Source organism: Verrucomicrobium sp. 3C, assembly GCF_000379365.1.
In the GTDB taxonomy this organism is placed as follows: domain Bacteria; phylum Verrucomicrobiota; class Verrucomicrobiia; order Methylacidiphilales; family Methylacidiphilaceae; genus Methylacidimicrobium.
The window spans coordinates 1832473-1890143 of sequence record NZ_KB901875.1 but is presented as its reverse complement, the minus strand read 5'-3'; the positions used below and the strand labels follow the sequence as shown (position 1 = coordinate 1890143).

At 61.2% G+C, this 57671-nt stretch carries 45 protein-coding genes and 1 tRNA gene (1 of these 46 running past the window's edge); 5 read left to right on the top strand and 41 right to left on the bottom strand.

Going from position 1 to position 57671, the window contains the following annotated elements:
- Together A37A_RS16955 and A37A_RS0109895 are read right to left on the bottom strand one after the other, a co-directional pair.
- Positions 1-650, bottom strand: partial view of a glycosyltransferase family 39 protein gene (locus tag A37A_RS16955; protein ID WP_018291346.1) — the beginning only. It extends 1228 nt beyond the left edge of the window; only the first 650 of its 1878 coding nucleotides appear in the window; its start codon is at positions 648-650; its stop codon lies off the left edge, out of view.
- Positions 651-770: 120 nt separating this feature from the next.
- Entirely contained in the window at positions 771-1748 is a 978-nt protein-coding gene (locus tag A37A_RS0109895; protein WP_020494270.1) for an HlyD family secretion protein, read from the bottom strand.
- 130 nt (positions 1749-1878) lie between these two features.
- Here A37A_RS0109895 and A37A_RS18415 point away from each other — a divergent pair, with 130 nt between their 5' ends.
- Together A37A_RS18415 and A37A_RS18410 are read left to right on the top strand one after the other, a co-directional pair.
- Positions 1879-2502, top strand: a complete 624-nt coding sequence (locus A37A_RS18415) for a TetR/AcrR family transcriptional regulator (protein WP_018291344.1) — start codon at positions 1879-1881, stop codon at positions 2500-2502.
- A 55-nt stretch (positions 2503-2557) separates the two neighbouring features.
- A complete protein-coding gene (locus A37A_RS18410) occupies positions 2558-3229 on the top strand; it encodes a DUF2062 domain-containing protein (protein ID WP_231363850.1) in 672 nt (223 codons plus the stop codon).
- Here A37A_RS18410 and A37A_RS0109880 read toward each other — a convergent pair.
- From A37A_RS0109880 to A37A_RS0109860, 4 genes are all read right to left on the bottom strand, one after another.
- Entirely contained in the window at positions 3156-4952 is a 1797-nt protein-coding gene (locus A37A_RS0109880) for a DUF4340 domain-containing protein (protein ID WP_018291342.1), read from the bottom strand. The genes A37A_RS18410 and A37A_RS0109880 overlap by 74 nt on opposite strands.
- 9 nt (positions 4953-4961) lie before the next feature.
- Positions 4962-6440, bottom strand: coding sequence for a GldG family protein (locus tag A37A_RS0109875; RefSeq protein ID WP_018291341.1), 1479 nt, complete (start codon positions 6438-6440; stop codon positions 4962-4964).
- 10 nt (positions 6441-6450) lie between these two features.
- Positions 6451-7200: an ABC transporter permease gene (locus A37A_RS0109870; RefSeq protein WP_018291340.1), complete on the bottom strand. Its 750-nt coding sequence runs from the start codon at positions 7198-7200 to the stop codon at positions 6451-6453.
- Positions 7201-7309: 109 nt separating this feature from the next.
- Positions 7310-8242 carry an ABC transporter ATP-binding protein gene (locus A37A_RS0109860; RefSeq protein ID WP_018291338.1) on the bottom strand — a complete coding sequence of 311 codons (933 nt, stop codon included), beginning with the start codon at positions 8240-8242 and terminating at the stop codon, positions 7310-7312.
- Between the two features lie 72 nt (positions 8243-8314).
- Between A37A_RS0109860 and A37A_RS0109855 the strand changes: the two genes are divergently transcribed.
- Positions 8315-9085, top strand: coding sequence for a ParA family protein (locus A37A_RS0109855; RefSeq protein WP_018291337.1), 771 nt, complete (start codon positions 8315-8317; stop codon positions 9083-9085).
- Here the strand turns inward: A37A_RS0109855 and A37A_RS0109850 are convergent.
- From A37A_RS0109850 to A37A_RS0109765, 19 genes are all read right to left on the bottom strand, one after another.
- Positions 9074-9538 (bottom strand): hypothetical protein, encoded by a 465-nt coding sequence (locus A37A_RS0109850; RefSeq protein WP_018291336.1) that lies wholly within the window; start codon positions 9536-9538, stop codon positions 9074-9076. The two genes, A37A_RS0109855 and A37A_RS0109850, sit on opposite strands and share 12 nt — an antisense overlap.
- A 431-nt stretch (positions 9539-9969) precedes the next feature.
- Positions 9970-10043, bottom strand: a tRNA-Arg gene (locus A37A_RS0109845).
- 91 nt (positions 10044-10134) lie between these two features.
- The gene (locus A37A_RS16940) at positions 10135-10668 is read right to left on the bottom strand and encodes a ferritin (protein ID WP_018291335.1); all 534 of its coding nucleotides are present in this window, start codon (positions 10666-10668) and stop codon (positions 10135-10137) included.
- 86 nt (positions 10669-10754) lie between these two features.
- Positions 10755-11156, bottom strand: coding sequence for an FKBP-type peptidyl-prolyl cis-trans isomerase (locus tag A37A_RS0109835; protein WP_343122731.1), 402 nt, complete (start codon positions 11154-11156; stop codon positions 10755-10757).
- Between the two features lie 133 nt (positions 11157-11289).
- Positions 11290-13089: a tetratricopeptide repeat protein gene (locus A37A_RS0109830; RefSeq protein ID WP_018291333.1), complete on the bottom strand. Its 1800-nt coding sequence runs from the start codon at positions 13087-13089 to the stop codon at positions 11290-11292.
- 161 nt (positions 13090-13250) lie between these two features.
- Positions 13251-15992, bottom strand: coding sequence for a TonB-dependent siderophore receptor (locus A37A_RS0109825; RefSeq protein ID WP_018291332.1), 2742 nt, complete (start codon positions 15990-15992; stop codon positions 13251-13253).
- A gap of 323 nt (positions 15993-16315) precedes the next feature.
- A complete protein-coding gene (locus A37A_RS16935; RefSeq protein ID WP_018291331.1) occupies positions 16316-19246 on the bottom strand; it encodes a bifunctional YncE family protein/alkaline phosphatase family protein in 2931 nt (976 codons plus the stop codon).
- Positions 19243-19689 (bottom strand): hypothetical protein, encoded by a 447-nt coding sequence (locus A37A_RS0109815; RefSeq protein ID WP_020494267.1) that lies wholly within the window; start codon positions 19687-19689, stop codon positions 19243-19245. The genes A37A_RS16935 and A37A_RS0109815 overlap by 4 nt, the downstream gene beginning before the upstream one ends.
- A gap of 164 nt (positions 19690-19853) precedes the next feature.
- Positions 19854-20153 (bottom strand): hypothetical protein, encoded by a 300-nt coding sequence (locus A37A_RS20665; RefSeq protein ID WP_018291329.1) that lies wholly within the window; start codon positions 20151-20153, stop codon positions 19854-19856.
- Positions 20154-20198: 45 nt separating this feature from the next.
- Complete coding sequence (locus A37A_RS20660; RefSeq protein ID WP_018291328.1) at positions 20199-20492, bottom strand: hypothetical protein; 294 nt, start codon at positions 20490-20492, stop codon at positions 20199-20201.
- 95 nt (positions 20493-20587) lie between these two features.
- A complete protein-coding gene (locus A37A_RS16930; RefSeq protein WP_018291327.1) occupies positions 20588-21688 on the bottom strand; it encodes an IS1634 family transposase in 1101 nt (366 codons plus the stop codon).
- A gap of 5 nt (positions 21689-21693) precedes the next feature.
- On the bottom strand, positions 21694-21900 hold the full coding sequence (locus tag A37A_RS18405; RefSeq protein WP_018291326.1) for a hypothetical protein: 207 nt from the start codon (positions 21898-21900) through the stop codon (positions 21694-21696).
- Between the two features lie 393 nt (positions 21901-22293).
- Complete coding sequence (locus A37A_RS0109795) at positions 22294-25509, bottom strand: efflux RND transporter permease subunit (protein WP_018291324.1); 3216 nt, start codon at positions 25507-25509, stop codon at positions 22294-22296.
- Complete coding sequence (locus tag A37A_RS0109790) at positions 25506-28715, bottom strand: efflux RND transporter permease subunit (protein ID WP_020494264.1); 3210 nt, start codon at positions 28713-28715, stop codon at positions 25506-25508. Before A37A_RS0109790 ends, A37A_RS0109795 begins: the two co-directional genes overlap by 4 nt.
- A gap of 165 nt (positions 28716-28880) precedes the next feature.
- Positions 28881-29231, bottom strand: coding sequence for a hypothetical protein (locus A37A_RS0109785; protein ID WP_018291322.1), 351 nt, complete (start codon positions 29229-29231; stop codon positions 28881-28883).
- Between the two features lie 63 nt (positions 29232-29294).
- Complete coding sequence (locus tag A37A_RS0109780) at positions 29295-29855, bottom strand: RNA polymerase sigma factor (RefSeq protein WP_040888890.1); 561 nt, start codon at positions 29853-29855, stop codon at positions 29295-29297.
- Positions 29856-29971: 116 nt separating this feature from the next.
- Positions 29972-31546, bottom strand: a complete 1575-nt coding sequence (locus A37A_RS0109775; RefSeq protein ID WP_018291320.1) for a TolC family protein — start codon at positions 31544-31546, stop codon at positions 29972-29974.
- A 32-nt stretch (positions 31547-31578) separates the two neighbouring features.
- A complete protein-coding gene (locus tag A37A_RS0109770) occupies positions 31579-33102 on the bottom strand; it encodes a TolC family protein (protein ID WP_231363848.1) in 1524 nt (507 codons plus the stop codon).
- 294 nt (positions 33103-33396) lie between these two features.
- Positions 33397-34299, bottom strand: coding sequence for a phosphoribosylaminoimidazolesuccinocarboxamide synthase (locus A37A_RS0109765; RefSeq protein WP_018291318.1), 903 nt, complete (start codon positions 34297-34299; stop codon positions 33397-33399).
- Positions 34300-34456: 157 nt separating this feature from the next.
- On the opposite strand from A37A_RS0109765, the gene A37A_RS16925 reads away from it, so the two are divergent.
- Both A37A_RS16925 and A37A_RS16920 read left to right on the top strand, forming a co-directional pair.
- Positions 34457-37006 (top strand): glycosyltransferase, encoded by a 2550-nt coding sequence (locus tag A37A_RS16925; RefSeq protein ID WP_018291317.1) that lies wholly within the window; start codon positions 34457-34459, stop codon positions 37004-37006.
- A 3-nt stretch (positions 37007-37009) separates the two neighbouring features.
- Complete coding sequence (locus A37A_RS16920) at positions 37010-38881, top strand: ABC transporter ATP-binding protein (protein ID WP_018291316.1); 1872 nt, start codon at positions 37010-37012, stop codon at positions 38879-38881.
- Between the two features lie 31 nt (positions 38882-38912).
- On the opposite strand, the gene A37A_RS16915 is transcribed toward A37A_RS16920, so the two are convergent.
- From A37A_RS16915 to A37A_RS0109675, 16 genes are all read right to left on the bottom strand, one after another.
- Positions 38913-40151 (bottom strand): substrate-binding domain-containing protein, encoded by a 1239-nt coding sequence (locus A37A_RS16915; protein ID WP_018291315.1) that lies wholly within the window; start codon positions 40149-40151, stop codon positions 38913-38915.
- Positions 40148-41296 carry a hypothetical protein gene (locus A37A_RS0109745; protein WP_018291314.1) on the bottom strand — a complete coding sequence of 383 codons (1149 nt, stop codon included), beginning with the start codon at positions 41294-41296 and terminating at the stop codon, positions 40148-40150. The genes A37A_RS16915 and A37A_RS0109745 overlap by 4 nt, the downstream gene beginning before the upstream one ends.
- 216 nt (positions 41297-41512) lie before the next feature.
- On the bottom strand, positions 41513-42748 hold the full coding sequence (ftsA, locus tag A37A_RS0109740; protein ID WP_018291313.1) for a cell division protein FtsA: 1236 nt from the start codon (positions 42746-42748) through the stop codon (positions 41513-41515).
- Between the two features lie 23 nt (positions 42749-42771).
- On the bottom strand, positions 42772-43632 hold the full coding sequence (locus tag A37A_RS0109735) for a cell division protein FtsQ/DivIB (RefSeq protein WP_020494262.1): 861 nt from the start codon (positions 43630-43632) through the stop codon (positions 42772-42774).
- Positions 43629-44534, bottom strand: a complete 906-nt coding sequence (locus tag A37A_RS0109730; protein ID WP_018291311.1) for a D-alanine--D-alanine ligase — start codon at positions 44532-44534, stop codon at positions 43629-43631. The genes A37A_RS0109735 and A37A_RS0109730 overlap by 4 nt, the downstream gene beginning before the upstream one ends.
- Complete coding sequence (gene murC, locus A37A_RS18400; RefSeq protein WP_081616245.1) at positions 44531-46840, bottom strand: UDP-N-acetylmuramate--L-alanine ligase; 2310 nt, start codon at positions 46838-46840, stop codon at positions 44531-44533. The genes A37A_RS0109730 and murC overlap by 4 nt, the downstream gene beginning before the upstream one ends.
- Positions 46825-47925, bottom strand: a complete 1101-nt coding sequence (murG, locus tag A37A_RS0109720; protein WP_018291309.1) for an undecaprenyldiphospho-muramoylpentapeptide beta-N-acetylglucosaminyltransferase — start codon at positions 47923-47925, stop codon at positions 46825-46827. The genes murC and murG overlap by 16 nt, the downstream gene beginning before the upstream one ends.
- Positions 47922-49076 carry an FtsW/RodA/SpoVE family cell cycle protein gene (locus A37A_RS0109715; RefSeq protein WP_018291308.1) on the bottom strand — a complete coding sequence of 385 codons (1155 nt, stop codon included), beginning with the start codon at positions 49074-49076 and terminating at the stop codon, positions 47922-47924. Before A37A_RS0109715 ends, murG begins: the two co-directional genes overlap by 4 nt.
- A 23-nt stretch (positions 49077-49099) precedes the next feature.
- Complete coding sequence (locus A37A_RS0109710; RefSeq protein ID WP_020494260.1) at positions 49100-49894, bottom strand: LysM domain-containing protein; 795 nt, start codon at positions 49892-49894, stop codon at positions 49100-49102.
- A gap of 28 nt (positions 49895-49922) precedes the next feature.
- Positions 49923-51023: a phospho-N-acetylmuramoyl-pentapeptide-transferase gene (gene mraY, locus A37A_RS0109705; RefSeq protein ID WP_018291306.1), complete on the bottom strand. Its 1101-nt coding sequence runs from the start codon at positions 51021-51023 to the stop codon at positions 49923-49925.
- A gap of 39 nt (positions 51024-51062) precedes the next feature.
- Positions 51063-52469 (bottom strand): UDP-N-acetylmuramoyl-tripeptide--D-alanyl-D-alanine ligase, encoded by a 1407-nt coding sequence (gene murF, locus A37A_RS0109700; protein WP_018291305.1) that lies wholly within the window; start codon positions 52467-52469, stop codon positions 51063-51065.
- Between the two features lie 9 nt (positions 52470-52478).
- Positions 52479-53954: a UDP-N-acetylmuramoyl-L-alanyl-D-glutamate--2,6-diaminopimelate ligase gene (locus tag A37A_RS0109695; RefSeq protein ID WP_018291304.1), complete on the bottom strand. Its 1476-nt coding sequence runs from the start codon at positions 53952-53954 to the stop codon at positions 52479-52481.
- A complete protein-coding gene (locus A37A_RS0109690) occupies positions 53951-55705 on the bottom strand; it encodes a penicillin-binding protein 2 (protein WP_018291303.1) in 1755 nt (584 codons plus the stop codon). Before A37A_RS0109690 ends, A37A_RS0109695 begins: the two co-directional genes overlap by 4 nt.
- Entirely contained in the window at positions 55702-56067 is a 366-nt protein-coding gene (locus tag A37A_RS16905; RefSeq protein ID WP_020494259.1) for a hypothetical protein, read from the bottom strand. Before A37A_RS16905 ends, A37A_RS0109690 begins: the two co-directional genes overlap by 4 nt.
- The gene (gene rsmH / locus A37A_RS0109680; RefSeq protein WP_020494258.1) at positions 56064-57023 is read right to left on the bottom strand and encodes a 16S rRNA (cytosine(1402)-N(4))-methyltransferase RsmH; all 960 of its coding nucleotides are present in this window, start codon (positions 57021-57023) and stop codon (positions 56064-56066) included. The genes A37A_RS16905 and rsmH overlap by 4 nt, the downstream gene beginning before the upstream one ends.
- 36 nt (positions 57024-57059) lie before the next feature.
- On the bottom strand, positions 57060-57488 hold the full coding sequence (locus A37A_RS0109675; RefSeq protein ID WP_018291300.1) for a division/cell wall cluster transcriptional repressor MraZ: 429 nt from the start codon (positions 57486-57488) through the stop codon (positions 57060-57062).
- Positions 57489-57671: the final 183 nt, after the last annotated feature.

Sequence of the window (57671 nt, the reverse complement as noted above, 5' to 3'; positions counted from 1 at the left end):
TTCCGCCACCGGCCGGAAAGGAGACTGAGGATTCCTAAAACCACGAGCGGGTAAAGGAGGGCATGCAAGCCCTTGGCCATCGTGCCGAAGCCCATCGCCAACCAGAGACCGATCCCGTGCGAGCGTTTCTCCTCCTCTGTGAACGCCTTCCAGAGGAATAGGAAGCTCCAGGCAACCGACGCCGCAAGGAAGATCTCCGGCATGACGATATGGCTAAAGATGAAGGAGCCGAATGCCGTGCCCAAAATCAGGGCGGCCATCCATCCGAGGCTACGCCCTCCGAGGGTAACGCCGAGGCAATAGGTAGCGGCCATCCAGGCGAGTGTGGCCAGAGCCTGGGGCAGGCGGACCGCAAACTCGTTTTCCCCAAAAAGGCTGGTGCTGAGCAGGATAAGCCAATAGAGGAGAGGAGGCTTCTGGCATCTCGGCATTCCGTCGAGCGTGGGGACGATCCAGTCTCCTCGCGCGCGCATTTCGCGCGCGGCCCCTGCATAGAGCCCCTCGTTATCATCGAGGATGCCCGGACTCCCGCTCTCGGCGACGTAAAGGGCTCCGACGACCAAAAGAGCGAACAGCCCCAGGACGTCCGCGCCGCCGCTCCCCGAAGCGACGAAGGAGAAGCGACGGTAGAGCGATCGAAGTCGATGCAAACGATTCTTTCCTCGTTCCGTCGCGCTGGATCATCCGATCGACGGGGAACGAACGGATTTCGTTTCCTCCCTCCCCCTGCAACCGGCGGCTTTTCCCAGCGGATCGCAAGAGTGCGGATTTTAGCCTTGCGTACCGTTTTTCTGCCGCCTGGGGAGGAAGAAGGCGAGCAGAATCCCCAAAAACGCTCCCGCCACGGCCGCCAGCACCTCCCAGAGCGGGGGAAGGGCTATCTCCCGGACCTGAACCGCGGGGACGACCGACATTCCTGGCCCGACGGTTTCCCCCGGCCGGATCGGCTCATCAAAAAGAATCTTTACCGGAACCCTCTGCACGACCTTGACGTAGTTTCCCGTCGCGTTTTCGGGCGGCAGAAGGCTGAACTGCGCCCCGCTGCCTCGCTGAAGGCTATCCACGTGCCCCTTGTAACGATCGCCGGGATAGGCATCGATGCGCAAGAAGACCGGCTGTCCGGGACGCATGAGGGTCACCTGAGTTTCCTTATAGTTGGCGACCACCCAGACATGGGAAGGAACGATCGAAAAGAGCGTCTCGCCCACCTGAACGTACTGTCCTTTTTCGACGGTTCGCTGCGTAATCCGTCCCTCTTCCGGAGCAAACAACTGGGTATAGCCCAGTTGTAGCTGGGTGAGACGGAGGTAGGCTTCGGTCGAGAGCTTCGCCGCCCAGGCGCCGTCCAGTTGCAGCTGCGAGACCGACGCGCTACGGACGAGTTGCGCCATTCTTTTCCACTCCGTGTCGGCCCAATCGCGGTTCGCCTGTGCCAGAGCGACCCGCGCCTGATAATCCCTCGGGTCGATCTCAATGAGAGGCTGACCCTTCTTTACATCCATGTTGTCGTCAATGTGGTAGCCCACCACATGACCGGCAACCTTGGGCGAGACCCGGATGATATGGCCGGCGATGAAGGCATCGTCCGTCGTCTCGTTCGCGAGGAAGGAGACAAGAAAACGGAGAGACATCACTGCGCCGATTCCACCGACCATGGCCCAGAGAACGACCGAGGTCAGAAGCCGGATGCCGCCACCACGTTCCGAGTGCTTGTCCGACTCCTGCCCTCCCTCAGGAGACGATGTCACCCTCGTTGCGGCGGTAGGTTCGTTTTCGTTTCGAATCGGTGGCATTTCCATGGATTGCGGCTACCGAGTGAAGAGAACTCTTGACGACTGGAATGAAAGTAAATGATTACTTATCTGGCTCCGCCACTCCATGTCAACCTCGCTTCGGCCGGTTCACGCCTCGGGTACCCGAGAAAGGATCATCGCGTCGGCGACCTCTCTCTTCGCGGCACGTGGCTTCAAGGGAACGACGACCCGGTTGATTGCTGACCTTGCGCAAGTCAACGAAGCGCTCATCTACCGGCACTTTCCGAACAAGGGAGGGCTCTACGCCGCCATCATCGAAAAAAAGATCGCGATGCTCACCCCTCTGCTCAATCGACTCCGACGCGCCGCCGAAGCGAGCGAAAGCATGGAAACGGTCCTTCGCGAGATCGCCCGTGAAATGTTCGCTTCCGTGGAGAAAGATCCGCAATTCTTGCGGATCTTTTATTTCAGCGGACTCGAAGGACACGACCTTTCCCGAATGTTCTTCGAGGCCTACATCGAAACCTTCAATCAACACCTCAGTTCCTTCTTTCTCTCCAAGATTAGGGAAGGCACGCTCTGCCCAATGGACCCAATGCTGGCCGGGCGCGCCTTTTCCGCCATCATCCTCCACAATTTGGTGGTTCAAACGCTCTTTCCGGAATCCAAGGGATTGCCCGAGGGCAATAAGGCGATCGATGCCTTCGTAGATCTCTTTCTCTATGGGATCCTCCGGCGGCCTTCCTGACTCCGAGGGCTCGAGGAGTCCGGAAGGCTTGCCTTTTGCCGCAAGAGCGAGGAACTTGGATTCCAAGATCCGGTTCGGGGAGGGCCGGTTCTCTCCTGTCGTCTTGCGCGGCATGAAATCACGCCTTCAGCAGCTTCGGGATTTTCTCAAAGAGCACGCACGCCACCCTCACAAAAAGCTCTTTCACCTCCGGGCCGACCCCTTCCCCCTCGCCCTTGGCTTTGCCATCGGCATTTTCTACGGATTCACCCCATTTTTCGGCTTCAAGACGGTGCTCGCCCTTCTTACCGCCTGGCCCCTGCGCGCAAACTTGGTCGCCGCCGCTCTGGGGGTGGCGGCCCACGACATTACCCTACCCTTCGTGCCGGGCCTTTTCTGGCTCGAGTACCAGATCGGAGCCTTCGTGCTAGGCAGCGCGAATCACGATCATGCCCTACGCATGGGACACCTTGTGTTTCGCGACGTGGTCAGCTGGAAAGGCCTGATGCGATGGGGATGGCCGATGACGCTTGGCTCGCTCGTGATCGGCCTGCCGGCGGCAGGCGCTACGTTCTTCCTCGTCTACCGGGCCTTGCGCCGTTACCGCAAAAATGGATCTCCATCCGCAGGCATCACGACAACGCCGCCTTTCCCGGACGGAGAGCCTCCACCGGTCAGCTCCGAGGCGCCGCAGACTTCGACCCCTCCCGCGCCAGTTCGCCGAGCGCCTGATACTCGGCTGCGCTGAATTCGAAGGCCAGGGAATCTCCCTCAACCTGCGCGGCTCTTCCGCCATCGGGAAGAAGCGCTCCGATGCGGACCGTCCTCACCCTGGACGCTTGGATCACCACCGTGGCCTCGGGCTTGCTCAAGCCATATTCCGGCCGAACCGGACCGAGCCAGCGAACCGCGCGCAGTTGACAGAGCCGATTCACCGCCGCCTTGGCTTGCTGCGCTGCCGCTCCCTCCACTCCGTTGAACAGGATTCGGCCATCGGCCGACGTCCGAATCGCAACGGAGGAGCCGGGGAAGGAGAGCCTGACCTCCTGAAGGTCCTTGGGTTGCAGTTGCAAGACTTCCAAGCTCTTCCACTCCCATGCCTCCTTCGGAAGCTCCTGCAGCCATTGCGAGGCGATGTGGTAGACGAATGGCTCCAGCGAGTTTTTGACGTAGGTACCGTCCTTATCGCTCTTCCCAAGCAAGAGCTCTACGGGAGATGGCCTGTTGCCCCCCGCCTCCACCGTTCGCATCACGATCTTGTCCTCCGGATGGTGCAAACCGAACGAACGGAGATCCGAGGGGACATCCTGGACGAAGGACTTCGTCTCCAGGGATCTCAACGACCGCAAGAAAGCCTCTACCCGCTCGGCGTCGACCATGCCTTTATAGCCTTCGCCATCCACGCTCCATCCCTCTCCCCTCTTTGCGAATCCCATGCTTTTTCCGTTTTGGTCGACTTGGAAGCGAACCACTTCACTTACGGAAAAAGACGGCACGACATGATGATCGCGCACGTTCTGGAAAAAGCCGCGCGCCATCTGCTGCACCGTCGCGGCAGGGAGGGTAAAGACCGCGGTGCCCGGCAGCTTCTTGGCATAGACGTCATTCGGCTCGCCGGGGACCGGAGAACCGATGAGAAGCCTCTCCTCCATCGCCTTTTCCCCCTTCTGATCCACCCAGATCTGGTCGCTTGGGCTCGCCAGACCGTATTGATTCAAGGCAGCTCCATCATCCGAAACAAACTTTTGAACCCGAAGGGTCGTCAGCGAGGAGAGCCATTCATCGACTTTGGTTGCGTCGGCACGCGCCGTCAACGGCTTAAGCAGCTGCCACTTCGTTCCCTGCCGGACCACTTCCACGTTCAATGGCGCATTTCCCGCTTGCTCAACGCCGCAGCGCTGAACAAAAAGGCTGTCAAACTCAAACACCATCCGGTTTCGAAGATCATCGACGCTCTTATTGAGACGCTCTACGACGGCGGAGTTCACAAGGTAGACAGGCGTGCCCGGGTCTTGCGCCGCTCTCGCGTAGAGGAGATCCCGAACGGCGGTTTTCCGCCCGATGAAAAGCCCGCGGGTCTCCTTGCCTTCTCGAAACTCGAGGGTCAATGAGGGTGCAGTCAGGCCCCACTGCTTGAGAAGTTCGACGTTCCCCATCTCCTTGGCCGGTATCGTCCGCTCCGACTCGAGGAACTCGAGCTCCGTCAAAAGACGGCTTACGGCGGAGTCATCGGCCTGCGCGCGAATGGGCGACGCAATCCACCAATGGTTCTCCTTCCTTTCGAGCGTCACGGAGTGGTCGGGGGTGGCGATGCGAAGCCAGTTCACATCCTGACTCTTGAGACGAAAGATCTGCTTTTCGGTGCGATGCTGCTCTTCGGTGGATTGCCTCCCCCGATCGACCAACACGATGTAACCCAATAACGCCAGGGCAACCACCAGCAACAGGAGTCCGGAACGAAACTGCTTCACAAGCCGTGCCTATTTTCTTCGCGCAAAGTAGACGGCGACGCCAAGCAAAGCGCAAGCCAAGGGTACGAGTCCCAGCGCAAAGCTGTTCGCCGACTGTCTCTGGAATGTCGGAACCGATAGGGTAAACTCTTGTGCGGCCTTCGGAGAGATTCCCAATGCAATCTCTCGCTTCAGCATCCAGTCGAGAAGGTTCAGGAAGAAGTCGACCCCAACCCCATCGATATACTGGTTCACCAAAAACGCGGACGACCCGACCGCGACGATTCGCGTTCCCGTGACGTGAATTCCCTGCCCGGGAACCTCCCCCCCATCATAGAGCATCGCCAGGGAGAGAGGCCCAGGGATATCCACTCCTGGATCCCGCTTTGCATTCTGCTCCGCAACTTCTTTCGAATCGGTCTCTCCCCAAAACGCCTCGGGAGTCTGCACCAGGGAGATCACCTTCTTCGCGTTGACATTCCCCTTATCCGGAACGGGGCTCAGGGAACGAGCGTCGGGCATTTGCAAGCTCAGGCCCTGCAACCCACGAACTGCGGAGTGATCCGCATAATGAGTTCCCAGCGCAGTGGTCATGAGCATCTCTCCCAAGCCTCCCACCTTCCCAAGTGCAACCACCCGATCGTTATCCATGCGAATCCCATACTTTGCCAGCAAGGGCTCGAGGCCCGAGACGCTTTCCGCTCCTTCCAAGAGAAAGAGCTTCCCTTTGGCTTCCACGTACTTTTCGACCGCTTCCACTTCGGTGGCGCGAAAGGGAACCTTCGGCCCCGCGACGATCACCGCGTCGGCATCCGACGGGACCATCGGAAATTCCGCCAGATTCAGGGGGATCGTTTCCACATTCTCCCGGCGAATCCGAAGGTCGATCTCTCCATATCCCCCTGGATTGCTCATGTTGCCAAACTCCCGCTCTCCATGCCCTATGGTCACGTAGACCTTCAGCAGCTTTCCTTCCACCAAGGAGAGGATCGCGGCCGTGAACTGCTGCTCTCCCTTGAAGGCCTTGACCTGCGGGGACTGCCCGAGCATCGCTCCGCTCATGTCCAAGTCGACCATATCCTTGTCATTGACGAACTTGTGTCGGTCCCGATATTCGAAGATCACCACGTTCTCGCGCAGGTCGAACTTGAGGCGCTTGGCCAACGCTTCGGCCCTGGCCAGATGCAGCGCGGGATCGACATATTCGATCTGCAGCTTGCTGCCCGCCACGTATTTATACTGCCGGAGGAGATTGTCGATCTCCGACCGGACCGGCGAATTGTTCACCAGGCAAACCGTTACCCGGACCGGTTCCGTCAGGGAACGGAGAATGTGGACCGTCTTCTCCGATAACTGATAATACCCGCTCTTCGAGAGGTCCTGTCGGTAGTAGTACTTGAATCCCAAGTAATTCACCATGATCAGGATCGCGATCGACAAGACGATTGTGAGCGCGTTGTTGAGCCGAAGCTGGAGACGAAGCGGATGGGGGGCGGAAGGGGTCTTCATGAGCGAGCCGTCAAGAACGCAAACGGCGCCACTGGAGGACGCGTTCAGTGAGAAAAAGAAACAGGATTGCACCCGAAAGGGTCAAGACCATAGGCCGAGAGTCGAAGATGCCGCGCGAAAACGTGTCCATCTGGTCGAGAAAGGAAAAATAGGAGACCAGATCCCGCGTCTGACCGAACAACCCCAGGTAGACGACGAAGGAAAGCGAGAAGATGGCAAAGATCGCTCCGAAGGAGAGAATCGCTGCCACCATCTGACTGCGCGTCAGGCAGGAGGCAAAAATCCCGATCGCCAAAAAAAGACTCCCGAGTAGCAGCAGCATTGCCAGGGAGAGGAGTTCCATGCTGCCGCTCGACCCCAAAGGATGTCCACAAAGGAGACGCAATCCGAGAAAATCCAAGGCCAGCGGCAGCCAAAGCACACTAAAAAAGGAGAGGGCGCCGACGAACTTGGCGAAAACCACCTCCCATTCCCGCACCGGCGCGGTCAGGATCATCTCAATCGTGCCCGATCGATTTTCTTCGGCAAAGCTGCGCATCGTCAGAAGCGGCGCTTGAATCAAGAGGAGAAACCAAAAGAAGAACGAGTTCACTGTAGCCTGCAGAAGGCTAAAATCCTTGATTCGATTGCTCGTCATGTACTCGAGCCAAAACGCGAAGTTGAGGCCGTGGATCACGGCGCAGGCGAAAAGGACGATGTACGCTGTCGGCGAGATGAAGAAACTCTTGATCTCCCGTTGGATGAGAACCCAAAGAACCATGATTATCTTTCCTCTTCTTTCTTCTTGGTGATGGCTTCGCCGGCCTACGACGGCTTGACCATTCTCTCCCGGGACAAGGCGGCGCCCCTTGCCATCCGATCGTGCGGCATCAATCTTGGGTAAGCTCCACGAAAATATCCTCCAGGGATGCACGCAGGCGGGACATCTCCCGAAGACCCCAGTTTTCTTGCTGTACGACCGCGAAAACCTCGTCTCGAATATCCTTTCCTGCCTTGGGCGCAATCTCGAAGACAGACCAACCTTCCTGTTCTAGGCGGCAATTTACCGTCTCGACGTCGGGCAGTCGGGCAAGCTTCCGCTGCCCTTCCTCCGAGCGGCAGGCAACCTCCAGACGCACCCCTCCGCCTCCTCCTCGAACCAGACGCGCAAGATTCTCCGGCGTGTCGGCGGCTTCGATCCTTCCTCGATGAAGAATCAACACCCGAGTGCAGACCGCTTCCACCTCGCTCAGGATATGGCTCGAAAGCAAAATGGTATGACGCTCGCCCAGGGAGCGGATCAGGTCGCGGACCGCACGGATCTGGTGCGGGTCCAGGCCGATCGTCGGCTCGTCGAGGATGAGCAGATCCGGATCATGAACCAAGGCATCGGCCAGTCCGACGCGCTGCCGATAGCCCTTCGACAAGTTGCCGATCAACTTGTTTTTCACGTCGTCGAGATGACACAGGCGGTTCACGGCCTCCACCCTTTCTCTGACGTTGCCCCTCTTCACGCCCTTCAGGCGAGCCCGATAGGTGAGGTATTCGTTCACCCGGAGATCCGTATAGAGCGGCACGTTTTCCGGCATGTATCCCACGTGTCGCCTGGCTTCCAGGGATTCCGCCACGATGTCGTGACCAGCCACGGCGACCCTGCCGCCCGTCGGGGGCAGATATCCGGCCAGAATGCGCATCGTCGTCGTCTTGCCCGCGCCGTTGGGTCCCAGGAATCCCACGATCTCCCCTTTCTGCACGGAAAACGAAATCCCCTGTACGGCGCGGAATCCCGCATAATCCTTGGTCAAGTTTTCAACGGCAATCATCGTATGAGCGAGTGGAGGCACATAAAAAACATTTTGCCCACTTGTCAAGTTTGTCGCACCCTCGCCCCTGCAATGAAAGTGATTGCGATCGCCAATCAAAAAGGGGGTGTTGGCAAAACGACCACCGCCATCAACTTGGCCGCCTGCTTGGCCGAACAGGGGAAGCGAGTTCTGCTGATCGACACCGATCCTCAAGCCAACGCGACAAGCGGCCTGGGCACTACGGTCCCGCCGGACGGAAGTCTGCGTTCCGTGCTCCTGGGGCATAGGTCGATTCGTGAGCAGATCGTTTCCACGATCCTTCCGCATCTTGCGCTGATTCCTTCCGAATTGGAGTTAGCCACGATCGAAACGGAATTCGCTGGATCGGAATCTCCGCTTTTCCACCTGCGGGAGACCTTGCGTCCGCTCCGCGAGGATGCGGCCTACGATATTGTCTTGCTCGACACCCCTCCATCCCTCGGCCTTTTGATGGCCAATGCCCTCGCCGCCGCAGATCTGGTTCTCATTCCACTCCAATGCGAATATTACGCATTGGAGGGACTTTCGAAAATCCTCGATCTTCTCCACAAGCTGGGGGTCGTCGAGAGCGGAGCAGGCACACGCATCCTGGGAATCCTCATGACGATGTTCGACGTGAGGACCAACTTGAGTCAACAAGTCGTCGAGGACGTTCGCCGACATGTTCCGGAACTGCTTTTCCAAACAATCATTCCGCGCTCGATCCGGCTTGCCGAGGCGCCAAGCCACGGCAAACCGATCACCGCCTACGCCCCGTCCAGCGTCGGCGCGGTAAGCTACCGCCACTTCTGCGCGGAATTCCTTGACCGCCTATCTGCTTAATCGCCGCAGGGTCTCCTGCCGGAGCCAGTCGATCACGGTCGATTGCCCGTGCTCTTGCGACACCGCAGTCGTCGTTCGGCCAGGCTCGGAAGCCGGTCCCTCCGTAGAGACCAGAGGCAGAGCGGCACCAGCATCTGTCCGACCAAGGGGATTCCAGTGAAGTGCCTGTTTGACGCTTGTCATCGTCGCCCAGTGATCGTGCATTTCCGCCCGCAGGTTCTGCAGCTCGCCACGCGTGCCCTGCAACTCCCCCCGCATATTTTGAGATTCCGCCCGGACGGTGCGCAGTTCTTTTTCCCACGTGCTCAGATTGGTCCGAACCTCGTCCACATCGTGCGATAGACCTTCCACTTGCTTCAGCAGGCGCCTCAATCGAAAGGCAAGCAAAACAAATCCGATGAAAACGATCGCAACCACCGCCCCGATCAGCGCCCCAACCTGTTCCCAAGTCATCCTTTAAACTCCTCCTTTAACGACTCCTTGGATCCCCTATGCCGAGGACCCAATCGCTTCGCTGCCTTCCAACCCCAGGACCTTGTCCTGTAGTAGCGAACGGTAGCGAACGGAATTGATCGATTTCTGTCAAGCGCCGAATCACACGATGACGGCCCTGAACTCCGACCCATCCGTCATCCGCGCGGCGACATCTCAGGCGATAGAGCGGATCGGAGTAGATTGCGGCCTCCAGGACCGCTCCTAGCCTGCATGCCTCACAAAGTTCGTACCCGAGGCGCGGGCCGATGGGCCTGGATGCAAGGCGGGGCGCAGATTTTCCCCCGGAGCTGTATGACGACATACTGCGAGGAGGGAAAACCAAGTCCAACGAAGCAGACAAGCCCCTTGTGCAAGCCGCAGGAGAACGCTTGGGAGATATACGGGCTACGTGCACCCGGCAGGGGTCGAACCTGCAACCTTTGGCTCCGGAGGCCAACGCTCTATCCAATTGAGCTACGGGTGCGTATCTCTCTTCCAAAAAAACGGACCACGGCGCGCATCGGAAAGACCATTCATCGGGCTCGCAGCCGCGCGATCCGCATCAGCCCTCTTTTCTATCCGCCTTCGCCCTCCTCCCCCTTGGCCAGGTTCGTCGGATGCGGTCGAGCCAGAAAATCTTCCACCAGCAACAGGCGCTGATTTCCTGCTCTTTGAATCATTTTCAGCAACTGATCGACGGAGGATACCTCCTCCAGTTGCTCCTTCACAAACCAGTGGAGAAAGGCCTCGGAGGTAAAATCGTTCTCCTGGCGGGCCAAACGCAAAAGGGAATGGATCTCCTCGGTGACACGCAACTCTCGTTCCAGGGAGAGCGTCACGGCATGCTCGGCATCGCGAAACTCTCCCTCGGGTGCGGGGATGGAGGGAATCACCACCTCCGCATCGTTGTCGACCAAGAGCTGGAGAAAACGCATCGCATGTCCCCGTTCCTCCTCGGCCTGGCGGGAGAAGTAAGCGGCGAGTCGGGGCAAGGCGGCTTTCTCAAAGTAGGCGGCAATCGCCAAGTATTGGAGAAAAGCCTCCAGTTCGCTCCCGATCTGCCGATGGAACTCCGGAACGATCTTCGCGCTGATGAGGGTAATCTTCATGCCTATTTGTTAGGCTGCAATGGGAAAACCTCTCTCGCAAGCCAAAACGAACCCCACTCGCCGCAATGGGATGACCGATGGCCGATCTATTCCACCTTGAGCACTTCGATATCGAAGAGCAGCACGGCGTTCGGAGGAATCACGTCTCCCGCTCCGTCCTCGCCATACCCAAGCTGGGGCGGAATGATGAGCTTGCGCTTCCCTCCTTCGCGCATGGTGGCGATCCCTTCGGTCCACCCGGCAATGACTCCCCGCTGACCCATGACGAAGGTAAAGGGCTTCCCATGAGCCTGAGAGCTGTCGAAGACCTTGCCGTCCTCCAGCTTCCCGACGTAGTCGACGGTGACCCGCTTGCCGGGCCCAACCGGATTCCCCCGACCCACCACCAGATCGACATACTTTAGCCCCGACGGAGTCGTCACGAGGTTCTCCTCTCCCGAATGTTCCGCCTCTCCGGATGCCCGCTGCGGTTGATCCTGGGCACGCATCGTTCCGATCCCCACGAGCACGACAAGGCTGACGGCTACGAAAAACCCTCTCATTGGGGCCGCATCCTGCTTTTTTTTACGAACCGCCACAAGCGAAAAGGAAGCCAAAAGGCAGCGGTTCTTCTCTGCCGCCCTATCGGACCTGCCGCGCGCTTAGAGCAATCTGAGACCGGATTTGCTGGGCAAGCGCCGCGTCGACCTGCTCGAGCTTTTGAAGCTCCAGATCGCGCTCCGAAGGGCGGTGAAGCGCGTCTTCCAGCAGCGCGAGGTTCGCGATCGGACGAACATCTCCTGGGAGGAAAGCTTCGGCCTTTTGCCACGCCAGGGAAGCATCCTCGTATCGGCGGATCTCCCGATAGACCACGCCTAGGTTGAACCAAGCCGCGCCGAAGGTCGGATCAACTTCGATCGCTTTCCGATAGGCCTGGATCGCCGTGCGGGCATCGCGAGCGCGCTGGCTCAACACCGCCAGATTGAACCAGCCTTCCCGGTCTTTCGGATTGAGCTGAACCACCCGAAGAAAGGAAGCTCGGGCGAAGGGAAGCTGATCGCTGTGCAAGAGCGCAAGCCCCAAATTAAACCAGGCCCCGCTATTTTTCGGCTCGAGCAGGGTCAGCTCGGTGTAGGCCGAGGCCGCGTCTTCCCATCGCTTTGCCTGTCGGCAACTCTCCGCGAGACCTGCCCAAGCGCGAACCGACTGGGGATTGAGCCGCGCGGCCCGGGTGTAGGCCTTGACGGCCTCGTCCCAGCTCTGGGCTCTGAGGAGGGTCTGCCCAAGCGCGAGCCAAGCGGAAGTATGCCGAGGCCGGAACCGAAGATAGGCGCGAAACTCATCGCAGGCTTTTTCCCACTGTCCCTCGGCGAAAAAACACTTTCCCAGGAGAAGGGAGACCTCCGCGGTCGAAGCTCCCCGCTCCTTCGCCTCCAAGATCGCGTCGATCGCGGGCCCGTAACGACCCCGCGCCGCCTCGATCTCTCCGAGCAGGAGCAAGGCGGAAGGGTCCTGGGGGAAAAAAGCGACCACCTTTTTCGCCGCAAACTCCGCCTTCTCCAGCGCCCTCGCCTGCCAATAGGAAAAAGCCGCAGCCGTCCAAGCCGACGGCGACCGCGGAGCCGCCTGCACGAGGCGATCGGCCGCCGCCTCCGCTTCCTTGGGGCCAACGGCACTCTGTAGGTCGCGCCAGGCCGGGCTGCTCGTCACGGCGGGATCCTGCCCCCGGGCCGCAACCTTTTCCAGGCTCTGCCGCATCGCCGCTGCCTCCGCCGCCAGATCGACGCGATCCAGCAGCTCCAACGGCGCGCTCACCCTCGCGACGCACAGGCGATGGTTGTCGGCATCCACGACCGTGACCAAGCCGACAAACTGATCCCGCTCGTTATAGACGGGGCTCCCCGGCAGGATCTCCTCTACCTTTCCGCCAAGCCAAAGAAGATCCCCATTTCCCGAGGGAACGCCCGGTCCGGACAACCGGAGAAAGGCCGCCTCCTGCTTCGGCTCTTCCGGGCTCGGCCGGGGTACGGTGAAGGTTTCTCCCCCATCCGGCGGAAGGTTGTCCGCCGCCACGATCCGGACCGCCGAAAGATCGGCTCCCTCCACCTGCAAGAGCACCAAGCCCGTTCGCGGATCGGAGCCAAGCCAGCCCGTGCAGCGCACCGGCCGAAAGTTCCAGCGCTTGGCATCGATCCGCGAGGCGTCTTCCAGGCCCGTCGCCACCGTGAGCAGCCGACCATCGGCCGAAACGACGATCCCGCGAAGGGTTCGCTCGCCGCCGCTCTTCGTCGCCACGCGAAGATCGACCAAGCGGCTTTCCCAGGCCTCGGGTCCGGCATGCACCTCGGCTAGCGCGGCCCACCCGGCGATCCCGGCAGCAAGAAAGACCAAGGAGATTCGGCGCACGTTCCAGCCATAGCCACCCCTTGTTAGATTGGTCATCCCTTCTCCCCTCGAAACAAGCTGACTATGCGCGCCCGTACGCTCCTGGCAAGAGCGCCTTTGTGATGAAAATCGTCTGCTTCCCCGCGCATAGGGAACGCGGGGCTCTCTACCCCGCCTTCCTGCCTGAAGCGACGAACGAAATACCTCCGAGCTTCCCACTAAAACTTGAAGACGACGTTCCCTTCGACCCAGAAGGGCCATCCTGCGATGATCGAACTCTCGTCGAAGGCTCGGCTTCCGGCGGAACCCAAGCCGAAGGGCATCCAGTAGTTGTTGTTCGTGAAGTTATAGATGTAGAGGCGCGCCTCCCACTTCGGCTGCACATAGAAGATCTGGGCGTTTAAGATGTACTGCGTCGGGATCGAGGCACTGCCGAAGTAGTCGAGATACTGGTTGCTCATCAAGATCCCTTGCAACGTCCCTCCCAGCCCCATGTCCGAGGTGTAGGTGATCGTCGCACTCGCATACTGCTCCGGGAAGCCGATCATGTTGTACAGCCCCGACGGAAGGCCGACATTCGTATTGAGCGCGTACATGTTGTAGTAAGCCATCGACGTCGAGTAGTCCTGGCGCATGCTCGGCCCATGCGCAAGTGCCGACCAGTTTTCGATGCCATGCATGTCGATGTAGCCGGCGCGCACCCACCAGTTGCGGTTCGGCTGGTAGGCAATGTTCACCTCGTATCCCGTGATTACCGCGGGGGTTGGGGGCAAGCCGAGGTTGTTCAGTTCCTGATCCTGGGTAAAGCCCGCAGCGGTAATGAAGAGCTTGTCGTTGAGCAGGTTGAACTTGACACCTCCCTCGATCAACTGGTTCAGGAGGTGGAACGAGGCCTCATTGAACGTGGGCGCGGCACCACCGATCACGGCCACGTTGTTCACATACGACCAGTTGTAATTGAAGTAGGCGGTCATCCAGTCGAACGGCTTGTAGGTCGGGCTGATGTTAATCAGGGGCGCGAACGAGGACGTGTTCAGGGCTGCGTTCGTAACTCCCATGATCTGCGGCATTCCCGCCGGCCCCTCCGGGGTGGTGTAGTCCCAGAAGTAAGCCGTTCCTCGCACGCCGAAGTAGAGAGCAAACTTGTCCGTGATCTGCAGGTTGTGCTGCCAGAAGGGCGCGACCGACCAGTACTGGCCGAAGGTGCTCCCCGAGGCGCCGTTCAGCGGCTCGTAGAAGTAGTTCGCCGGAGCGCCGGGAACATGCCAGAGGCCGCCCGCCGCGGCCTTGGGGTTGCTGAGGTAGCTGTTGAACTGCTTGGTTCCCGGCAGATAGAAGAGCGCGGGGTTGGTCAGTGCCGGATTCATTGGATTGACCAAGCTGTAGGAGTTGCCGTAGGACCAGGCGGTCTCGGAGAAGTAGTCGTCATTGTACTGGTAGTGCCATTCGATGCCCGTATCGACCGAGCTCTTGAGCAGGAGCTTGCCGAAGACATTCTCGAGCCCCTTCTCCTCCTTCGTCTTCGGCTTCTCGGGCTCGCTGGCGAGAGGATCGAAGGTCCAGCGGACCTCCGTCCGGTTATCGAACTCGTAGTCCCCCGGCGTATACTGCATGGCATAGAGCTCCGGCTCCAACCACTCCGTCTTCGTGTACCAGAGGAACGAGTTGTTCACGATCTCGAGATCGTCGTTCACTTTTACCGTCTGCACGAGCTGGACAAACGCGTTGTTGGCGTTTCCACCCCCGTACGGGCTTATGATCGTCGAGCGGCGATTGATTGGCGTGAGCGGCCCCGCGTAGGTGTTGTATGCGGGATTTAACGCTGAGCCGGTCGCCGGTCCACCCTGATACATGCTGCCGGGGAATCCCGGCACCACCCCGGTACTATAAAGACCGTTCTGAATCAGGTTGTTGGTCGGCCGGTTCATCAAGTCCGCAAGCTCGGGTTGAAAATTATACATCCCGTAGTCGGCGTAGAGGTTGGCTGAATAGTTGTCATAGGGCTTCCATCCCACCGTGAAGTAGAAATTCTGCTGATCATTGTACACGTAGTCGTAGTAGCTGCCCTGGTCCTGTCCCATGTACGAGAAGCGCCACGCAAGCTTGCCCTCCTTGTCGACCGGGCCGCCGATGTCTGCGCCCCAGAGATACTGCGAATACATGCCGGTCGTGTCCCAGACTCGCCCCCGGAACTTGTCGAAGTAGGGCTGCTTCGTGATGTAGTTGACGCTGCCCGTCGACGCCTGGGTCGCTCCAAAGACCGCGTTCGCGGGGCCTTCCTGGATATCCATGTTCTCGACCATGTTCCAGCTGAAGGGCACCCCTTGCATGCCGTCATTCTGGAGGGTCATCTCGATGCCGTTGACGTACGGAAGCGCCTGGCGGCCCCGGATCGTCACCGAATCGCCCATGCCCCAGTTCAGTTCCGTATAGGCCGTGGGGAGGATGGAGGAAATCGATAGCGGGTCCATGTAACCCTGGTAGAGTGCTCCCGACGCTCTCAGGAGCGTCTGGTTGACCGGAGTGATCTGCCGCGGCGTATCCATGACGTTCATCGGCGTCCCGAACGTGGAGACCACTGGAGCCGTCGTGGGCAGGATCGGGGCGTTGGGCTCGCCCGAGGTCAGGTCGGGCGACGTCCATTCGGATTCCCCCGAGACGGTCACCTCCTGCATCTGCACGTCGCCGTTCTGCTTTTGGACCTTCTTTTTTTCCGGCTCCGTCTGCTGGACGATCCCTGCCCACCCCGATTGTTTCGCTTTTCCGCTCCCGCCAATCGGCGCCTGCCCGACCCCTTGGCCGCTGTCGGCCGTTCCGTCCGTCCCCGAGCCGCTTCCGGGCTCCGCTGCCGGTGAACCCGCCTCGTCCGCGCGTACCGTCCCGATCAGAAACGCCGATGTAAACAGCACCCATGCCAGAGAAACCCATCGTTTCCTCCGCCGCTCTGCCTCGCGATTCATTCCTACCCCCTCTTTTTAGAAACCTCGCGACACGAACACGCCACTGCGCAATCAGGTGCACCCCGCCCGCTTGGCCATGCAAAGATCGCCTAGCGTTCTATGCCACAACTCGCCCAAAAAGTGGCGTGACAAGTTTGTTACATATTTGTGACAATTGTGTGACGTTTTCATTGGTTGCATCTTATTGGCCTACAACGAGAAGAAAGAACCTACGTTGCAATCCGTGCTCCAAACCGCTGCGGCAGCGCAAAGGGAAACAGGAGCAGGGCTCCCTCCGGTGGTGCACGTCCTCGGACGGGCCTCCGACGGAGGGTCCGACCGTCCTACTCTCCGGCCGCGGCAGGGACCGGCCAGGGTCTCTCCCTTCTCTTCAAGCCGATCCACAAGGCCCGATTGAATCGCTCCGCATCGAGCCGGTCTGCGTCCGAGAAGTTCTGGTCGCCCAATAGCTTCTGCCAAAAGTTGGCGTCATGACGGGCGGGGGCCCCAGCCCCTTCTTGGCCGCCGACGGGAAGGTCGGTCTTTTGCAGGGCAGCGGGAACGACCGCCCGGTAGCTCCAGCTTTGCTTCGCTGGGTCAAAGAGGTCGGTCATCGGCTCAGCTCCCTGGTCGTAGAAGCAGAGCGGCCCGAAGCCGAGGATCTCCTCGATCGTCTTCAGAACGCTCACCGTGGTGAACCTCCGGCGGATGACGGCTCCCTGCTTGACGAAGGGACCCACCACAAGGGCGATGCTCCGGTGGGCATCGACGTGATCCGCCGCGGCCTGTGCGTCATCCTCGATCACGAAGATCAGGGTGTCATCCTTGTAGCCGCTCCGAGCGACCTTCTCGACAAGCAGACCCACCGCATAGTCGTTGTCCGCCATCTGCGTCTCGACGGTGTCGACCTTATCGGCAGCCTCTCGGAAGGAGCCGAAATGATCGTGAGGCAGGCGGATCAGCTCTAGGGCAGGGAGATTCCCCTTCCTCGCATACTCGTCGAACTCGCGTTCCCACTCCTTGTAGCGCCAGTAGTCGGCATACTTCATGTCGAACCCGCGGTAGTAGAGATCGCTGACCTTCGCCAGCGTGACATTGTCGGGAACGAACTGAACCGTCCTCTCCGCGAAGGGATGCCGCGATAGTGGAATGAAGGAGGGATCCTCCTTGGGCAGATGGTAGCGGGTCAGATCGCCGAAAAAGCCATAGTTCCGGACACTCACTCCCTTTCGCAAGGCCGCGTCCCAGAGATAGCCCAGCCCCACTTCTCCTTCGGGACTGTCCGGCGCGGCCACGCTCCTGGTTCCCGGCAGCAGATCGGGATCGTCGGGAAGCGCAGGGTTCGCCTCCTTCCTCTTCGCCATGCCCTCGATTCCCACCGCGATGTTCCGATTGTCGCCCTCGAAATCGTAGGTAGGTCCCCGATGGGCATAGTGGAGGGGAACCGTCTTTTCGGTAATGTCGATCGCCCGGGCCTCCGTGCTCCAGTTCCAGCCATCTCCACTCACCTCTCCGCTGTCGAAGAACTGATCCAAGAGGACGAACTGCTCGGCCAACCGCCGTTCGTTGGGGCAGTAGGGCGCCAGGATCGCCAGGTCGGGATCCCCGTTCCCGCGTTTCAAATCCCCGAAGAGCTGGTCGTAGCCCCGGTTCTCCTTGATGACATAGAGAATGTGGTGGATCCGGCGGCGCAGCATCCGCAGGATGGCCTCGTCCCCCGTATCGGCGCCGATTCGATGGTTGTTTCTCCAGACCGTCTCGGTCAGCCGACGATCGAGTACCGGATCGGGTCGCGGGAAGCTCTGCAGGCTCCCCATCATTTTTTGGAGGATATACTCGTTCTTCGACCTCCAGACCTTGACGAGTTCTCCCGGAGGCGGGAGCGGCCGCGCGAATCCCCGGTCGTTCGGTCCCGTCACGCTCTTCCCGGTCGCCACATAGAGCCAGCTTCCGCTTCCGTTGCAGGCGACCGCCGTCGGGTACCAGCCGGTCGGGATCAGAGCGACAACCCTGCTCCTCGCCTCCGCCCCATCCTCCCGCACCTCGCCTGCGATCCCCCGCGCCTTGGGACCGAGCTCGATCACCGAGACGCAGTTCATTCCGCCGTTGGCGACATAGAGGAACTTCCCCGAGGGATCGAGACAGAGGTTGTTCGGAGAGGCCCCTTTGCGGGGCTTTCCTGGCCTGACGGAACCCGGCTCGGAAACAGAAGGAATCGATTCGAGGAGCCGGTCGGCCTTTGTCTCGATCACCGCGATTTGGTCCGAGTTGTCCTCGGATAGGTAGGCACGGCTCCGATCTCGATCGACCACGATCCGGTTCGGCTCTCCCCGGAGGGAGATTCGGCCCAGGCAGCGTATTGTTTCCGCTTCTACCCCAACGACCACGATCTCCCGATCCCGCAGGCTGGCGACATAGGCCTTCCCCTTTCCCACCCAGGCGACGTCCATTGGATACTCCCCGCCGGGGATTCCCCTCTCCTTGGGATCGATCTTCCCCGGGCGCAAATCGAGCTCGGCAACCGCCTTCCCATCGGCCAGCCGAACCAGGCTGACCGAGTCGTTGGCGTAGTTGGCAACGAGAAGAAGCTTTCCCTCCGGATCGGCACGAAGTCCGGAAACCACGGCCTTCGTCTCGATCCCGTTGCCCTTTTCGTGCCCCAACGGGATCGGAGGACGGGCCGACGCCCAGGTGGCTCCCGTTCTGGCGAAAACACAGATCCGATCCTCTCCCCCGCCCGAGACGTAGAACTCCTTCCCGTCCGGATTCCAGTCGATCCCGCAAAAGGAGTTCGGGAGTGGAAGGACGGCGACCTGCTTGGGAGCTCCCTGGGAAATGTCGAAGACAAAGACAGATTCGTTGGAGAGCTCCGGAACCGCCTTCCCGTCGGAGCCGAACCGCAGGTTGTAGCCCGAGCTCAAGACCAGCAACGTATCGCCCGTGGGGCTCGCCGCCATGGCGAACGAGCCGGAGGCCGGGACCTTTGTCTCTCCGGAGACCCCATAGAGCGGGTCTAGATGGAGATCCCGAATCGGGGAGAGATCGATCCGCACCCCGGTCGGAAGGAGGGTCTCCTGTTGGCTGCCTTCCGGCTCACGGGCTCTCGTGGAAATCGCGCCGTGCAGGCAGGAGGCCCCCACGACGGCCACGAGCAACAGCCTCCGCAACCCTTTTGCCCGCGGGAGACAAACCTCCGCCGGAGCGGTGGCTGAGTGGCGGCGGCGCACGATTCGGAAGGATTTCCAGGACACCGATACCCCACGGGAGCGGATCATTTCAGCTCGGGTAGGGAAGGATCGAGCTTGCGCTCATCGGCTTGAAAGCGCGCGGCCTTCACAAGATCGCCTTCTCTCCTGTAGGCAATGCTATTATTGAACAGGCAGAGGGCCAGAATCTTCTTCTGCACCCCTTTGCCTGAGCCCGCTCCCGCCTGGGTGTAGGTCGATCCTCCGCTGTAGCCGGCTGCCATCTGTCCTTGGCTGACCGCCGCCCTCCCCAGTCCGATCGCCCGGGAAAAGATCTTGTGCGCCTCCGGATACTTGCCCTCGGCCGTGTAGGCGACGGCACGGTTATTGTAGGGCACCATGAGCCCGAAGGAGCTGAAGCCCGATTGCGCAATCGAGGTGTGCAGATCCTTTTCCGCCACGGCCCGCGCCTCGGATGGATGACCCGCCTGCAGCAGCTCCTGCGCCTTCTTGCCTCCCCCATTCGCGCCCAAGATTATCTGCGGGACCCACCACAGCCACTCTCCCCGTCCCGGTCGCTTGGGGAGCCGCGGACCCCTCCAAGGAGCTTCCGCCAAGAATGACCGCGCCCATCGCCAGGACGAGCCAGATGGAGCCTACCGCCGTTCGCATGGTTTGGATCATGGGATCTTCTCTCCTAAAATTGATAGCTGACCTGGCCCTGCACCCAGAGGGACCAAGAGACCATGAGCTGCTCGTAGTTGGCGAACGATGTCGCATAGCCGCTGCCGCTCGTCATCCAGTTGTGCTGATCGGTCACGTTCCAGACCCAGAGCCTTCCGACCCAATGCTTATCCGGGCTCGTGTAACTCAAGCCCAAATTGAGGGTGTACTGCCAGGGAATCCGGACGAGGTAATCGTACGCAATGTATTGCGGGCTCGTCGCGTTGAAGGAAGCGAAAAAGCCCAATCCCCAATCGAGCGTGTAGGTTGCCATGAAAGAGGTCTGAAAGTTGGACCAGCCGACGTAGTTGTACGTTCCCTAGGGGAAGTAACCGAAGTTGTCGAAGGGGTACTTTTTCGGATTGTTCAAAACGTAGTTGCTCGGATAGAGCTGGTCCATGTCCGGCCCTTCGGTGAGCGGCGAGGCATAGTCGAACGTGCTCAGGATGTAGGAAGCATTGGCGACGAGCCAGAGACGCCGATCCGGCTGATAGCTCACCTGTAGGGTGCCCCCCACCACGTCGATCGGAACCGGAACCAGGAGCACCTTTTTGTAGGCTTCCAATTCCTGGAAGTCCTGGTTAAAGGCAGGGTCTTTTGTTTTGGAGTTCATGCGGCGGCGAGGATGGCCAAACATTGTTTAGCCTGACTTCCCTTGAGTAGCAGCATAACTCATTGATGCGGCATGACAGGCCTTTCCGCTACTGGCTACATGGCTGCCCAGGCCGGCGGCTGGGCGAAGAGTGGGAGCAGACGAAGTTTTTCCAGGAGCCGATTCAGCTCCCGAGGAATCTTGCTCAAAAGACGAACGATCGGCTTGCCTTCCACGGAGAGAACGCCGAGGCGGATCGACTGGAGGCGGCGCAGGAGCGCAGGAACGTGTTCAAAAACACCGAGCTTGCTCCACTCGGTGGCCAAACGAGCCGTCATCCAATACGCGAGAAAGCAGATCCTCACGTGGTTGCGGACACGGTCGGGCCGCCAATGGAAGACGGGCCGGACCTCGAGGTAACTTTTTAATTCGCAAAAGGCCTGCTCGACCTCGCCGAGGCTTTTATAGTGGGCCAGGACCTCCTTGGCGGACGCCTCGGCGCGGGGCAGATTGGTTTCCAGCAGATACCAGCCGTCAGTGGCTTGCTCCTTGGCAATCTCCTTCTCGTCGAGCTTCCACCAGAACCGACCGTCCCCGTCGATTCCGTACCGGAAGTACTTGTGCGCCTTGCACCGCTGCAGCATCCGGCCGACCCGGCTTCCCAGCCGAACCGCATCCTCGTCCTTGTGTGCGTTTCGTTTGAGCTCCTCCAGCGAAAGCTTCGCCTTGCCGATTCGAGCCTCCCGCCTCTCCCGATCCCGTTTGGCCCGCCACTCTCCTCCGGCAATGACGTACCGAAGACCGTCCTTCTCCACTTCCATCCCTTCGGTCCGGTCCCAGAGCTCCGGCTGCCGATCCCGCGGCAACTTCTCCACCAGCTCCTGGAGTTGAGCCCGATTCGCCCGGGTCACGTATCCCAACTCCATCCCCGTCAGCATCTCCAGGTTAAAAAAGCTTCGGATCCCGCCGTCAAAAACAAAGACCGCCTTTTCAATCCCCAGCCGTCGCCGCAAGCCAACCAAAAGCCCGGGGAGCGTCGAGGAATCAGCCCGATTGCCTCGGAGAACCTCCACATGGATCGGGATCCCCTCCGCATCGGTCGCCACCGCCAAAAGCACCTGCGGCCGGTCATCCCGGTGGTCCCGACTGTAGCCGTAGCGAGCCAACCCCTTCGGACCCTCTCCCTCAAAATAGGTGCTCGAAAGATCGTAGAGCACCAGACTTACCCCTCCGGGAAACGCTCTCTCTGGAAAAGCCCACGCTCGATCCGGCTCCAAACCCCATTGAGCCCATCCATCGCCCGGTAGAGATCCTCTTCCTCAAATCCTTCGCTCTTTTCCAAGGAGCAGGCTTGCGCCAGAAGCGTCCCCCGAGCCTCCTCCTTCAAGGAAAGCTTCGAGCAGGGGAAGAGAATCCTGCCGAAGATCATTGTGAAGTTTCTTCGATTTTGCGGACAAGGGCTTTGTGGTATGGAAAGGAAAACCCCAAATGAACAACGGAAAGAGCAGCAGCAAGTTCGCGCGGCGTTATGACCAGCAGCCGCTCCGGGTGCTTCCGGCTGGAGCAATAGCCGCCATTTCTCACAAATTTCGTAGCCGAGGCGCCGCCAATGGGCTTGGATGCGAGGCGCGGCGCCGGTTTTCCACCGGAGCTGTATGAAGACATACTGCAAGGATGGAAAACCAAGCGTAACGAAGCAGACAAGCCCATTGTGCAAGCCGCAGGAGAAAGCTTGTGAGAAATGGCGGATAGTTGCCGGGTGGAGATAACTCCCTCCCCACTGGGCGATGCACCCTTTTCACGGCACACGCCGAACGCCGGGTTATAAAGCAGCCTTCGCCAGCTCGGCCTCGACTTCTTCGAGGCGCTTACGCCGGCTTAAGGGAGCCAGGAGCGAATAGACGCAGGGGACGACGAAGAGAGTAAAGAATGTTGAGACGATAATCCCGCTGATCACGACGATCGCCAGGGGTTTCCGGACTTCCGCTCCAGGGCCGAAGCCCACTGCGCCGGGCAAGGCCGCCGCAATGGTGGCAAGCGAAGTCATCAAGATGGGCCGCAACCGGATCGCGGCGGCATCCAGAAGCGCCTCAGGGAGGGGCAGCGCCTCCTCAAAGCGCTTTTTATTGAAGAATTCGACCAGGAGGATCGAGTTCTTCATCGCCAGCCCCATGAGCAAGATGATTCCAATGCCGCTGTAGATGTTGAGCGACATCCCGGCAAGGTAGAGGCCCTGAAAGGCTCCGGTCAGGGAAAAGGGAATCGCCACCAGCACGACCAGGGGATAGAGGAAGCTGTTGAACTGGGCGCCCAGGAGCATGTAGGCCAAGAGGATTCCCAGGGCGAGGGTCACTGGGAAGGAAGCGAAGGTCTCCTTCGCGGTCTGGCTGCTCCCAGTGGGTTCCACGTCATAGCCCGGGGGAAGCTCCTTGCGGCAGATCTCCAAGGCGGTATCCAGCGCCTTGGCTTGGGAAACCTCGGGTTTCACGTTCGCATAGAGTGTGATCGCCCGCCGCCGATTTTCCCGCGTGATGTCGAGCAGCTTCGGCACGACCCGCACTTCCGCGATGTCCTTGAGCCGGATCATCTCCCCCCCGTAGCCCGACCAGAGTGGCAAATTGGCTACGTCCTCCGGCTCCCGCCACTGGTTCGGCTCGAGGCGAATCCGTAGGTCGTAACGCCGGTTATCCTCGTGGTTGGTATACTGACCCTGGCGCATTCCGCCGATACCGGCCGCGACCACATCGGCGATCGTCTGCATGCTGATGTTGGAGTCGGCGGCTTTTTGCCGGTCTGGCACCACCTCGAGCTCAGGCATTCCCGTTCGGTAATCGGTGTCCAGATCGGTGTAAAAGCCCGTCGCCTCCATCTGATGGACGATGGCGTCCGCCTTTGCTTGAAGCACGGCGTAATCCGAACCGCGCAGCGAAAGCTCGATGTTGGTGCCGCGCTTGCTGCTGAAGGCGCTCTGGCTGATGTCGATCACCTTGATGTGAAGGTCGCTGTACACAGGCTTCTTCAACTCCTTTCGCCAGGTGCGGATGATCTCTTGAAGCCGCTCTTTCCTCTCTTTCCGCGGCTTAAGGGTCACGAAGATCGCTCCACGGTTCACCTCGCCTCCGGAATACCCGCCCACCGTGGTAAAGAAGTGAGCGACCGTCCGCTGACTCTTGAGAAAGCTTTCCAGTTCCTGCACCCGATGGCTCGTATACTCGAGCGAGCTTCCCACCGGGGTCTCGATCCGGAGGAGGGCCATGCCGAGATCTTCCGAGGGAGCAAGCTCCCGGTGGAGCAGCGGGAAGACGCGGAGCGAGAAAAAGAAGAGTCCAAAGGAGACGAGGACGACGAGCCACCTGTGGTGAAGAGCGAAGCCGAGGCAGACCCGGTAGACCGCTCCCATTTTCTGGTAAAAGCCTTCCAACCAGGTTTCGACCCGCCCCGGCCCGTGGGAGGCGCTCACGAATTCGGCACAGCGCATCGGAGCGAGCGTGAGCGCCTCCAAAAGAGAGATGAGCACCGCGCACGAAATCATCGCACCGAACTGGAAGAGGAACTTCCCCACCACTCCCCCCAGAAAGGCGATCGGAGCGAAGACGGAGACGATCGTCAGCGTCGCGGCGGCTGCCGCGAAAAAGATCTCGCGGGTTCCGTCGAGGGCGGACTGCTCCGGACTCTTCCCCATCCGATGATGACGGGTGATGTTTTCCAGAACCATGATCGAATCATCGATCACGATGCCAACGGCCATGGAGAGGGCGAGAAGCGTAAAGAAGTTGAGCGTGAAGCCCATCGCCTTGCAGAAGATGAAGCTTCCCAGAATCGAAATCGGGATCGAGAAAAGCACGTTCACCGTGGTTCGAAAGGAGCCCAGGAAGGCGAGGCAGACGAGGGTGGTTACCCCGATGGAAAAGAGAAGCGTGAAGGCGGTTTCCCGAATCGCCTCGGCCGTGAAAACCGAAGAATCGTAACGCGTGCCGATCTTCATTCCCGGCGGCAAATCGGGCTTGAGCTCCTTCATGATCCGCTTCGCGGAATTGGCTACCTCGATCTCGTTGTATCCGCGCAGCTTTTGTAGCCCTAGACCCACGGAGGGAACTCCGTCGCTCCGCGCGAAGCGGCGTGGGTCCATGATTCCGTCCTCCGGCCGTGCGACCTGGGCGAGCGGCGTGAAGGAGTCCGCCGGGCCCCGGACGTTACTGAGCGTATTCGTCGCAAAGCTGGTCGTTCCCGCGGTTCCGGCCATTCCTCCTTGCGCGGAAGCAATGCCGGTCAAGGGTGGAAGATTGGCTCCGCCGGAACCTCCCCGATGATTGAGCACCAATCCGCCCATCTCTTCGGGAGAACTGACCTCGCCCATCACCCGGACATTGATCTCGTTATTCGCACTTTCCAGGTAACCGGAAGCCGTCTCCTGGTATTCGGCCCGGAAGAGATTGAGAACGTCGTTGGGGGCCACCTGATATTGCGCCAGCTTGTTCCGGTCGAGCCAGACGCGGAAGTTCCGATCCGTCCATCCTCCGAGCTGGATGTCGCCGATGCCCTGCACCAGGGAAAACTTGTCGCGAACGCGCGTATCGACATACCGGATGATATCCTTCAGAGGCCGGTCCCAGGTGACCGCGAGCCAGAGGATCGGGGAGTCGTTCTGATTGACCTTGTAGATCACGGGGGGATCCACGTTGTAGGGGAGTTGCACGGAACGGATCTTGGAATTGGTCTCCTGCAAAGCCGCATCAATGTCCCGATCCAAGCGAAAATCGAGCTGGATCCGCGCCACTCCCTGCATGACCGTGCTCGTGACGTCCCGAATCCCCTGGACTGACATGAGCACTTCTTCCAAAGGATCCACCACCTCGGCCTCCATCACCTCGGGGGAGGCGCCCGGCCATTGGGCGACAACGGTCAGGACCGGGTAGGTCACATCCGGAAGCCGGCTGACTCCAAGGGAAAGGAGGCAGAGGATGCCGAAAAAGACCAGGGCTGCCATGAGCATCCACGCGGCAACCGGTCTTCGGATGGCAAGCTCGGGCAGATTCATGGGATTCCCTCCGCACTCTGCGGGGTCTGCGAGTGCTCCCAAACCATCGGAGCCGGCCGCCCGCTAGCCGGAGGGGAAGGCGGACGAGGCTTTCTCTCCAGCCGGGCGAGCACGCGGTAGGCTGCCGGAACGACGAGGAGCGTAAAGAAGGTGGAAACCGTTACCCCTCCGAGGATCGTGATCGCCATCGGAATCCGGCTCTCGGAGCCGGGTCCGATCGCCAGGGCCGGCGGGAGGGCCGCCGCCAGAGTCGCGACCGAGGTCATCAGAATCGGGCGGAGCCGGATCGGACCCGCTTCCAGCAGGGCTTCCCGAACGGGCAGTCCTTCGAGATGCCGTTTCTGGTTGGCAAACTCGACGAGCAGGATCGAGTTCTTCTTCGCGATACCCATGAGCAGCACGAGGCCGATCATGCTATAGAGATTGATCGATTGATGAGTCAGCCAGAGAGCGAGGAGGGCTCCGCTCAAGCTGAACGGAAGCGCCAGCAGGACCGTGAAGGGATGGATAAAGCTGTTGAACTGGGAGGCGAGGACCATGTAGGCGATGACGATCCCGACCCAGAGAGCAAACTCGAGGCTGCCGAAGGTCTCCTCGAAGGCAGCGGCTCCGCCGCTCCAGTAGACCCGATACCCGTGGAGGACATTCCGATCCGCGATCTTTCGGGCTTCGGCCAGTGCCGCCGCCTGGGACTTTCCCGAGGCAACGTTGGCAAAGACCGTAATCGCCCTCTCCCGCATCCGGCGCCCGAGCGTCTGGTAGGTGGGGACGGTCTCGAAATGGGCGACCGAGGTGATCGGCATATATTCGTTGGAGTTCGTGCGGACGAAGAGCTTCTGGATATCCTCGGGCTTCACTCGCTCTCCCCCCTCTAGCCGGACCCGGATGTCGTAGCGGCGGTCGCCATTCGTGAACTGGCTCTGGGCCACGCCGCCGATCGCAACCGCGATCGTGTTGGCGATGTTTTGAATCGGCATCGCACAGGCGTTGGCCGCGAACCGGTCGGGGAAGACGCGGACCTCGGGCATCCCATCCCGGAAGTCGGTATCGAGGTCGACGAAGTAGCCGGATTTCTTCATCTCGCCCGTGATCTTGGCAACCTGCTCCCGGAGCACCTTGTAGTCCTGGCCGCGCACGGAGAACTCGATCGGAAACCCGCGTCCGGTGGTAAATCCCCGGATCGATAGATCCTGGAGCGCCACTTTCAGTCCTCCGAGCCTGCCCAGCTCGGACCGGAGTCGATCTCCCAGCTCCTGCTGGGTGAGCTTGCGCTCGTTCTTGGGCTTGAGCGTCACATAGAGGGTGCCCACGTTGACTTGCGCATCGATCAAGTTGCCATCACTCGCACCCGTGCGCTGAATGAATCCTCCGACCTCTCCAAAAACCCGAGCCACCTCGGGATGGGTCGCGATGATCGCCTCGCACTCTTCCAGCTTCCTCTGGGTCAAGTGAATGGACGAGCCGACCGCGGTCTGGATCCGCACCAGGAAGGAGGATTCGTCTTGAGCGGGGATCAGCTCCTTGGGCAACAGCGCCAGGAAGCGAAGGGAGAGGGCGAAGAGGATCGTCGCCGCGAGGAGGACCAGCCAGGGGTGATCGACAGAGACACGCAGGAAGAGCCGATAGACCCGCGAGAGTCCATGGAAGATTCGGTCCATCAGCCATGCCAGCCCTCGGCGACGGTTTGGGTCCTCGAGCAGCTGGGAGCAGCGCATCGGAGTAAGAGTAATCGCCTCGAGCAGCGAAAGAGCGACGGCTGCCGTGATCGTCACCCCGAACTGGTAGAAGTACTTGCCAACGATCCCGCGCATGAAGGCGACGGGCAGGAAGATGGCCAGGATCGCCACCGTGGCCGCCACGGCCGCAAAGGTAATTTCCCGCGCCCCGATCTGGGCAGCCAGGACCCTTCCCTGCCCCATCTCCCGATGCCGGACGATGTTCTCCAGCACCATGATCGCGTCATCCACGATGATGCCGATCGCGAGGGATAGGCCGAGAAGGGTGAAGAAGTTGAGCGTAAAGCCTAAAAAGTAGAGGATGATGAAGGTCCCGAGCACCGAGGTGGGAATGGAGAGCAGAACGTTGAGGGTAGAGCTCCAGGTTCCCAAGAAGAGATAACAGACCGCCGCCGTCACTAGAGCTGAGAGAAGCAGGGTAAAGAGGGTTTCCTGGATCGCCTCCTCGATGTGCTGGGTCCGGTCATAGACCACTTGGAGGTCGAATCCAGGAGGCAGATGGCGCTTGACTTCCTCCAGCTTCTGCTTGACCAAACGTGCGACCGCCACCGAATTGGCTCCCGGCTGCTTCTTGATGCCCAGGCCGACGACCGGGTACCCGCCCGTGACGGCAATTCGCCGGATGTCGTCGAGCCCATCTTCAACTCGAGCGACATCCTTGATGTGAATGGGGGATCGATAGATGAGCTCGGTCCCTCGCCTCTTGATCTGAATGTTCCCCACTTGCTCCGGAGTGAGCCCTTCCCCCATCGCCCGGACGTTCATCTCCCGCTTCGAGTTTTCGAGGTAGCCGGCCGCCACCTCGACCTGTTCCTGCTGGAGTGCCGTCTGCACGTCGAGCAGGGTCAGTTGCAGCAGCTTGAGCTTCTCGTTGTCGACCCAGACGCGCAGGTTGCGGACGTTGTAGCCGGCCAGGACGATCTCCCCGACGCCGGGGACGATCTGGAATTCGTCATGCAGCACTAGGTCGACGTAGGTGACGAGATCATGCAGCGTCTTGTCCTTGCCCGAGACCGAAAGAATCAGGATCGGCTGCTCTTCCGGATTGTCCTTGGTCAGGATCGGCTGCGCGACGGGCTGCACGGTCTGTGTCGCCGCCTGGGTCGTCGTATCGTAGGGGAGCTTGACCGAGCTCACCTTGGACTGAACCTCGGTCAATGCCGCGTCGATCGGTCGGCCGAGCTCGAACTCGAGAATGATCGACGCCTGCCCCTGCTCGATAAAGGAGGTGATGTTCCGAAGCCCCTGCGAGGAAATCACGGCTTCCTCGATCGGATCGACGATCGATGTCTCCAGGATCTCCGGTGCGGCGCCCGCCCATTGGAGATTGATGGTCAAGACCGGGAAGTCGATCTCCGGCAGATCGCTGACCCCCAGCCTGCCCAGGGAGATCGCGCCGAAGAGGATGAGCCCGGCCATCAGCATCCAGGCGAAGACAGGCCGACGAATGGAAAGATCGGAGAGTGTCATCGGAGTGCCCTATCCCTAGCGGTCAGCGGTCCCTTGCCACTTCCCAGGGAGGGGTCTGTCACGCAATCCGACAGCCGTTTGCCTGTGGATCTCCGAGGATTAAACCAACCGGAGCGGCAAATGTCGCGAGGCTCGTGCGGAACGCCGTCCGCCGACAACCGCCGGCTAGAGGCCGCCGGAAAAGGCTCCGGTCTCCATCGCCTCGTCCGGAATAAAGGAAGGCACGATCCTCTCTTGCGGTATTCTCCCATGTTGGGCTGCCGCCGCTCCTTCGGGAGCCGACGGAGCCGGTAGCCGAGGAGGGGCCGGAATGACGATAATCGGCGCGTCCGGACGCTGCTGGAAATACCCTCCTCCCCCCGGGAAGGTCTTCCATAGAACCATCCCCGCCGGCGCGCCTTCCGAGGGAGGGCGGGTCCGGCTCGCCGCGCGCGCGCCCCAGGAGGAGAGAGGAATGGATAAGCAGAAGACGGCAAAGAGGATCGGCAGCGGAAGGAAGCGTAGTTTGGCCCGCATGCAAGCCAATCTAACCCGTTCCTTCTCCAAGGGAAAGCAGACATTCCGCCTCCCGTACGGATGCTACCCAAGAAACGATAAGCTCTTGCGCAAGCTTTCGCGGGCGCGGAAGAGCAGGGCGCGAGTCGCACTCAAGGAAAGCCCGAGGATCCGTCCGATCTCCTCGTAGGAGAGATCGTCATAGCTTTTGAGGACCACCGCGAGCCGCTGCTTCGGAGGAAGGGAAGCGATGGCCCGCTCGACCAGCTCGAGCCGCTCTTTGCCCAAGAGCATGTCCGCCGGAGAGCGGGGGGTTGCGGGTGGAACCCCTTCCCCCGGATCGTCGGCCTGGAAGAGGAGAACGTCGGCGGAGCGCCGGCGGCGGATCTCGTTCAAGACGAGCCGGCGGAGAATCGTGAAGAGCCAGGTGCGGAACTTGGCGGTGGGGCGATACCGCTTGGCCGCCCAGTAGACGCGCAGGAAGGCCTTTTGCGTGACCTCTTCCGCCGCGAAGCGGTCTTGCAGCATCTTGACCGCAGTGCCAAACACGGCAAGCTCGTGACGCTCGATCAGCCTTCGGAAGGCTTGGTCGTCGCCCTTGGCGATCTTCGCCATGAGCTCGGCATCTTCCCATTCTTCCGGCACCGTGTTTTCGCTTCCTGCCTTTTTGCTCGATGGGAGAAATATCGCGCACGTTTCCGGGCGTCGCGGTCCCATCCGATCTTCTCCCTCTTGCTGCAGAAGAGAGAGGAGCATGGTTGCTACGGAGCCGAGACCGGCATCGCCGGAGGCCTCCCAGGTCCGGAGGGTGAACTCGTTTGCAGCATATCATGAAGCGGGAGCCCGGTGCGATTCAAGTTCCCGTCGGCCAGGCCAGCCTGCACGAAGAGGTTCACCAGTTGATACCGAGCATTCATCTCGGTCTGATGAAGCGAAAGCCTTGCCTGCTGGTAGACGTTCAACGCGACGAGCACATCGAGGAGCTGTGCCACCCCGCGCCGAAAATCGCTTTGCTGTGCCGCATAGTAGAGTGCGGCAACCTCGACCTGCTCCCGATACTGAAGGACCTGTCCCACCGCGGCGTTGAAGAGAGCAAAGGCGACCCGCAGATTCTCATCCGCGGTTCGCTTCAGATTCTCCACCTGGAGCTCAGCCGAATGCACAAGCGCCTGCTCCTGACGGACATACCCGGTGTAGAGGCCGCCCGTAAAGAGAGGCATCGTGGTGACGATATTGGTGTTCCAAAGAACGGGTGAATCCGGCTGATGGCTCAAGAAGTAAGTGCCGGTGAGCGCCGTGCGCGGGCCGAACTCCCCGATGGCGACCGCGAGCGACGCTTTCTGGGAGCGCAGGAGCTGCACCTGGGCGAGCACGTCGGGCCGGCTCCCGACATGCACCAGATACTCTTCCAGGGTCTGGGGGCCGGGAAACGCTTGGGTCTCCTTGAGATCGATCTTCTCCGGGCCGATGCCCAAGTAGTAGTTGAGCGTCGCCTTATACTGATTCCTCAATCCGATGTAGCCTTCGCGCGCGGCGACCGCGGCCGCGAGATTCGCCTGCCCTTGGAAGACATCGGCGGGACGAGAGCGGCCGACCTTCAACCGGTACTGAAGCTCGTTCACGAGCCCTCGCAGGGCCGCGATCTGGTCTTCCAGGATATACACGCTGCCTTCGTAGTTGAGCTCTTGATAAAATCCCTGCGCGACGTTCACGTAGAGGTTCTGGTAGTCCCATGCCATCGTGTAGGTCTGCGCGGAAGCAGTCGCCCGGGCCGCGGCGACCCGGTTCTGCTGTCGCAAGCTATCGAAGAGCAGCCACGTCGAGTTGATCGCGTTGAAGGAAAAGTAGCCATTGGGGGAAACAGTGTTCACCGCCACTCCGCCGATCGTGGGGATAACGCCGACCGTGTTCTGAAAGCTCTGCATGTTCTCCCAGGAAAATTGCGGAAGGAACGCCGATTGGGCTTGTGCGACCACCGCCTGCTGCGCACGCACGGTCTGATAATCGATCTTCAACTGGTCCCAACGGATCGCCGCCAGCCGATAGCATTCCGCCAGGTCGATCGCCTTGGGATCCAATCGTTTTATGGCGATCGGCGAAACCGCTTGTAGCATGGTTTCCAGCGCTGGCAGTTCCGCCGCAGCCGGGCGGCCGGGGGTCGGCTGCTCACGAGCCGGCAACGCGCGCAGGGGCCAAGGGGAATGCGTCTCTTCCGCCTTCTCCTGCGGCTGGGCCGTAACTTGCCACGGAGAGAGACAGAGCAGAGAGAGGGCACTGGCGGCGAGCACCGCCAACCGGCGCGCGCGCGGCTGCCGCGTCCTCCTCTTGCTCTTCATAATAAGACTGCTCTTCCCGCTCCGGCCAGCCGCTACGGAATCGAAGCCTTGAGCGCCGGCGGGGTGCCTGGACCGACGGGTGGATTGGCGCGGAGAACGTTGTGCAAGGGAAGGCCCGTGGCCTCGATATTGGTTGGAGTCAAGCCAGCCTGGACGAAGAGATTGATCAACTGGTAGCGGGCGTTCATCTCATTCTGATGCAGGGCGAGCCGCGCCTGCTGATAGGTGTTCAGGGCCACGAGGACGTCGAGGAGCTGGACGACTCCGCGCTGGAAGTCGTCCCGCTGCGCCGCATAGTAGAGCGCGGAAACCTCGACCTGCTCCCGGTACTGGAGGACCTGCTCCACAGCGGCATTGAAGAGCGCGAAGGCGATGCGAAGGGTCTGGTCGGCGGTGCGCTTCAAGTTCTCCACTTGGAGCTCGGCGACATGCACGAGCGCCCGCTCTTCCCGGACGGTGGCGGTGAGGAGGCCGCCGGTAAAGAGCGGCATCGTCGCCACGATGTTGACGGTCCAGAGGACCGGCGAGTCCGGCTGGTGGCTCAAAAAGTAGCTGCCCGACACCCCCGCGCGCGGACCGAAATTGCCGATGGCGACGGCCAGCTGAGCCTTCTGCGCACGGAGGAGCTGGAGTTGCGCCAGGACGTCCGGCCGGCTCCCCACATGAACGAGGTACTCCTCCAAGCTCTGCGACCCGGGAAAGGCTTGGGTCTCCTTGAGATCGACCTTCTCCGGGCCGATGCCCAAGTAGTAGTTGAGCGTCGACTTGTACTGATTCATCAAGCCGATGTACCCCTCCCGCTGGGCTACCGCCGCAGCGAGATTCGCCTGCCCTTGGAAGACATCGGCGGGACGAGACCTCCCGATCTTGAGCCGATATTCGAGCTCGGTCACGAGCCCTTGGAGAGCCGCGATCTGATCTTCGAGGATGGAGACGCTCCCTTCGTAATTGAGCTCTTGATAAAACGCCTGGGCGACGTTCAGGTAGAGCATCTGATAATCCCTTTGCATTCTGTAGGACTGCGCGGCGACGTCCGCCCGAGCCGCGGCCACGCGGTTCTGCTGCCTCAGGCTATCGAAGAGCAGCCAGGTGGTATTGATCCCGTTGAACGAGAAGTATCCCTGGGAGGTTCCCACGGCCACCCCGCTGACGGTGGGAATGACCCCCGTCGTGTTCTGGAAGCTCTGCATGTTCTCCCAGGTAAACTGCGGAAAGAACGCCGACAGGGTTTGTGTCACCACCGCCTGCTGCGCGCGTAGGGTCTGGTAGTCGATCTTGAGCTGATCCCAGCGGATCGCCGCCATCTGGTAGCAAGCGGCCAGATCGATCGCGTTCGGATCCGCTCGTTTTGCGGCGATCGGCGAGACCGCTTCCAGGAGCGTTTCGAGGGAAGGGGCATTGCCGGGGGCGGGACGTCCTTGCACCTGCTGGCGATAGGACGGAGCAGCCAGGACCGCGTGGACCGGTTGCGCCTTTTCCGCCTTCGGCTCGGTCTCGGCGATTACCGGCCTAGTAGAACCAATGAGCCCAAGCAGCATCCCTGCCCACAACGCCACAAGCCTGCCTGTCTCACCAAGTTCGCAAGCCAGAGGAAAACGCTTGCGAGACAGGCGGGCTCGCCGTTCCGAACCTACGTGACACTTCTTGCTTTTCTTCACGAATCCGACCCGCCGGGAAGAGACCTTCCATCCCGCAATCGCTTTCGAGAGCAAAACATTTACCGATATAACCGGATCGCCCGCAAATTGTCTCGCTCGCGCCGCCGCCATCCGCCCGAAGCGCCCGACGCTGTCCGGGGAAGCCGGTATGAACCACTCTTGGGTCTCTGCCGCCCTATCCCCTTCCGCTCCCTAGGCGCCGAGATCGCCACGCAGCGGAATCTCCTTCTCGAGTTCCGGGAAAAGGCGCCGCAACGCCTCCCGGTATTTGGCCTGGGTCTTCGCCACGATGACATCCGGCAAAGCGGGCGCAGGCGGCCGTTTATTCCAGGCGAGGGATTCCAGTAAGTCACGTACGAACTGCTTATCGAAGCTGGGCTGGGCTCCCCCGGGTTCATACTCCGATTGCGGCCAGAGCCGGGAACTATCAGGAGTCAAAACCTCATCGATCAGGAGCATCTCCTCTCCTCGGATCCCGAACTCAAACTTCGTGTCGGCGACGAGGATCCCCCGTTCCGCCGCGTACTGGCGTCCCGCCTCGTAAAGCCTCAGGGAGAGCAAGGAGACTCGCGCATGCAGCGCCGTTCCAAGCAGCCTCTCCGCCTCGGACGGAGTGAGCGGCAGATCATGCCCGACTTGCGCTTTCGTCGTGGGAGTGAACAGCGGCTCCGACAGGCGATCCCCTTCCCGCAGTCCCTGAGGAAGCGCGACGCCCGCCACCCTTCCCGTGCTCGCGTACTCCTTCCAAGCGGAGCCCGCAAGGTAGCCGCGCACGACGCACTCGATTGGAAGAGGACGGCACGGCTTGGCTCGCGTCAGCCGTCCGGTCCAGTCCCGAAAGGGAACCTCCGGCGGAAGATCGTAGCCCAAGACCTGATTGGGACAAAGGGGCGCTAAGCGAGCAAACCAACCGCGGCTGATCTGGGTAAGGATTTCCCCCTTGCCGGGAATCGGGGTCGGCAAGATACAGTCGAATGCCGAGATCCGGTCCGAGGCGACGAGCCAAAGCTCATCGCGCCAGGAATAGAGATCTCTAACCTTGCCTTGATGGACGAGCCGGAGCCCAAACCGGGCCCTCTCGCTTTCGTTCCGCATCGTCCCTGTTTACTCCTTGGGCTTTCCTTCCGTAAAGTGCAGCCATCGCGTCGGAGGAGCCGCGCAGCCTTGCCAACCTTCCGGAGGAGCCGCTAGGATTCTCTCCAAGAGCCGGTTAGCGGCCCTGCACCTTCGTGGTGCGCCGTTCCTATCTCCTATGGGGGTCGCCCGTATCCAGATTCGTGGGAAGTTTTTTTTCGAAGAGGAAAAGAAGTTTCCCATCCAAGGGGTGACCTACGGCCCGTTTTCTCCTCGTCCGATCGACGGAGTTCCTTTCCCCGATCCGACGGTGCTGCGGGACGACCTCTCGCGGATGAAGGAGTGCGGTTGCAATCTCCTCCGCGTCTATCATCTTCCTCCGCTCGACCTGCTCGATTCCGCCCTCGATCACGGACTGCGGGTGCTGATCACGATCCCCTGGATCGAGCGCACCCTTTTCTGGAAGGACCGGCGGGTGCTGCAAAAGATCCGCGATCATGTTCGCCGGTCGGTGAGGGAGAGAGCCCGACATCCGGCAATCTTCGCCTATCTGGTCGACAACGAGATGCCTCCTGATCTCCTCCGATGGGCCGGAGCGGGGAGAATCGAGCGTCATATCGACGCCTTGACCGAGATCGTGCGAGAAGAGGATCCCGGTGCTCTCGTCAGCTACGCGAATTATCCCCCGACCGAATATCTCCACCCTCCTTCGGTCGACTTCGTCGCCTTCAACTTGTATCTTCATCGGCCCGCGGATCTAAGCGCCTATTTAGCGCGCCTGCAGAATCTTTCCGGCGAGAAGCCCCTGCTGATCACCGAGTTCGGTATGGACACCCTGCGTCATTCGGAGACCGAGCAGGCCGATCTCCTCGCCGCCCACGTGGAAACGGTTTTTCAGTCGGGCTTGGCCGGAACCGTCCTTTTCTCGTGGACGGACGAATGGTTCACGGGAGGCTTGGAGATCACCGATTGGGCGTTCGGATTGGTGCGGAAGGATCGGAGCCCGAAGCCTAGCTTTCACCGGGTGCAGGCTCTCTTTCGCTCCTGGAAAGAGCCCCTGTTTCGGCGCTTTCCCCTGCCCTACGCTCCGAAGATCTCCGTCGTCGTCTGCAACTTTAACGGCGAGAGATTCCTCGACGGCTGCCTCCGTTCGCTCCAGCGGCTCCACTACCCCACGTTCGAGATCGTCGTGGTCGATGACGGCTCCACCGATGGCTCCCGGAAAGTAGTCGAAGCCTTCGAGGGAATCCACCTCCTTTGCCAGGAGAATCTCGGCTTGGCGGTCGCTCGAAACCGAGGCATCGCCGCGGCCGAGGGAGAAATCGTCGCCTTCACCGACTCGGACTGCATCGCCGACCAGGACTGGCTCTATTTTCTGGCCCGCGCCTTCCAATCGGGCGACCTGGCGGGTGCGGGAGGCCCGAACATCGCCCCTCCCCCAACCACGGCGATCGAAGCCTCGATCGCGGCGGCGCCCGGCGCCCCGACTCATGTTCTGCTCACGGAGCGGCTGGCGGAACATCTTCCTGGATGCAACATGGCCTTTCGACGATCCGTCCTGGAAGCGGTGGGAGGGTTTCTTCCCGAATTTCGTGTCGCCGGGGATGATGTCGACCTCTGCTGGAGGCTCATCGATCGCGGTGACCGTCTCGGCTTTGCTCCCGGCGCCTTGGTCCGGCACCATCGGCGCTCGACCTTCTCGGCCTACCTGCGGCAGCAGGCCGGTTACGGAAAGGCCGAAGCCCTCCTGCGCTTCCGCCACCTCGGCCGCTTCCGCTCGGACGGCACCGCATCCTGGAAGGGGCAAATCTATGCGCCGGGCGTGGCGTCCCTTTCCCTTTCCTCTCCGCTGGTCTACCGCGGCCCATTCGCCGGCGGCCTATTCCAATGCCTCTACTCCCGCGCGGAACCTTCTTGGGCGGCGATCGTTTCCAGCGCCGAATGGATGATTCTCGTGCTTTTCACGCTGCCGTTCTGCCTCGAATGGCCCGCGTTTCTCGTCCCGACTCTCCTGCTCTCGGCCAGCCTGATTCCCGCCGCGATCTACGGGCTTCGCAGGGAGATCGCACGACCCTTCGCGACCCGGGCTAATCGGCTCCTTGTTTGCGCCCTGGCCTTCTTGCAACCGCTCGCCCGCGCCATTCCCCGGCGGCTGGTCTGGCTTCGCGGGAAGCCGGTTCCCCGGGCCTCTTGCACCCTGGATCCCACGTCCACGATCGACGCGACCCTCTCCGGAGAGGGAGTCGCTCTCTGGAGCGAATCCGGCATCGAGCGCATGGATCTCCTGGCCCGAATCCAGGCCGTCCTGACGGAAAGGGGCTATTCCTACGCCCTCGACGCCGGCTGGGGCCGCTGGGATATCCACATCTTCTCCGGACCTTGGTGGAATGCACGGCTCCGTACCCTGACGGAAGTCTACCCGCAAGGGAGAAGGCTGCTCCGGGTCGCGACCCTCCTCCGTCCGAGCCCTCTGGCGATTCTCTGCTGGACGAGCGGCGGCCTCGTCCTGGCCGCAGCTTTCCCCTCCTTCGGCGAGTCCACCCTGCTTCTAGCCGCAGGAGCCGTGCCGGCTTTCTTCCTCTGGGCACGCGAAGGGCTCCGCCTACAGCGCCAGCTTGCGGACCTCGTGGCGGACGCGGGCCGGCGGCTCGACCTGCACCGGGTTTCCTGGCGTCCCTTCGGCTCGCGGATCGCCCGTTCCTCAATCCTCCCGCACCAGGACGGCTAGCGCATGAACCCAATTTCGGCCATCCGAGGTTCGGCCTCATCGGATTCGGCGATCCGCGGCGGGCCGCAAGGCGGACGAAGAGGCCGCTGGTCGAGCTACCGCAGTTGCTTCCCCTACCTCTCCGGCGTCACGGGCTCCGCCTTGCTCGCTTCCTGCCTGCTTCTCCTCACCGTGGCGGCAAGCCTCCTACGGCCTTGGCCCGTACAGTGGCTCATCGACAACTTCCTCCTTCCGCGTCCTGGGAAAATCCATTTCCTCGGAGGGGCGCTTTCGCTGCCGGAAGCCGCACTCGGCGCCGCCGCGGCTCTCGTCGGCTTTTCTCTCCTGCACGGGGGCCTCAACCTCTGGGCCAATGTCCTCCTGTATCGATGCGGACTGCGGGCTCTCGTGCTTCTACGCACGGATCTCTTCGGCTATTTGCAAAGCCTTCCGCTTGCCTACCATCGGAGCCGCGTCCAAGCTGACTTGGCTTACCGGGTCGCCTATGACGCGCAGGCGATTCAGGCGCTGTTCCAAAGGGGGCTCGGCACGGTCCTGGGATCGAGCGCGACACTGATCGGCGCCGCCGTCGTCCTCTTTCGGATGAACCCTGTCTTGGCGTCGTGCGCTCTCGGAGTCCTGCCGTTCCTCTGGTTCGTCGTCGGCCATTTCGCGGGGCGGATTCGCCGGCAAAGCGGGGATCTCCAAGACAAGGAGAGCCGGGTGCTTGCCCAAGTGTCGGAGGGCTTGGCGAACATTCAGTTGCTTCAAGCCTACGGCAGCGAAGAGAACGCCCTCGCGACCTTCCGCAGCCATGTGGAGGCAAGCCGCCAGGCGAACCTCCGATTCCTCTGGACCAACAGCCTGTCCGCCTTGGCAGCGACCGTGATCACAGCTCTCGGAGCCGCGCTGGTTCTTTTCGTCGGAGCGCAGCAGATCCCTCAGCGGCACCTAACGGTGGGCGAACTCTGGATTTTCCTCAGCTATCTCGCCCTGCTCTATCAACCACTCGAACAGTTGTCGTACACGGCGTGGGCTCTGGAGGATGCCGCGGCACGCCTGGCCCGCGTCTTCGAGGTTCTCCAGACCGGCGACACGATCCCCGACTTGCCGCAGGCGACCGACCTCCCGCGCTCTCGCGGAGAGATCGCCTTCGAGCATGTGCGATTTTCCTATGAGGGCCACTCGCCCGTCCTCCAAGACCTCTCCTTCCATGTTGCGCCGGGTCAGCGAGTCGCCATCGTCGGTCCGACCGGTAGCGGAAAAAGCACGCTCCTCGCGCTGATTCCGCGCTTTTTCGAGCCTTCCGCCGGCACCATCCGGATCGACGGCATCGATATCCGGACGGTGAAGAAGAGATCCCTACGGGAAAATCTGGCGATCGTTCCGCAGGATACGGTTCTCTTCCAAGGCACGATCCTGGAAAACATCGCCTTGGGGCGGGCCTCCGCCTCGTTTGCGGAGGTCGAGAAGGCGGCGCAAGCGGCGCAAGCCGACGAGTTCATCGTGCGGCTGCCGCAGAAGTATCAGACGCTCGTCGGAGAGCATGGACTGACTTTGAGCGGCGGCCAGCGGCAACGGATCGGAATCGCCCGCGCATTCTTACGGCAGGCTCCGATTCTCCTACTCGACGAGCCGACCGGATCCCTCGATCCCGCCGTCGAGGCGGAAATACTCAAAAGCTTGCTTCTTCTCTCCACCCGCCAGACGACCCTGCTAGTCACCCATCGACTTCGCCTAGCCAGCGAAATGAATTGGATCTACGTCTTGAACGAAGGGCGCATTGGTGAGTCCGGCCGACATAGCGACCTCCTGGCTCGAAACGGTCTCTACCGGACGCTCTGGAGAGCGCAAGGCTCGGGCGGAAAAGGGGGCGACGCGGCGGACATTTCTTAGCCGCCATTTCTCACAATCTTTCTCCTGCGGCTTAGCTCACGCTCTCGCTCTCCCTGGCGAATCGCGCCGCTACGGTCCCCATCCGGCTAACCTCATATCCAGGAAGAGCGGCGAACTCGGCCCGCATCCGCGAATCGGAAAGCAGATCCAGGAGCAAGGCAACCGTGGGATGATCGACCTGATCTTGTGGAACGATCCAATCAAAGTCGCTTGTTCCCAGGGGGACGAACTCCAGCCCCTGCGCATGCGCGCAGGCGCGGTTGGTCAAGGCGGCGTCGGCCGCTCCACCGGCCACCGCCCGTGCGGCGGACACCGGGCTGCGAGCCGTTCTCTGATATCCTTGGATCGCATTCCCGGGAACCCCCTGTTTTCGGAGCAGATCGTCGAGAAGGGTTCGGCTCCCTGCTCCAACATCCCGATTGAGGAAGCGCAACCGCGGATTCGTCAGATCTCCCACAGAGCGAACACCCAGAGGGTTCCCTCGGGGCACGGCAATCCCCTCTTCCCACTGGGCAAAACGGACCAAGATTCCACCGACTCCCTGCAAGGCCTCCCGTGCCAGGGCAACGTTGTTGCGTGCTTCCCCACCGGGAAGATGGCAGCCCGCCAAGTGCGTCTGACCCGCTCGAAGGGCCGCTGCCGCCTTTTCGCTCGCGCAAGGCACCCAGCGCAGGCGGTCCCGACTCACTGCGGCGATTCTCTCGACGAGCAGGCCGATGCCGGGGTCGCAGCCGAGCAGGAAGGCGCTGCGTTGTATCGCGGAGGCGGAGGAGAGAAGCGTCCAAGGCCCTTCCTTACGATCGTCAGGAAGGAGAGCATCGGCCGCGACGAAGGCCCCCGAGCCCTCTTCCAGCCGTTCGACCGGGTAGGGGATCAGCCGGCCGCGCACATCCGCCAAGACCAGCCGCCTCCCGCCTTCCTCTTGTGGAAAGGGGCCGGACAAGCTAGGAAGATCGATCCCTTCCCAACAGGGAAAGATCTCCTCCACCCGGCTTCCGAGCGCTCGCGCCAGGCGGATAGCGACGAGCGTGTTCGGAATGTAGCGCCCGGTCTCGATGGAGTGGAGGGCCTGCCGCGTAATCCCGACACGGCTGGCCACCTCTTTCTGCGGAAGCCTTTTTTCGAGCCGCTTCTGGCGGATCGGGCTGTCGAAAGCCATCAAGGCGCCCTGGCTCTCCTCCCTTTTCCGCCGGTCGGTTTCCATCCCTTTCCTACTACCCAGCCCGTGGACTGCCGCCTCGGAAGCCCAATTCGGCTTCCGAGAAGTCATTTCCGTTCCAGTCGGCTCCCACTCCGCCGTCGAAAGGCGGGAATGTCCAGATTTTCCCCCTTATACAGGGTGGCCGCTGTTTTCGAAAACGGGGTGCTTTCCGCAGAGGAATGGGCGAGTTCCCTCTCTGGCGCGACCGTGATGCGGGAACGCTCTAACCCATCGGTACGAGGTTGGTTCCGCTGTTCTGGAACCCGTTCCGGGGGTGCCGGCTTGGGGAGCGCAGAGGCTGCTCGACCTAGGAGGAGCATAAGGCGATTTCGCATCGATCGAGCCCGCTTTCGCCGGAAAAAGGAGATGCGCGCCCCATTGGGGAGTTGATCCTGGAGCCGCCTCTCGAGTTCACTCTCCCAGCCCGAGGGCTCTTCGCTCGCCTCGACATATCCCAGGCAACGGTCGGCTTCCTCGGCTACCTGTCTAAATTCGCTGGTCTCCAGGAACGCCGACAAGGAGGCATCGAGGCAAGAGCCCACTTCCCCAAGGAAAATATGGCAATTCTGAATCTCCCCGACTCCCGCGAATAGAGAAGTCTCCGCTTCGCCTCCTCCTCCAGCCGGAAGGACGATTCCATTGGCCATTGCCGCCCAGGCATCGACCCATTGGGCGATTGCCCCCTGAAGTTCACGCAAGCCGCGTCGCACGAATGCGACCCCCCAATCGGAATCTTGCGGGAACACCCTCGCCGTCGAAAAAACAAAGACAGAGGCCTCTGCCGAGAATCCCTCACGGGCGGCTTGGGCCGCCTTCTGCCTCTCCTCGGCTTCAAAGGGAAAGGGGAGGAGACCGAAAATCGTGGTCGGGATCTCCCGCTCCCTCGCCTTAAGAGAAAGGGCTTCGGCCACCGCCGCACCTGTTGCCCCGGCAAGGCTCGTTACGATCAATAGATCGGTGCAATCCTTCAGGAGGTTGTCCAACCGCTGATTCTCCCGCCCCACCAGCCGCCAGGCCAGATCACGGCTCCCGAAGCATCCGAGTCCACCTACCAGATCGGGAGCGAGGAGAAGCTTCTCGGAAGCAAGCGACCCTTCGACCGAGGAAGCCTCTCCGTCGCAGGCCAGACTCCCTTCCGGACAATCGGACAGGAGAATCCACTCATCCAGGACGTTGATTCCCGCAGCGCCGGCTCCGACGATCCGAATGCTCATGCTGCTTCACCCGCTGCCCGAATTCTCACATAGCCTGCATAACTCACAAGCGTTCTCCTGCGGCTTGTGAAATGGAACTGTCTGCCTCGTTGGAACTTGGGTTTTTGGCCCTCCTTGCAGGATATCGTCCTATAGCTCCGGGGAAAAACCTGCGCCCCGCCTTGCATCCAGGCCCATTCACCGCACCTCGGGTACGCACTTTGTGAGACATGCAGGCTAAAAAAACCGAATCCCCGAAAAGAATCGGCGCAACGACCGGCCCATGCGATCCCATCGCCCGCCCCCGCTCTCTTGCATCTCCAGGATCCGACCATACCGCAAGAGGCCCAGCACGGTCGTCCAATCCTGTTTCGCCTCGCAGGCGACTTCCCCATCGAAGGAGAGCGGCTTCGCTGCTTCCACAGGCTGATCAAAAACCTTTTGGGCCAATTTCTGAATGCCATCTAGCTGGGAGCCTCCGCCGGTCAGAAAGATCGTTCCAGAGAAACTCTGCCAAAACGGCTGCGCTTCCAGATCTTCCCGAATGATTTCAAAAATCTCCGACTGGCGCGCCTGGAGAACTTCCACGATCAAGGATATCGGGACGAATCGCTGCTCGTAGGAGCCTTCTGCGGGAAGACTGACCCGTCGATAAGCCGTTTCCTCCCGCAGATCTACCGTACCGTAGGTTCTCTTCAGTTCCTCGGCTCGCGGAAACGGAATCTTGACCGCTGCGGCTAGATCGTTGGTGAGATGGTCTCCTCCCACTCCCAGCGTGCCGGAATGGGCTACGAAGCCATTCCGATAAACGATATAATCGGTGATCCCTGCTCCGCAGTTAATGACGATCGCGCCATATCTCTTCTGCTCAGGGCTCAGGAGCGCCTGGGCGGTGGCGTAGATCGACAGGGCATAGCCCTTGACGCGCAGGGAGAGCCCCTTCACGCAGTGGACCGTGGTCTGGAGACGCGTCGCAATCCCGGAAACTAGGTGAAAGTCGGCCATCAGCCGGCGAGAAAAGAGACCGACCGGGTTGGCTGTCGCCGTGCCGTCGTCGAGAATGTAGGTCTGCAACAGATCGTGCAGCAAGATCTGACCCGGCGGCAGGGCTTGCTGGCGCACGAGCGCGCGCAGCTCGCGCAGATGGCCCCCTTCGATCATCGTCCCCTCCTCGCCCAGATCGAGGGCCAGACGGCTCTGGAAGGAGCGAATATGGGCACCCGAAATCGCGAGGTAAACCTCTCCGATCGAAACATCGGTTTTCGCTTCCGCATCCAGGATCGCTTGGTGGATGGCCTTCTGCGTCATCTCGCAATCGGTAATTTCGCATTTGCGAATGTGCGTCGATGGGCTCTCCGCTACTCCAAGGAGGGAAAGGGATCCTTTGGCGCCGAGCGCCGCCACGGCCACCTTGATCTTGCTGGTTCCCGCTTCCAATCCGACGAGAACCGATCCAGATTTGGCGCCGAACATGGGAAACCTCCTAAAAAAACCTCCTAATAGTCAAAAACGACCGGAACATTCTGCTCCGGAGTCAAGTCGACGGAAGCCACCTTGCGACCCCGGCTCTGTGAAAAGGCGTAGATGTTTTGCAACCTCTTCATCTGCCTCTCGAGATGATCCAAGCGCAAGGCGATGGTGACCCCATCCCGGGTCACGATTCTCAGGCAGAGATGGCCCGAGACGTCGAGGCTCGCCGGATCGAGAAGATTCCGCAAGGAGGGCGTCACTTGAAGCAACCGGAGCAGTCGCAGCGCCCCACGACATTCCGGACTATCCAGCCGATTTCCGATCTCCAGGTCGTCGGAGAGCACTCCTTCGATCTCGGGCAAGAGCGCAACGACCTCGCCCTTCCTCGCCACGAAAACAACTCCCTGGAGATCGATGCATAGATTCTGACCCGCAAACCGCTTTCCCTTCGTCCAGAGCTTCGCGAGGGGAACGCGCTCCTCGACGGTGATGGTGATGCGGTCGGGAAGCTCTCGACGAACCGAGGCTCGCTGCACGTAGGGAAGGGCCGCAACCGATTTATACACCTCCGGCAGCGAGACCCCCAGCGAGTTCTGACCCAGGTGCAATCCCGATGCGGACAAGATCTCCTTGCGAGGGAGATGCGTCGTGCCCTCGATCCGGATTTCGTGGAGGGCATATCGCGAATCGCCCGCTAGAAAGGGCAGAGCCAAGCGAGTGCCGACATAATACCCGCCAGCGCCGACGACAAAGAGGCCGGCCAGGAAGAGAACCACCCACGAGAGACGCCGCAAAAACACCCGCCGGCGCTCCTGCGGACCCGCCCTGGTCTGCAGCACGCTCTGCCGGACCCGTTTTCGATGGACGGGCTTGCGGAATCGGTTCATCGCCCTGCCTCCCTTTCCGTCCAAGAGAGCCGAAGCACCTTTTCGCAGAGTTGCGGAAAGGCGATCCCGGCCGCCCGCGCGGCTTTCGGGAAAAGGCTCGTCTCTGTCATGCCGGGAATCGTGTTCACCTCCAGCACCCAGGGCTTCCCGTCCGCATCCAATAACAAGTCCACCCTCCCGTAGACCGTGCAACCCAAGGCTCGATAAGCGGCAAGAGCCGCTTCGGCCGCCGTCCTGGCTTGGCCCGCAGGGAGAGGCGCGGGACAGAGATAGTCGCTGGCTCCAGTGGTATACTTGTTACGATAGTCATAAAAACCGGTCTTTGGGCGGATCTCCACGATCGGCAGGAGTTCGTCCCCCAAGATGCTGACTGTGAGTTCACGCCCTTCGACATAGGATTCCGCGATGACCAAATGATCCTCAGCCGCGGCTTTGGCAAAGGCCTCGGGATAGTCCTCTTTCTGAAAAACGCGGCTCACCCCAACGCTCGACCCCTGCCGCGAGGGCTTGATCACAAAAGGAAGGGGCAGCGGTATCTTATCAGCGGAACCCGCCAGGGTCCAATTCGGAGTCGGGACGCCGGCTTTTCGGAAGATCTCCTTGCTCCACGACTTGTCAAAAGCCCGCTCGCTGGCCTCGGCACCGCTGCCCGTGAACGGAAACCCGCGACGCAGAAGCAACCTCTGCACCTGCCCGTCTTCTCCGAATGTTCCGTGCAAACAGAGGAAAACGATGTCCGTGCCGCCGGGAAGGGGCAAGTCCGCCTCCTTCAGATCGAGCTCCTCGACCGGATAGCCCAACTGCCGCAAGGCCGCTGTCACGGCCCGTCCTGATTGCAGGGAGACCTCTCTCTCCTGCGAAAGTCCCCCTTCCAAGACCACCACTCGAACTTTCTTGTTCACGAATGCTCCTCTTCCCCGACTATGGCCAGGTTACAATCGACCTCAACTCCCGTCTGTTCGCGCAACCGCTGGCGGACTTCTTCCATGACACCCAGCACATCCGCCGCTTTGGCTTCTCCCCGCAACCGCACCCGATTAGGGAAGGAGGGATCGACCGATGCTCCACCAATCACGATCGGGTCGGGCTCTAGCCGTTTCCATAATCGGTCGATGTCGCCTCCTTTGGGATTTCGGAAGACTCCCTCCAGCCATCGATCGCTCATCTCAGATCCTGTGCCATCTCCCGATCCGGAATCCGAGTGGGAAAACGGGACCGAGGGAGCTTCTTCTTTCCCGGAGGAAAGAGTCCGCAGCCGCACGCCGACGACGATGCCATGATTGCCGAAGAGCCCGTCCTTGGGCCATGGTCCGTTCTCCCCGCGGGAAAAGGTTCGGAGCTCCCCTTCCCAGTCCACCAGGACGACTTCTTCGAGTCGGCGTTCGAAGCGCTCCCTGACCCTGCCGGCTCCTCGGGCCAAGAGACCTCCCACGGTCCCTGGGACGCCGGCGAGAAAGGAGAAGCCATCCACTGCCAGGCGGACGGTTTCGGCGCCAAGTTGACCGAGGAGAGCGCCCCCGCCGGCCTCCACCCATTCTCCGTCCACTACTACCCGAGATAGCGATGGGTGACGAAGGCTCAAGCAGAGGCCGCGAATTCCCCCGTCGAGGATCAAGACCCCGGCACCGGCGCCAAGCACCGTCAGAGGGATCTTCTCTCGTCCAGCAATCTTGACCAGCCGACGCACATCTTCCCCAGAGGCGGGTTCGCACCAAAATTCCGCGGGGCCGCCCAGCCGGGCCACCGTATGACCGGCAAGGTCTTCCGCCATCGCCAGAACTGCGGCCGACGACAGGGATCGCCGCACTTCCTCATAAAGGGCGCACTGCTCGGCAAGCGCCCGGGCCACCCGGTGTACATCGCCTGCCCCCATGGCGAGAAAGAGATCTCCAGGGCGCAGGCTTGCCGCCGCCATTCTCTTCGCTTCCGAGGCGCCGCAGGCGGAGAGCACCCTCACTCCGCTCCTCTCGGCAATCGTCCGTGCCAGCCGCTCCGAATTCACGCCTTCGATCGGTTCCTCGCCCGCACCGTAGATGTCCGTCACCAAGACCAGGTCCGCCCCTCCGAATGCGGTCGCAAACTCTTTTTCCAACCCATGCGCCCGAGAATACCGGTGAGGTTGAAAAAGAGACACCACCCGCTTCCGTCCGGCTCCCCGAGCAGCGGCCAGCGTCGCTCGAATCTCCGTGGGATGGTGCGCGTAATCATCGACCACCAGGAAGGAGGAACCAGCGAAGAGCACCTCGAAACGCCGCTTGACTCCCCGGAAGCCCGCCATCGCCGTACCGATGTCGGCGAACGGCAGCCCAAGCTCCAGGCTGAGCGCGACTCCGGCCAACGCATTCTGGACATTTTGCCCTCCCGGAAGAGGTACGCGGATCTCCCCGATCGGCTCCCCTCCCGCGACCAAGAGGAAGGTGCTCTCGAAAGGTCCTGGGTTCACACTTTCGGCGCGATACCACCCGCTCGGGCCGAGTCCGTAGCCTACCGCGTTGTCGCGCCCGGCACAGAGCTGGGCGGCATTCCGGTCGTCCGCACAATAGACGATCTTTCCCGAACACCGATTCAAGAAGGTCTCAAAAACCGAGAGGATCGCTTCCATCCCCGGATAGAAGTCGACATGTTCTTCCTCCACGTTCAGGAGCACGGCATGGTTGGGCTCAAAGGAAGCCAGCGTGCCGTCGCTCTCGTCCCCCTCCACAATCATGTAATCCCCTTTTCCCCAATCGGAGTTCGCACCAAGAACCGGGGCATCCCCCCCGACGTAGTACGAGGGCTCCCATCCGCTCTGGCGCAGGATGTGGGCGAGGAGGGCCGTAGTCGTCGTTTTTCCATGCATTCCCGCAACAACGATCGATTTCTTGGCGCGGCAGAGTTCCTGGAGAAGGTCGGCCCTTCGCGCGGTCGGAATTCCGCGCGCCACCGCGACCTTGCGCTCGGGATTATCCTCCCCAACGGCAGAAGAGTAGACCAGGAGGTCGACTCCCTCCGGTAGATCGCCGTCGTGTCCATAGGAAAAACGCAACCCCAATTCCTCGAGATCCGCGACGGCGGCGGTCCTGCGCCGATCGGATCCCGAAACTTGATGACCGAGCAGCAACAAGAGGCGAGCAAGCGGTCCGACCCCGGAGCCCGCCACACCGACTAGATGGATCCAAGCCCGCCGACTCAAGCAGCTGGTCCATCGACTCGTCAACCTTGCATGCACCTTTCCACCTCCTCTGCCACGGCCCGCGCCGCCTCCGGCCGGGCCAAGCCCCCGGCCGCTCGGCCCATCTCTCCCCGCCTCCCGTCGTCGCGCAAAAGCTCCACGAGCTTCGCCGCCAGCCGCTCCCCGGTCAGGGTCGCTTGATCGTAGGACAAACTCGCTCCCGCCGCCACGAAAGCTTTTGCGTTGGCCCGCTGGTGATCGTCGGCCGCGAAGGGGAAAGGCACCAGGATACTCGGCAGCTCGTAAAAAGCCATTTCCGAGAGAGTCGCCGCTCCGGCACGGGCAACCGCGATATCGGCCAAGCTGTATAAGAGGTTCATCCGATGGGAAAAGCTTTCCACCAGTGCGGGAATCTGGCGCGCCCGATAGACAGCCAGACAGACCTCGCGATCCGCCAGACCCGACAGGTGGAGAATCTGCGCGCGATCCAAAGCTCGTACCAAAGCGGGCGCGGCCTCCCGCAAAAGACGATTGAGCGCCTGGGCGCCCTGGCTGCCTCCAAGGACAAGAATCGTCAGGAGATCCGGCGATAGGCCGAGTGCCTTCGCCGCTTCCTCGCGCGGAACTCTACGGAGGCTGCGGCGCAAAGGGGTGCCGGTTACAACCGTCGAGATTCCCGGCAACCGTTTCTGACAAGCTTCAAAACCCAAGAGAAGCCGGTCGACCCTGCGGCAAAACAGACGAGTCACAAGTCCGGGCACGGCATTCGATTCATGCAACAGGGTCGGAATCCGCCGTCTCTTTGCCACGAGCAGGGGTGCTGCGCTTAGAAAGCCTCCCATCCCAAGAACCGCTCCGGGACTCAGCCGACCGAAGAGAGCCGCGCAACTCCGCCAACTTCGCCACAGGCGCAGGAAAAAAGCGGGCGTTTTGGAAGAGAAAGCCCCAGGCCATCCCATGGCCGGAAGCGTCTCCCAAGGATAATTCCCTTCCCCTTCCAAGGCGGTCCGATCGATCGGCTTTTCGGAGAGAAGCAGACAGACCTCCTTGCCCCGGCGCCGCAACTCCTCGGCGACGGCCAGTCCCGGCAGAAGGTGCCCGCCTGTGCCGCCGCAGGCGATGACGACAGGCTTCTTGGTCATAACCGCACGCTACGCTGAGCCCCGTGGGACTCTACGGAAAAAGCCGAGCCCCGGCCTCCCTGGCGATGGATGTTGAGAAGGGTGCCCAGGGCCATGAGACAAAAGAGAAGATTCGAGCCGCCATAGCTGATGAAGGGTAAGGGCAGACCTTTGTTCGGCAAGAGCCCCGTGACGACACCGAGATTGGCGATCGCCTGCACGGCGATCAGCGTGACCAGTCCCATACCCAATACGAGTCCCTCCCCGTCGGGGGCAAAGAGCGCAATCCACCCGCCACACAGGGTGAGCGCAAGATACGCCAACACCACTCCTAAGGTCACCCAAAGACCAAGCTCTTCCCCGAGGATCGGAAAAATAAAATCGGTCGTTGCTTCCGGCAGATAATACATCTTCTGCCGGCTGTTCCCCAATCCGAGCCCGGTCACCCCGCCGGACCCGAGAGCCACCAGCGCCTGCCAGACCTGATAGGCCTTCCCCTGCTTGTCGCTTTCCATGTTCCAGAAGGCGAGCAGCCGGGCTCTGCGCTCGGGAATGCTCAAAGCCACTCCGAGAATCGAGCCGGCTGCCGCGAGGCCCCCCGGCCCGACGAGCCAGAGAGGCAGCCCGGCAATGATTAAAACCACCATGGCCAGGGTGAGGTAGAGGGCTGCGCTGCCCAGATCGCGCGCAAGAAGAAGGATGCCCGCGAATGCCAGGGTCACCAACAGAACCACGGCGTAGCGCCGCCATCGTAGCCGGTGTGAATTGGCTTCTCCCAATTGGGCGGCGGCAAAGACACAGAGAGACCATTTCATGAGTTCCGAAGGTTGCAAGGTCAACGGACCGAGGGTAATCCAGCGGGAAGATCCGTGGACGCGATGGCCGATTCCGGGAAGGAAACAGAGCAGGAGGAGACCCAACCCGATTCCCAGCAGCTCCCAGGAATGGTTCAAGAACCAATGATAATCGATGCGCGTCAGGATGGCACCGGCGGCGATCCCCAACCCGATCCAGCAGAGCTGCCTCTCCACAAGCGGAAGAAGAGAGCTGTCCTTGTCGCCCACGAAACGGCCGGCCGCGCTATAGAGGGCGATCAAGCCGAGCCCCAGGAGCGCAAAGGCGACCAAGGTCAGGACATATCCGACCCAGCGGTGAAGCTGTCTCTCGTTCACTCCCTCCTACTCACTCTTTCGCCTCAACCTCCTGCGGCACCGCTGCCCCGGCGGGACCGACCCGCCTTCGCTGGTGGAATGCGAAGCTCCTCTCCGATATGAAGCTTGCTCGATGCGCTCAGACCGTTAGCGGTCATCAAATCGGATAAACCGACGTGGTAGCGTCGCGCAATCCGCCAAAGGGTGTCTCCGTGGACCACATGGTAGATGCGGGGTGGGGCTGCCACGGCCGGAGGTGCCGGGCTTGTCGGTTCGTTCTGGCCTGCCTCGGGAGCAGCCGTCCCGCTCCGCCGCTCTGTCGCTGCTGCCGAATCGGGCGAGGCCGACTTTCCCGCGTTCTCCTTATGAGCGAGGCGCCGAGGTCGCTTCTTGGAACCCTTTTTCTCTCCCGCATCTTCGCCGCCCGAAGACGGGGAGACACCGCTTCTCCCACTTCCCCCAGCCGCGTGGGCGAGCGAGGCGGCGGAAGAAGTTGGCGCCCCTGTCGAGCCCTTCTCCCCTTCCGGCTTTCCGGCCAGCCTGCCGCCCGAGGCAGTGGCACCAACTGGGCCCTTCTGTCGGCTGCCATCGATCCGTGCGGACTTCGCACCGCCACCGAAAAGATTGAAGAGGGCGACGCCTCCAATAAAGAGAACGTGGAGCAGCATGACCGCCAGGATCACCGTGATGACCCGAAGGCCCATCGTGCCTTCCCTGAGAGGCAGCTCTCGCTGCACTAGATCCATCGCACCCGAGGAGCCGCCTGCCGCGAGTCCGCTCGGCGGGCCCGATGGCTTCCAGCGCAGCACCTTGGCCGAAGATCGCGTTCTTCTCCTCATCGACCGGGCTCTCCTCGAATGGGCACTTTCATCTTAGTTTGAGGCTCGAGAGCGCGAGCAGCCCGCAGAGCAGGCTTAAAATCCAGAACCGAACCGTCACCCGTGACTCCCCCCAACCTTTCAGCTCGAAATGATGATGGAGGGGAGCCATGGCGAAGACCCGATTCCCGGTCAATTTGAAGGAAGCAACCTGGATCATGACCGAAAGAGCTTCCAGAACGAATACGCCACCCGCCACAACGAGAAGAAGCTCCTGGCCGATAGCGATGGAGACCAGGCCGAAGGCCCCTCCCAGTGCCAAAGCGCCGGTGTCCCCCATGAAGACTTCCGCCGGATGACAGTTGTACCAGAGGAAGCCAATCGAGGCTCCGAGGAGCGCCGCGCAGAAAACGGCCAGTTCGTCCGCGCCGCGCACGTGCGGCACGAAAAGATAGGCACTCCAGTCCGGGCGCCCTGCCACGTAGGAGAAAACGGCAAAAACAAAGGAGACCCCGATCGAGCACCCGATCGCAAGTCCATCCAGACCGTCGGTGAGATTCACCGCATTCGACGAGCCCATGACGACCAGCAGGAAAAAGGGAAGGGCCGCCCAGCCGAGCTCGATCCGCGAGATCGATTTCAGGAAGGGAACCGCGATCTGGCTTGCTTCCCGGCCTGTCTCGTGACCCGCGAGGATCAGCGCCCCGGCAATCAGGGCAACGGCGGCCTGGACCAACAGCTTGACGCGCCCGGGGATTCCCGCGGATTTTTTCTGCACGACTTTGAGATAGTCGTCCCAAAAGCCAAGGGCTCCTAGCACGGCCGTCCCCCCCAAGCAGATCCAGAGAAAGCGGTTGGTCGGCACGGCCCAGAGAAGGCAGCTTCCGGCAAGGGAAAAGAGGATCAGCAATCCACCCATCGTGGGTGTTCCAGCCTTTGCCCCGTGCAAATCGGCCAGGTGCCTCACTTCCTCTTTTCCACGAATCGGCTGGCCCATCTTCAAACGGCGGAGCATGGCGATCATGGGCCGACCGAAGCTCCAAGAGAGAAAAAGGGCGGTCAGCGCCGCGGCGACCGACCGGAACGTAATGTAGCGGAAGACGTTAAACCCGATAAAATGCCCGGAAAGAAAATGCAGATAGTAGAGCACTTCGAACCTCCTTTCGCGCCGTCCTCGCCTCTTGCTTGCTCATCGTGCTTCTTTGCCACCGCTATCCGCGCTAGAGAGAGCTTGCACCAATCGCTCGAGCCCAAGAAATCGGGACCCCTTCACCAAAATCACGTCTCCTCCCCGTCGCAAGGCCTGCAGCTCCCGGATCGCATCGTCCACATGGGCGCAGAGACGGATCCTTTCTGCGGGCAACCCAGCCGCGACCGCCCCCCGCTCCAGCCACTCTGCCTCGGGGCCAACCACTATCAGGAAGGCAAGCGGCAAGACGCCGGCGCTCCGTCCCAAGCGCTCATGCAATGCCGAGGATTGTGAACCGAGCTCACCCATGGAGCCGAGGACGGCCCCTCTCCGCTCGCCCTTGGGAAAGTCTACAAGGGCGTGGAGAGCGGCTAAGGCGGAATCCGGATTTGCGTTGTAGCTATCGTCGATGACCCAGCCATCTGGAAAGCGGCGCACCTCCATTCGATGGGCTGGGTAGACCGCTTCTTCCAATCCACGAACGATCTCCTCGGCCGACAATCCCGCCAGATCTCCTACACCCGCAGCCAACAAGGCGTCGGTGACCACCGCCCGAGACGCCGTTCGGAGCTGTACCGGCAGCTCCACCGAGTCCCCCTGGAGCAGGAAGTGAACGCCTCCTTCCCTCATCTCGACCTGCCGGGCCCGCCAAGCCGCCTCGGGGCCAGAGCCGACCCAGACCACCCTGCCCCGGCACCGATCGGCCATTCGACGAATCCATCCGTCCTCGTCCGGCAGGACCGCCCCTCCATCCGGAGGAAGGGCAGCCAAGAGGGCTGCCTTTTCCTCTGCAATGGCCTCTTCGCTTCCGAAGAAGCCGACGTGGGCCAAGCCAATATTGGTGAGAACCCCGATGTCGGGAGCAGCGATCGCCGCAAGGCGAGCGATCTCCCCGGGATGGTTCGTCCCCATTTCGAGGACACCTAAGGCAATCTTTGAGGAGAAGTCGAGAATCGCGAGGGGCAGGCCGATCTGATTGTTTCGATTCCCCATGTTGCCGAGCACAGCGAACCGGCTCCGCAAGACGCTCAAGATCAATTCCTTGGTCGTCGTCTTTCCGCTACTTCCGCTCACCGCTACTATTTTCGCGGAGAGAGAGCGGCGATACTGATGCGCAAACCGCTGTAGTGCGGCAAGGGTGTCCGTTACAACCACAATGCCGGCGTCAACGGGAAGGGAGAGCCGATCCGTAGTCCGGGCGACGACCGCGGCCCGCGCGCCGCGACGAAAGGCTTCCTCGACGAAATCATGCCCATCGAAGTTCGTTCCGGAAAGAGCCCAGAAGCAGTCTCCGGGCTGAACGGTTCGCGAGTCGGCGTGCACGCGGGAGAGGATGAGTCTGGCGTCTCCGCGCTCCCGGGATCCGCCGCTCCACTCCTCGATTCGCCCAAGAGAACACGGCTCCATATTCTTCTATCACCTCTCCGCCAAAATCTTGCCTACCTCACTCCGATCGTCGAAGGGGTGAAAGACGCCTTGCACTTCCTGGGTCGTTTCATGTCCCTTGCCGGCCACACAAACCAGGTCGCCCCCTTCGGCTTCCCGCAAGGCATGCTCGATCGCCTGACGGCGGTCCGGAATCCAGGCAGGCCGGCATCCCTCCGGCACGCCTTTCGCCATGTCTGAGAAGATCTGATCCAACGGTTCGTTTCGCGGATTGTCGGCGGTAAAAACGATTCGATCCGAAAGCGCGCAAGCTGCGGCCGCCATCCTCGGTCGCTTTGTTCGGTCGCGGTCCCCTCCGCAACCGACGACGATCCACAACCGCTTCTGCGCCAGCTCCCGAAGTACCAGCAGCGTTTTACGCAGCGCATCCTCCGTATGAGCGTAATCGACCACCGCGATGACTCCGTCCGAGGAGCAAAAGCGCTCCATCCTTCCCGGCACCCCGGGAAAGACCTCCAACGCACTTGCGATCTCCTTTGGGCCGATGCCGAGGGCGAACGCGGCGGCGAAAGCCGCCAGGGCATTCTCGACGTTGAAGGATCCGAGCAAAGGAATCCGGACCGAAAGCGATCCCCCAGGATGGGACAAGAGAAAGGAGCTTCCGGAAGAGTCCTTACGCACTCCCTCGGCTCGAAAATCGGCCTGAGGCGCTCCCAAGGCGCTGTAGGAGAAAACCCCATCTGGCCTCCGGGATGCCGAACCCAGCACCTGCCAAGCCCGATCGTCCGCGTTGACTACGGCGGAAGCCGCTTTTTTGGAGGCAGCGAGCCGATGAAAAAGCAAGGTCTTCGCTGCTCTATAGCCCTCGACGCTTCCATGAAAATCGAGATGATCCGAAGTCAGGTTCGTAAAGATCCCGATGGCAAAGACCACTCCCGCGACCCTGCCCTGCGCCAGCGCATGAGAGGAAACTTCGAGCACGGCGGCTCGGCAGCCGTCGTCCCGCATTCGGGCGAGCAGCTCCTGCAAGTCGCTCCCTTCGGGCGTCGTTCTGCGCGCGGGCAGAACGGATTCTCCCACCTGGTATCGCACCGTGCCGATGAGGCCTGTCCTGCGCCCTGCCCTCTCGAGAACATGGTGGACGAGAAACGCCGTCGTCGTCTTCCCGTTGGTTCCCGTGATTCCAACTAGATCCATGGAAGCGCTCGGATGCCTATAGAAGAGGTCCGCCATCAAGGCTAAGGCCTCGCGGGCGTTGTCGACTCGAACGTAGGGGATGTGCGGGGGTAGCGCCTCGAAGGCCCTCTCCCCGACGATGGCCACCGCTCCCCTTCTCATCACGTCCGGAAGGAACCGGTGGCCATCGGCCCGAGTGCCTTGCCAGGCAAAAAAAACGTCTCCCGGCTTGGCGATGCGCGAATCGTAGCAGAGCCCGGAGACTAGAGGATCGACCTTCCCCGCCACCTCGCAAGGTTCGACAGCAACCAACAGATCTCGAAGCGTCACAACGCTCCTAGGTGTGCCGCCCGAGCCGGCGCACTCCTTGGCACGACGCCCAAAGCTTCCGCAATCTGAGCGGCCATGGTGCTGAAGGCGGGAGCGGCAACCTCCCCGCCGTAGTACCGTGCTCCCTTTGGCTCATCGACCATGACGAGAAGCACAAATTGAGGATCTTCCTCCGGCAAATATCCGATGAAAGAAGAAACGTATCGACCGTGCCCGTAGCTCCCACCGACCGCCTTTTGTGCGGTCCCGGTCTTTCCAGCCACCGTAAATCCAGGTACGGCCGCTTTCGTCCCGGTGCCACCCTTCGCAACGACCCCGGCGAGGGCACGAGAAACCCATCGCGCCGTCTTCTCCGAAATCACGCGGCGAACCTGTTCCGGAGCTACATAGGAGATGGACCGGCCTTCCGGGGACACCCATCCACGGACCAGCATGGGCTTCATGAGCACACCGCCATTGGCAATGACCGCCATCGCCTGGGTCATCTGGATCGGGGTGACCATCACCTCCTGTCCCATCGGGATCCGGCTGATCGAAAGCTTCGACCACTGCCAAGGAGGGCGCAGAAGCCCCACCGACTCTCCTTGCCAGGGCAGAAGCCCGGTCGCCGAGCCGATCCCAAAGGCGCGAGCAAACCGATAGAGCCGCGCGGCGCCCAAGCCGATGCCCAGCTTGGCGAACCCAATGTTGCTCGACTTTACCGTTACTTCCCGGACGGTCAGCACCCCGTAGGGATGGCTGTCATGCAAAACATACCCGGCGTAGGAGAAGGCACCATTTTCACAGTTGACCGGCGTGTCGAGTGATACCTGCTTTTCCTGCAAAACAGCCCCAAGCGTGACGATCTTGAAGATCGAGCCTGGCTCCACAGGATCCGTCAAGCACCGGTTGCGCAGCAACTCCGGGCGCACATGCTCTCCGTCGTTCGGATCGAACGTCGGCCGGACAGCCATGCCAAGGATTTCTCCCGTCGACGGCCGGATCACTACGGAGTAGATCGCCTTCGGCCGAAACTCCCGATCGAGATCGTCCAGCCCTTTTTCCAGGATGTGTTGGATCGTCAAATCGAGAGTCAGGCGCACGGTCGCTCCATCGACCGGCGCGGCGTTAAAGCCACGGTATGCCGGAATTTCCCTTCCCAAGACATCCTTTTCGATCCACCGCTCTCCCGGGACTCCGCGCAACTGCCGGTCGAAAGCTCGCTCGACTCCCGCGACACCCTTTCCCTCCGCGTCCAACAGGCCGACCACCGCCGCAGCCTCCGGCCCGTTGGGATAGACGCGGATAAACTCCTCGCGAAAGAGAAGGAAAGGTTCCGGGGTCTTTCCGCCAGTGCGCCACTCGCGCAGCTGCTCCTGTTCGAAGGCGCTGAGCTTTTGGACGGCATCCTCGCCGACCTTCTTGGCCAGCAGTCGATACCTCTCGCTCGGGCGGAAGCTGCCGGAGAGAGTTCCCGGCCTTAGGCCGAGCAGGCTTTCGAGCTTGGGAAGCGCCCGATCGGGATCGAGAAGATTTTTCCCATCGAGTCGGACTTCATAGACGGCTTGGCTCTGCGCGAGGGGAGTCCCATGGACGTCGACGATCATGCCTCGATGAGCCGGCAGGTCGATTCGAGCACAGTGATTGAGCATCGCCAGTCGTGCATACTTGGGATGCTCGACGAGCTGAAGCTCGACCAGCCTGTGCGAAACGATCGTGAAGCCGAAGGCGAGAAAGACCAGAATCCACAACGATCGTTGGCGAGTTTTCACGGCAGCCTTCGTCGTTCTCCCCCTGTCGTTTCCGCAAGAACGTCAGGGCGTTTTCCTTCTTCCATGCGAACGACTTCCAGTTGACTCGTCTTGACCAGGCCGATATGCCAGGCGGCGATCCTTCGTTCCAGCTCCACGGCGGAACTCGCCCGGGCGATCCCCACTTGCACCCGCATGTTCCGCTTTTTCCACAGAACCAGCTCTTTTTCCGAATGAGCCACGTCCATGGAAAGCCGAGCGACTCGATTCTTGAAGGAAAGGAAGGCAATCCCGACTCCGGCGAGAAAAAGAACAGCAACGATCCATCCCCCGAGTGTACTCAACGGGAAGGGCTCAAGATGTCGCACCCGGTTTCCGCTCATAAATCCTCCTTGGTCTTCTTCCAGCCCACCCGCAGGCGGGCGCTCCGCGCTCGTGGATTGCGCAAACTTTCCTCCTCCGAAGGGAGGAACCGCGCCTGCCGTACAAACCCTTCCTCGGGCTCAGGGCTTTCCTGCGCTCCGGAGGGCCCCTCCGCTCCTCGCAACAGATGCTCCCGAAGGAAGTGCTTCGCGCGGCGATCTTCCTCCGATTGAAAGCTGATGACCGCCAGGCGCCCGCCCGAGGAAAGCAAACGCAACGCCGCCGGCAAAGCTCTCTCCAGCGAGCCCAATTCGTCGTTGACCGCCATCCGCAACGCCAAGAAGGCCCGCGTTGCCGGATGGATACGTCCACGCGACGGCCGAGCCGCTCCAATGGCCGTAACGAAGTCGCCTGTCGTCTGCAAGCAACCACGTTCCCGGGCACGCACGACTGCGCGGGCCAGCCGCCGGCTTTCGCCGGGCCGAGCCGCAACCAAAAAGAGCCTGGCCAGATCCTCTTCTCCGAGCTCTTGCAGCAGATCGCCCGCCGTCACCGGGCCCGCCGGATCCATGCGCATGTCGAGCGGAGCATCCCAGCGGAAGCTAAACCCTCGCGAGGGGTCGTCCAATTGCCCGGAAGAGATCCCGAGGTCGAGAACCACGCCATCGACAGAGTCCCAGCCGATCCCGGCGGCAGCCGCCTCCATCTCGGCAAAATTGCCCCGAACGAAAGAAAGCCGTTCGCCCCACGTAACCCGGAGGAGAGCCGCCCTTTGCTCCGCCTCCGGATCGCGGTCCATCGCCAGAACCCGAGCGCCCCGCTCAAGCAAGGCCGCGGCATGACCGCCGAACCCGAAGGTGCCATCGATCCAATATTCCCCCTCCTTCGGCGCGGCCGCTTCCAGCAGCTCGCGAAGCAAGACCGGCTCATGCTGAGGTCCATCCATGCCTACCTCGGCTGGAATTGAATTGCTCATGTTGCTGCCTCGGTCCTCCGTTCTCTCTACCCCACGTCACAAGCCCATCTTCTCCATCACGTCTTCCAAGGTCGCGGGTCCAGGCTGGAGCGCCCGCCAGGCTTCGGCGCTCCAGATTTCAAAATGATCAAAGCAGCCCGCGAGCACCGCTTCTCTCCGCAGTCCCGCCTGCTTTCGCAACCGCTCCTTCACTCCGATTCTTCCCTGCTGATCCCAGCCGACCATCTGGGCGATGCGTGCCAAAGCCTCCACCTGCTGACGCGAGGGATCCTGAAAGGAAAGGTTGCTGACTCGTTCCTGGAGCCGGGCAAGCCAGCTCTCCGGATAGACCTTCAGACAACTCGATCGGGAGGGGAAAGCAAAAAGCCGCGCCTCGTAGCCCTCCTGCCGCCATTCGGAGGGTATCGTTATCCGTCCCTTATCATCGAAGGCATGCTCGAAGGTATCGGTATAATTTGCGTTCATCAGGGACCCATGTCCATCCCTTACGCGCCACTTTGCTCCACTGTCCACCACCTGTCAATCGGCTTTTCCCTGGGTGTCGTAAGCAAGTGAAGTGACCGCCGCGAGGGCAGATGAAGTGACCGCTTGGGTATTGGGGGCTGGAGAGTTCATGAGATGGGGGCATGGACGGCTTTGGCGAAGCGG

What these genes read in the sequence shown, in the direction of transcription:
- A37A_RS18415 (WP_018291344.1), top strand. Translation starts at nt 1,879, where the DNA reads ATGTCAACCTCGCTTCGGCCGGTTCACGCCTCGGGTACCCGAGAAAGG.
- A37A_RS0109875 (WP_018291341.1), bottom strand. Translation starts at nt 6,440, where the DNA reads ATGAAGACCCCTTCCGCCCCCCATCCGCTTCGTCTCCAGCTTCGGCTC.
- A37A_RS0109870 (WP_018291340.1), bottom strand. Translation starts at nt 7,200, where the DNA reads ATGGTTCTTTGGGTTCTCATCCAACGGGAGATCAAGAGTTTCTTCATC.
- A37A_RS0109860 (WP_018291338.1), bottom strand. Translation starts at nt 8,242, where the DNA reads ATGATTGCCGTTGAAAACTTGACCAAGGATTATGCGGGATTCCGCGCC.
- A37A_RS0109855 (WP_018291337.1), top strand. Translation starts at nt 8,315, where the DNA reads ATGAAAGTGATTGCGATCGCCAATCAAAAAGGGGGTGTTGGCAAAACG.
- A37A_RS0109850 (WP_018291336.1), bottom strand. Translation starts at nt 9,538, where the DNA reads ATGACTTGGGAACAGGTTGGGGCGCTGATCGGGGCGGTGGTTGCGATC.
- A37A_RS16940 (WP_018291335.1), bottom strand. Translation starts at nt 10,668, where the DNA reads ATGAAGATTACCCTCATCAGCGCGAAGATCGTTCCGGAGTTCCATCGG.
- A37A_RS0109835 (WP_343122731.1), bottom strand. Translation starts at nt 11,156, where the DNA reads ATGCGTGCCCAGGATCAACCGCAGCGGGCATCCGGAGAGGCGGAACAT.
- A37A_RS0109830 (WP_018291333.1), bottom strand. Translation starts at nt 13,089, where the DNA reads ATGACCAATCTAACAAGGGGTGGCTATGGCTGGAACGTGCGCCGAATC.
- A37A_RS0109825 (WP_018291332.1), bottom strand. Translation starts at nt 15,992, where the DNA reads ATGAATCGCGAGGCAGAGCGGCGGAGGAAACGATGGGTTTCTCTGGCA.
- A37A_RS16935 (WP_018291331.1), bottom strand. Translation starts at nt 19,246, where the DNA reads ATGATCCGCTCCCGTGGGGTATCGGTGTCCTGGAAATCCTTCCGAATC.
- A37A_RS20665 (WP_018291329.1), bottom strand. Translation starts at nt 20,153, where the DNA reads ATGGCAACCTACACGCTCGATTGGGGATTGGGCTTTTTCGCTTCCTTC.
- A37A_RS20660 (WP_018291328.1), bottom strand. Translation starts at nt 20,492, where the DNA reads ATGAACTCCAAAACAAAAGACCCTGCCTTTAACCAGGACTTCCAGGAA.
- A37A_RS18405 (WP_018291326.1), bottom strand. Translation starts at nt 21,900, where the DNA reads ATGATCTTCGGCAGGATTCTCTTCCCCTGCTCGAAGCTTTCCTTGAAG.
- A37A_RS0109795 (WP_018291324.1), bottom strand. Translation starts at nt 25,509, where the DNA reads ATGAATCTGCCCGAGCTTGCCATCCGAAGACCGGTTGCCGCGTGGATG.
- A37A_RS0109790 (WP_020494264.1), bottom strand. Translation starts at nt 28,715, where the DNA reads ATGACACTCTCCGATCTTTCCATTCGTCGGCCTGTCTTCGCCTGGATG.
- A37A_RS0109785 (WP_018291322.1), bottom strand. Translation starts at nt 29,231, where the DNA reads ATGCGGGCCAAACTACGCTTCCTTCCGCTGCCGATCCTCTTTGCCGTC.
- A37A_RS0109775 (WP_018291320.1), bottom strand. Translation starts at nt 31,546, where the DNA reads ATGAAGAGCAAGAGGAGGACGCGGCAGCCGCGCGCGCGCCGGTTGGCG.
- A37A_RS0109765 (WP_018291318.1), bottom strand. Translation starts at nt 34,299, where the DNA reads ATGCGGAACGAAAGCGAGAGGGCCCGGTTTGGGCTCCGGCTCGTCCAT.
- A37A_RS16925 (WP_018291317.1), top strand. Translation starts at nt 34,457, where the DNA reads ATGGGGGTCGCCCGTATCCAGATTCGTGGGAAGTTTTTTTTCGAAGAG.
- A37A_RS16920 (WP_018291316.1), top strand. Translation starts at nt 37,010, where the DNA reads ATGAACCCAATTTCGGCCATCCGAGGTTCGGCCTCATCGGATTCGGCG.
- A37A_RS16915 (WP_018291315.1), bottom strand. Translation starts at nt 40,151, where the DNA reads ATGACTTCTCGGAAGCCGAATTGGGCTTCCGAGGCGGCAGTCCACGGG.
- A37A_RS0109745 (WP_018291314.1), bottom strand. Translation starts at nt 41,296, where the DNA reads ATGAGCATTCGGATCGTCGGAGCCGGCGCTGCGGGAATCAACGTCCTG.
- ftsA (WP_018291313.1), bottom strand. Translation starts at nt 42,748, where the DNA reads ATGTTCGGCGCCAAATCTGGATCGGTTCTCGTCGGATTGGAAGCGGGA.
- A37A_RS0109735 (WP_020494262.1), bottom strand. Translation starts at nt 43,632, where the DNA reads ATGAACCGATTCCGCAAGCCCGTCCATCGAAAACGGGTCCGGCAGAGC.
- murG (WP_018291309.1), bottom strand. Translation starts at nt 47,925, where the DNA reads ATGACCAAGAAGCCTGTCGTCATCGCCTGCGGCGGCACAGGCGGGCAC.
- A37A_RS0109710 (WP_020494260.1), bottom strand. Translation starts at nt 49,894, where the DNA reads ATGAGGAGAAGAACGCGATCTTCGGCCAAGGTGCTGCGCTGGAAGCCA.
- murF (WP_018291305.1), bottom strand. Translation starts at nt 52,469, where the DNA reads ATGGAGCCGTGTTCTCTTGGGCGAATCGAGGAGTGGAGCGGCGGATCC.
- A37A_RS16905 (WP_020494259.1), bottom strand. Translation starts at nt 56,067, where the DNA reads ATGAGCGGAAACCGGGTGCGACATCTTGAGCCCTTCCCGTTGAGTACA.
- rsmH (WP_020494258.1), bottom strand. Translation starts at nt 57,023, where the DNA reads ATGAGCAATTCAATTCCAGCCGAGGTAGGCATGGATGGACCTCAGCAT.
- A37A_RS0109675 (WP_018291300.1), bottom strand. Translation starts at nt 57,488, where the DNA reads ATGAACGCAAATTATACCGATACCTTCGAGCATGCCTTCGATGATAAG.